Raw genomic sequence first — 54,379 nt, forward strand, 5'->3', positions numbered from 1 at the left:
GGTCCACGGCAGCCCGCGCAGGTCGTCGCCGTCGACCGCGAGCAGGTCGTACACACGCACAAACGCAGGATAATCGGCGAGCATCTTCTTCGACACGATTTTGCGCCCGAGCCGCTGTTGCAGCGCATTGAAACTCGCCGCCTCGCCGCCCTGCACCTCACCACGCACAAGCAGTTCGCCGTCGATCACGGCGTCCTGGTCGAACGCCGCGACCAGCTCGGGGAAGGCGCCGCTGATCTCCTCGCCGCCGCGGCTGTAGATGCGCGTCTCGCCGCCACCATGGACGATCTGGACGCGAATGCCGTCCCATTTCCACTCGGCGGCATAGTCGGCGAGGTCGACGCTTGCCTCCTCCAATGGATGCGCGAGCATGAACGGACGGAAAAAGGCGACGTCGGCAAGGTCGGGCCGCTCCGCCCTTCCCTCGCCCCACGCGAACAGCGGCGCATAGGGCGGCGGGATCGCGTGCCACAACTCCTCGACATCGTCGACCGGCACGTCGAACGCCTGCGCGAACGCCTGTTTCGCGAGCCGCGCCGATACCCCGACGCGCATTCCGCCGAGCGCAAGTTTGAGCAAGGCATAACGGCCGTCGGCGTCGAGCCGGTCGAGCAGCGAGGCGACGATCGCCGGGGCATCGCTGCGAGACGCGGCCGACAGCGCATCCACCGCATCCGATACGCTAAGGCCCGCCTTCTTCCCCGGCACGTCAGGCCACAGCAGCGCCGCCGTCTCGGCCGTATCGCCGACGAAGTGCCGCGACAGGCGGAACAATTCCTCATCGATGCGGGTCGCCAGCAAGGTCCGCACCGTCCCCGCCTTCACCGCCGGGAAATCGAGACTCTCGGTCAGCGCCGCGATCGCCCAGCCACGATCCGGGTCGGGCGTATGGCGCAGATAGTCGACGATCAGCGCGAGCTTCGTATTACGCGAGCGCGTGTAGATCAGCCGGTCGATCAGGGCCGCGAAGCGCTTCACACCTCCTCCTCCAAATCGCGGCCGACGAGGTGCAGCGCGCGCGCCTTGCGCTGGGTGAGTTCGCACCAGCGCAGCAGGCCGTCCTCGCTGCCGTGGGTGATCCAGCTCTCCTTCGGGTTCACCTCCGAAATCGTCGTCGTCAGCTCGTCCCAATCGGCATGGTCCGAAATCACCAGCGGCAGTTCGACCATGCGTTGCCGCGCGCGCTGGCGCACGCGCATCCAGCCCGACGCCATCGCGGTCACCGGATCGGGCAGCCGCCGCGACCAGCGATCACCCAGCGCCGAGGGCGGTGCGAGGACGATCCGCCCCGCCATCTCGGCCTTGTCGGTTTCGCTGACCAGCCGCAACTCGCCGAGATCAACGCCATGCACCGCATAAAGCTCGCACATCTTCTCAAGCGCGCCGTGGATATAGATCGGCGCATCCCATCCGGCCCCGCGCAATTCGGCAATCACCCGCTGCGCCTTGCCCAGCGCATAGGCGCCGACGAGCACCGAGCGGTCGGGCTCGGCGCGCACCGCGCCGATCAGCTTGGCGATCTCGCCCTCGGTCGGCGGGTGGCGGAACACCGGCAATCCGAAGGTCGCCTCGGTGATGAAAATATCGCACGGAACGACCTCGAAGGGCGCACAGGTCGGGTCGGGGCGGCGCTTATAATCGCCGGTGATGACGATTCGTTCGCCCCCATACTCCATCAAGATCTGGGCGCTGCCGAGCACATGCCCCGCCGGATGAAAGGAAAAACGCACTCCGCCGCGCTCGAACCCGTCGCCATATTCAAACGCCTGATTGCGGCTCGCCTCGACGTCGACGCCATAGCGCAGCGCCATAATCGCCAGCGTCTCCGGCGTCGCGAACACCGCGCCATGACCGCTGCGCGCATGGTCGGCGTGACCGTGCGTCACCGCAGCGCGCTCGACCGGGCGCGAGGGATCGATCCACAGGTCGGCGGGCTTCACATAAAGCCCGCCCGAATGCGGTTCGAGCCAATGCTTGGCTTTCGCCATCAGCACCCACCTGCCGGAATCGGAATCGCCGCCTTGTTCATATCGCCTGCATAGCACAACGAACAAAGAAGGAACAAATCCGGGTCCGCGCTAAGCCTCGCGCCACTTTGCGGGCAGCGCGATGTCGACCACCAGCCCGGTCGGCTCCCAGTGACGCGCGATCGAGCCGCCCAGATTGTTGCGCACGCTGCGTTCCATCAGCAGCGTGCCGAAACTGGTGCGGTCGGGCGGTCCGACCAGCCCCTGCGTTCCGGTTTCGGTCCAGGTCAGGCGAAACATCCGCGACTCGCTGCCCTCCGGATCCTGCGACCAGTGGATTTCGACGCGTCCTCCGTCGTTCATCAGTGCGCCATGCTTGACCGCATTGGTCGCGAGCTCGTTGAACACCAGCGCCATCGCGACCAGCGCATTTTCGGGCAGCAGCAGATCGGGGCCCGACCAGCGGATGCGCGGAAAGGCCGCCTCGACCTCGCGCATCAGCGCGTGCATCGATCCGGTCATGAAATTGGCGCCGAGCAGGACATTCTGCGCGCGGTTAAGCGCGTCGAGCCGGCTGCTGATCCGTTCGACATAATCGTCGACGTCGCGCGCTGCGTGGCGGGTGAGCGAGATGATCGCGCTGACCGTCGCGAACAGGTTGCGCATCCGGTGGTGCAGCTCGCGCATCAACAGATTGGCATTTTCCTGCCGGCTCTTCTGTTCGGTGATGTCGATGCTCACCCCGGTCAGCATGGCATCGTCCGACCGCACGTCCCAGTCGCCGCGCACGGCGTTCCAGCGCACGCCGCGCTCGGGATTCAGCACGCGATATTCGGCCGCATAGGGCGTTCCGTTCGCGATCGCTTCCTTCAGTATCTCGCGCAGGCCGGCGCGGTCGTCGGGATGGACGAGATCGAAAAATCCGTTGCCGGTCGCCAGCATCGCCTGATATTCGGAGCCCCATAGTTCGGCGCCGGCGCCCTGCGTGCGCAGCCGGTCGGTCCGCGGATCATATTGCCACGACGCGATTCCCGAAAAATCGAGCGCGCGTTCGAGCGTGCGGCGCGCCTCGTCGCGCTCGGCGCCGATCCGGCGCAGGTCGGCTTCGGCCATGATGATCCCGGCGAAATCCTCGAGCCGTTCGAGCTCGATATCGGTGAGCGCTTTGCGCTCATCGCGATCGATCAGGCACAGGCTGCCCAGGATCGCGCCGTTATAAGCGCGCAGCGGCACCCCCGCATAGAAGCGGATGTGCAGATCGCCGGTCACCAGTGGATTGTCGCGAAAGCGCGGATCGCCCAGCACGTCGGTCACCATCACCGGCCGCTCCTCGGCGATGACATATTGGCAAAAGCTCATCTCGCGCGGCGTTTCGGGGGTATCGAGGCCATAGGCCGATTTGAACCATTGGCGGCAATCGTCGACGAGCGAGACCAGCGCGATCGGCACGCCGTACAGTTCGGCGACCATTTTCGTGACGCGGTCGAACGCCTGCTCGGGCGGGGTGTCCATGATGCGATATTCGCGAAGCGTGTCGAGACGCAGCCTTTCGGCGCGTGCTGCAGCTTCGTCTCCCCCGTCCGCCAAATCTCGTCCCTCGCTGCCCTGCGATGCTGATGGCCCCGCATCGCTCATGTCCCCGGGGCGCCGCTCTGCCATGAATATGGTCCCTACAAAAGCATGCTCGCGCCGCAACCGGAAAAGTAATTAAATTCCACTTACTTACGTCGCATTTTCATCGCGTCCCGACTGACTCTACGCATTGGGGCGCGACAAGTTGCAACGGCCGCCGCCGCTCCTTTCGGCCGCCAGACGGAACCGACCCGCGCCGGGACGCGTATGACTGGTCACAAGAGGGAGCAATTTTGATGACATTGGGTGAGGAACTTCGCGGGCATCTGCCTTTCCTGCGCCGCTACGCGCGGGCTTTGACGGGTAGCCAGCAGCATGGCGACAATTTCGTCCACACGACGCTCGAAGTCATCGTCGCGGCCCCCGACGAATTCCACAGCGGCGACGGCACCCGGATCGACCTTTACCGCAATTTCCACCGTATCTGGGAAAGCGCCTATATCGACGAGGGCGAAGACAGCGATGAGGGCGAGCACCCGCTCGTCCGCGCCGCGCATCGGCGCCTCGTCCAGATCACCCCGCTCGGCCGGCAGATTCTGTTGCTCACCGCGCTCGAGGGATTTTCGGTCGAGGAGGCCGGGCTGATCACCGGCACCGACGGGCCGACGGTCGAAACACTGCTCGACGATGCGGTCGGCGAACTCGACCGCGAATCGCAAACCTCGGTGCTGATCATCGAAGACGAACCGCTGATCGCGATGGAGCTCGAACAGATCGTGCGCGATCTGGGCCACCGCGTCGCGGGCGTCGCGACCACCCACGAGGATGCGGTCGCCGCGTTCGAACGGACCGACGCGGGGCTCGTCCTCGCCGATATCCAGCTTGCCGACGGATCGTCGGGGATCGACGCGGTGCAGGATATCCTGGCGATCGCGCCGGTCCCGGCGATCTTCATCACCGCCTTTCCCGAACAATTGCTCACGGGCGGCCGCGTCGAGCCGACCTTCCTGATTTCAAAGCCATTCCGCGAAAACACCGTGCGCGCGGCGATCAGCCAGAGCTTGCTGTTTACGCCGCAGCTCGCAGCATAGGATTTTCCTTTCTCCCCTCCTGCAGACGGGAGGGGAGAAACATTATCGAAACAACCTCAGTCCCCGCCGGGACCGTTCGCGGTCAGCTGATCGACATTGTCCATGATCGTGCGGAACGCCTCGCTCGACGGCATCGCGTCAGTGCTGCGCCGCGGCATTTCGCCGCTCTCCAATATCGACTGCAGCGCTGCGCGGCCGCGCGACACCCGGCTTTTCATCGTGCCGACCGCGCAGCCGCAGATCGCCGCACCTTCCTCGTAAGATAATTGCCCGGCGCCAATCAGCACGAGCGCCTCGCGCTGGTCGACCGGCAGCAGCAGCAACGCCCGCTGCACGTCGGCCAGATGCAGGCTGTCGTCCTGATCGTCGGGCGCGACAAGCAACCGCTCGGCGGCCAGCTCGTCATATTCGGCGGTGAATTTCTTGCGGCGCATCTGCGACAGGAAACAATTGCGCAGGATGACGAACGCCCAGCTCTTCATGCTGGCGGGGCCCGGCACATATTGCGCGCGCGCCTTCCATGCCTTCAGCATCGTTTCCTGCACCAGATCGTCGGCGAGGTCGGCGTTGCCCGTCAAGCTGCGCCCGAATGCACGCAGATGCGGCAGCATTGCCGCGAGTTCACGCTTGAAGCTGGCATCGTCGAGCGGCTGAGGCGTTTCGTCGCTAGTCACACAATCCTGATCGTTTGGGCGCCCGGAAGCACCGCTGAATAGACACAAGGCTTAGCGGGTTGAATCCATTATGGGAACCAAAAGCGCACCCAAAGAGGCAGTAACCGAAACCGGCCGGACCAGACATTGTGCTTTTATCGCAACACCGTTCGTCGAAAAAACCGGCAGGCGGGGAACCCCGGGCCGTTCTCGTCGTTGCTCCCGCATGGCTACGCAAGGCAACAATAGGATGAACGGCAAGGGCCCCCTCCCCCCGGGCGCCGACGCGCGCCGCACGCTGGGAAGCTTTCCCGGCACGACCGGCGACCAGTGGCACCGCACGCTGACCGGGCGACAAGCGCCCGAGCCGGTCAGCGCGAAACTGCGCATGATCTATGGCAATGTCGTTGCCGAAAAGCTGCCCGATAATATGCTCGACCTTCTTTCCCAGCTCGATCAGAAAAGTCCGAAGCAATAATGACCGGAACCACCGCCGCTGCTTCGCAGCCGCAGGCCGAAACCCTGTCCGACAGCGAATTCAAGACGCTGCTCGCCGGCGTCATTCCGCACCTTCGCGCCTATGGCCGCAGCCTGTCGGGCAACCCCGACCTCGCCGACGATCTGACGCAGGACACGATGGTCAAGGCGTGGGCGTCGCGCGAGCGGTTCGAACGCGGCACCTCGATCAAGGCGTGGACCTTCGTCATCCTGCGCAACACCTTCCTGTCGCAGATGCGCCGCAACAAATTCGTCGGCGAATATGACGAGACCGCGGTCGAGCGCACGATGTCGACCCCCGCTGCCCAGGAAGACAGCGGCGAGATGGCCGACCTGCAGCGCGGACTGATGGAATTGCCGCAGGACCAGCGCGAGGCGCTGATCCTCGTCGGCGCCGGCGGATTGTCCTACGAGGAAGCCGCGAGCATCTGCGATTGTGCGCTCGGCACCATGAAAAGCCGCGTCTCGCGCGCGCGCGCGGCGCTCGAAGAGATTATGAACAGCGGCCAATTCTCGCAGAAGCGCGCCGACGCGCCGCCGTCGAGCGAAGCGGTCGACGCGATCATGGACAGCGTCGAGACGATCACCGCGCGGCGCGAGGCGGCGAACCGCTGAGATAATCCCGTCGCCCCCGCGCAGGCGGGGGCCGCTGTCGGCCCCACACTACCTCGCTAGCGGCCCCCGCCTGCGCTGGGGCGACGGGCTATTCATTCTCTCGACTTTCTTGGTCGTTCAAGTCAGATGTGCGCATCCGTCCCCAGCGAAGCGAGCCCCCTTCGATGAAAAACCTGCCGCATCTTGCCCTGATTTCCGCGCTGGCCGTCGCCGCCTGCTCGGCCGCCCCCGCGTCGACCGAAGCCGCGCCCGCGGACACCGCCAAGCTCGACGCCTCGGGCGCGCAGCCCGCGACGCCGCTCGCCGATGCACCCTTCACGGTGAAGGAGGTCGCGAGCTTCAACGAACCCTGGGCGATGACTTTTGTCCCCGGGACGCGCGCGGCGCTGATCACCGAACGATCGGGCAAGCTCAAACTGTGGCAGGAAAGCGGCCCGACGCTCGACGTCGCGGGTGTCCCCGCGGTCGCCTATGGCGGTCAGGGCGGGTTCGGCGACGTGATCGTCGCGCCCGACTTTGCGACCAGCGGCACGATTTACCTGAGCTGGGCCGAGCCCGGCCCCGGCAACACCTATGGCGCGGTGGTCGGCAAGGCGAAGCTGAAGCAAGGCGCCGCGCCCGCGCTCGAAGGGCTCCAGATCATCTGGAAACAGAACCCCAAGGTCACCGGCCAAGGACATTATTCGCACCGCCTTCTCTTCTCGCCCGACGGCAAATATCTCTTCATCGGCTCGGGCGAGCGCCAGAAATTCACACCCGCGCAGGATATGACGGGCAATCTCGGCAAGGTCCTTCGCCTCAATCCCGATGGCAGCGTCCCCGCCGACAACCCGTTCGTCAGCGAGGGTGGCGTGACCGCGCAAATCTGGTCGCTCGGCCACCGCAATATCCTGGGGCTCGCCTTCGACGGCACCGGGAAGCTGTGGAACCAGGAAATGGGACCAAAGGGCGGCGATGAGGTCAATCTCGTCGAGGTCAAGGCGAACTACGGCTATCCGATCGTGTCGAACGGCGACCATTATGACGGCAAGGACATCCCCGACCATCCGACGCGCCCCGAATTCGCGGCGCCGAAACTCTGGTGGAACCCGTCGGTCTCGCCCGGCGGGCTCGTCTGGTATGGCGGCGACCTCTATCCGGGCTGGAAGAACAGCCTCTTGATGGGCGCGCTGTCGGGCGAAGGGCTGATCCGCATGCAAGTCGATGGCGACAAGCTCCACAAGTCCGACCGCTGGAACTTCGGCCAGCGCATCCGCGAGGTCGAGGTACGCGACGATGGCTCGGTCTGGCTGCTCACCGACGGCGAGGACGGCAAGCTGGTGCGGCTCGTCCCGAAGAAATAGCGCCCTTCCTGTTCCCCGGCGAAAGCCGGGGCCCATGATAGATTGCGCGATGTTTTTGACCGCGCCCGGAGTCATGCGCCTCCGGGCGCCTTTCGCCGGGGCTCGGTAATGACTATATCGCCCCCATGATCCGCGGCTTCCTTACCCGGCGCGCCGAATGGCCCGCGCGCATCCCCGATCCCGACGCGCTGCCGCCGCTGACGTTGCTCTGGCGCGAGATCGGGTCGCTGGCGCGCGCCATCGGAGCGCGCATCCGGCCGATGCCGCCCGAGCCCAATCCCGACAGCGAGCATCCGCCGGTGATGGTGCTCCCGGGCTTCCTGTCGGGCGACTGGGCCACCAAGGGGCTGCGCGCCGACCTCCGCCGCTCGGGTTTCCGCTGTTACGCCTGGGGTCTCGGCTTCAACCGCGGCGCGACCCCCGACATCATCGACCGCATCGACACCCGCGTCCAGTGGATCATCGACCGCACCGGCTATGCCCCCGCGCTCGTCGGGTGGAGCCTTGGCGGCATTTATGCGCGCGAATATGCCAAGCATCACCCCGACAAGGTCGCGCGCGTCGTCACTTTGGGCTCGCCCTTTTCGGGCAGCCGCCGCGCCAACCGCGCCTGGCGCCTCTATCACCTCGTCGCGCGCCACCCGGTCGACAATCCGCCGATCGACTTCCACCCCGCGCCGCGCCCCGAAATGCCGACCTTCGCGCTCTGGTCGAAGCACGACGGCGTCGTCGCGGTGAGCAGCGCGCGCGGGCTTCCGCATGAGAGTGACCGGCAGGTCGAGGTCGACTGCGGCCATATGGGTTTCGCCTATGCGCCCACATCGGTCGCGGCGATCGTCAAGGCGCTGACCGAAGAGGTGAGCGACGAAACACCCGATCAGCAGACGTCGATGCGATAGGCGGGCGCCGCGCGCCACGCCATCAGCATCCGCCCCGGTCTTTTCCCCGCGCGCCCCGTCGATACGAAACCGATCCGGCGCAGAAGTGCGCGCGACCGATCGTTGTCGGGATGGCATTCGGCGACGATCGAGCAGCCCGGCCGCGACGAAGCGAGCGCCCCGACGACCGCGCGCACCGCCTCGGTCGCGATGCCCCTGCCCCGCACCCGCGCCGCGAACCAGTAGCCGATCTCATATTCCTGCCCCACGCGGCGGTGCACCCCGATCACGCCGTTGAGATCGAGCCCGCTTTCGTCGCGCACCGCATGAAAGACATCGCCGCCTCCCGATTTGGCGATCAGCGCGCGCGCGTCGGCTTCGGTGAAGGGAGCGGGCAGGAAATGAACCTGCGAGGTCACCGTCTCGTCGGTGATCGCCGACAAGGCGCGCGCATCATCGGCAAAGAGCGGCGTGATGCGGCAATGGTCGGTCGACAGGGCAAGCAAGGTATCGGTCATGTCGCGTCTTCTTCAAAAAGCGCACGCCGTGACCGGGGGTTGGTGGTGTGATGATGACCATTCGCCTGTCCGAACACGGCGGCTATGGTCACAGGTGATGCCATGCCGCTCCTATGTAAAGGAGCGCCAATACGCCTTGAATCGGAGAGATTGGTCGTTGGTCATCGCGAGCGTGGCTAACCGCTCCGCCGTCGGCGGTCAATCCCGCGTCTTGACGATCACATTTCACGCACTATTTAAAGTTACATGAAACGCGACAGCCGACTCTCGGGCGTGCTCCACGTCCTCCTCCATATGGCCGAACAGGGCTCTCCGATGACCTCGGACCAGCTCGCGAAGGCGATGCAGACGCACCCGGTCGTGATCCGCCGCATCCTCGGCGGGTTGCGCGATGCGGGCTTCGTCCACAGCGAAAAGGGCCATGGCGGCGGCTGGACGATCGCGAAGGACCTTGGTCACATCACGATGCGCGACGTCTATGACGCGATCGGGCGGCCCAGCCTGATGGCGATGGGCAACCGCACCGAGGCGCCCGGCTGCCTCGTCGAACAGGCGGTCAACGCCGCGCTCGACACCGGCTTTCGCGATGCCGAAGCGCTGCTGCTCGCGCGCTTCGGCGAAGTGACGCTCGCGGCGCTCGCCGCCGATTTCCACGCGCGCATGGCCGCGCGATCCCCCCAAACGCGGGAGCATATCCATGGCTGAAGGCGCCCAGCATTTCCTCGACAGCTTCAAAGACCCCGCCGCGGTCGCGCGCTATACCGAAGGGCCGCGGCGCTTCGTCCCCGGGCTCGACGGCCTCCACCGCATGACCGGGCTGTTGCTGGCCGAGCGCGTCCCCGACGACGCGCATATCCTCGTGCTCGGCGCGGGCGGCGGCAGCGAGATGAAGGCGATAGCCGAGGCGCATCCGGGCTGGCGTTTCACCGGTGTCGACCCCGCCGGACCGATGCTCGACCTCGCGGCTGAGGTGCTCGGGCCGAACGCCCACCGCGCGGAATTGATCGAAGGCTATATCGACGACGCCCCCGCCGGCCCGTTCGACGGCGCGACCTGCCTCCTGACTCTCCACTTCCTCGAGACCGAAGAACGCATCCGCACCGCCGCAGAAATCCGTCGCCGCCTCAAGCCCGGCGCACCATTTGTGGCTGCGCACGGCAGCTTCCCACAGGGTGCTGACGAACGCGATCGCTGGCTCGATCGCTACGCCGCCTATGCCATCGCCTCGGGCGGCGATCCCGATCAGGTCGCCAAGGGCCGCGAGGCCGTCGCCACCCATGTCGCGATGCTGAGCCCAGAAGCCGACGAAGACGTGCTTCGCGCCGCGGGCTTCGCCAACGTCGAGCAATTCTACGCCGCCTTCACCTGGCGCGGCTGGGTGGGTTATGCGTAAGCGACGTGGGCGCGCCTAACTCGCGCCCGGCGCGGGCAGCCGCGCGAGCAGCGCGACGAGCTGCGCCTGCGTGGTCGCGCCGGTCTTGCGGAAGATCCCTTTCAGAAGGAAGCGGACCGCGTTCACGCTGACCGCCCGCAGCGCCGCATAGTCCTTCAGCGTGTCGCCCGCGGCGAGCGCGACGGCGAGGCGGGCTTCGGCGGGGGTCAGCCCGAACCATTGCGCGACGCGATCGATTTCGACCACGGGGGTTTCGCCCGGCGCGCTGCCAAGCGTGACGATCAGCGAGGCGCCGAGGCGCACGCCGCCAAGTTGCTGCACCGACTGCCGCGTGACGCGCGCGACGAGCACGGGGCATTCGGCGCCCGCGTCGCCGACCGTCTGGAAAGCGAGGCCGGCGGGGTCGGCGCTTTTGACGAGGTCGAGCAACCGTTTCTGGCTGGCGGGATGGGTGAAAGCGAAGCGGTCCTGCGCGATGCGGATGAAGCCCGCCTGTTCATAACGCGCGGCGCGGTTGTTCGCGGCGAGGATACCCAGCTGGTCGTCGAGGCTGAAAATCGCGAAGGGCGCGGCGTCGGCGGCGGCGCGCGCGGCGCCCGCGGCAAGGTCGAGCGAGGCGATGCGGTCGCTGATCCGCATCGCGCGCTGGATATGCGGCGCGAGAACGCGGAGGCCGCGCTTCAGCCGCTCGACGTCGCGGTCGCCGGGGCCGGGGATCATCAGCCCGAGGCGGTCGCCGTCGCGCCGGTCGAGCAGCACCCCGACAAGCCGGTCGATGCCATAGGGTTTGAGGAAATTGCGGAAGAACTCGCTCTCGTAAAATTCCTCGCGCGTCATGATGTCATAACTATCGATGACGCTGCCGTTGCCATAGCGCTGGAACTTGCGCGACCACGGATGGCTGCCGGCATAGACCGCGGTGTAGATTTCCTGGATGCCGGCGGCGAGGCCCGTCGCGGCGACGAAGCGCGCGCTCGGCGGATTGCTGCTTTCCCAGAGGATGAAGGCGGCTTCCCAGCTCAGCGGACAGAGCGTGCCGGTGATGCGCGCGAGGGTTTCGTTCCAGCTTTCGGGATGGAGCACCGAATCATAGATTTTGCCGATCAGCGCGTTGAGCACTTCCCATTCGGCCGGCGCATTATGGTCGGACGGAAAGGTCGATAGCTGGCCACTCTGCATGCACTTCCCCCCAGAAGACCCGCAGCGATCTCATTTGAGAGGAGCCAAGGCGCGAAGGCAAGCGCAATGCGATAAAACGAAAATATTCTGTCTCCTACCCACGTGGGTAGTGAAACAATCGACCGAATCGGCCATTGAACGGGTGCGACCCGAGGAAGGTGGAACCAAGGCCATCTTGCTCTCTTGAAGTCCGTCGGCTTGCCGGCGGACTTCATTTTTATGCGCCGAGACGGGCTGAGCCGGCGCGATGGCCAGCACGGCATTCCACCCCAAGGGGACATCAGCCTTCGAAGCCGATCTCCACCGACGGCGCGCTGCGCCGATGCGCACCATGATAGACCGCCTCGATATTGTTGCCGTCTGGGTCGAGCAGGAAGGCCGCATAATAGCCCGGATGATAGGGTCGCTCGCCCGGCGCGCCATTGTCGCGCCCGCCCGCCGCAAGGCCCGCCTTGTAAAAGGCGTCGACCGCACCGCGGTCCGCCGCCTGAAACGCCAGATGATGCCGCCCGGTCAGCTGGCCGAGCGCCGCCTGGCTGTCCTTCGTCGACACGAATAACTCGTCGGCCCAGAAATAATCCTCGGCCTCACCGCCAATCGGCACGCCGAGGACATCGAAGATCGCGCCGTAAAAAGCGCGGCTCGCCTTCAGATCGGCGACGACAAGCTGGATATGATCGATCAACCGCCCGCGGTGCAGCAATTGCGTTTCCATGGATGACTCCTCTCCTGCCCGCGCCGCACACGGAGAACCGCTTCGCACCCCGATGGTTCCCATGGTTTCGGCCGCCTCAATCGATCGTGGGGCTTGCGCCGATGATAATTACAACATATTGCGCAATATATTGTACGAATCGCATAATGGACGGGAAAACGCATGAACATTCGGCATTGGGCTGCAATTCTGATCGCCACCACCGCAGGGATGGGAAGCACCGCCGCTGCGCAAGACGCGCCGCTCACGGCCGCCGACAAGCGCGCGGTCGTCGAACAGCTCGGCCAGACGCTCGAGGCGAACTACGTCTTTCCCGACAAAGCGAAAACCATTGCCGCGACGCTCCGCCGCCACCTCGACGCCGGCGATTATGATAAAGCGACCGACCGGCGCATGCTCGCCAGCGAGCTGACCGACGACCTGATCGCGGCAAGCAACGACCTGCATTTCTCGGTCGGGGTCGATCCGGCATGGGTCGCCGACTATGCCGCACGGCAGGACCCCGCGCGTGCCGCGGCAGTGCGCGAGGCGGAACGGCGCGAAGAGGCCCGGAAGAATTTCGGCTTCGCCGGCCTCCGCTATCTGGGTGGCAATATCGCCTATGTCGACCTGACGCATTTCGCCGATCCCGAACCCGGCTATGACGCCGCCGCGGCGGCGATGCGCTTTATCGAAAATGGCGACGCGGTGATTTATGACCTGCGCTACAATAATGGCGGCTATCTCGAGATGGCGCAGCTGCTTGCGAGCCAGCTTTTCCGCGGCGACAAGGATCAGGAGCTGTTCGACTATTATTATAACCTCGACGGTCGCCGCGTCGAACGCGGCCAATGGGTGCTCCCCGCGCTGCCCGCGAAGCGGCTGACCGGAAAACCCGTCTATGTCCTCACCGGATCGACCAGCTTCTCCGCCGCCGAATGGTTCGCCTACACGCTCAAGAAACTCGGCCGCGCAACGCTCGTGGGCGAACGCACCGCGGGCGGCGCGCATCCGGTCGACCGCAAGCCCGTCGGCACCGACTTTTTCGTGCAGGTGCCGATCGGCCAGATCCGCGACCCTATCGACCGCGGCGATTTCGAAGGTCAGGGCGTCACGCCCGACCATCTGGTCCCGTCGGCCGACGCGCTCGCCGTCGCGCATCGCCTCGCGCTCGCCGACCTCGCCAAGACCGATCCGGCCAAACGCGCCGACGCCGACTGGCTCGCGCCCGAACTCGCCGCGCGCCCGCAGCCGACCACCGCCGCGCTCAAGGCCATCGCTGGCCGCTACGAAGAACGGCGCGTCGACCTCGTCGAGGGCAAATTGCTCTACACCTGGCGCGAACGCCTCCGCCTGACGCTCGAACCGCTCGCCGGCGATCTGCTCGCGATCGAAGGCGTGCGCGACTTCCGCTTCCGTATTGTACGCAAAGGCGGCAAGGTCACCGCGCTCGAACGCATCGACCGCGATGGAACAACCCAGACCTATGCCCGCATCGACTGACATCTCGACCGATCTCGACGACATCTCGTTCCTCGGCCGCCTCAGCGAAGCACTGAGCCAGCGGATCGAGGAACAGACGCGTCCCTTGTTCGACGAAGCCGGCATCACCGTCCCCGTCCGCTCCTGCTCGCTGCTCACCGCGCTCGTCGAGGCCGGCGAAGCCTCGGCCGCCGACCTCGCGCGCGCGCTCGGTCAGTCGCACCAGCTGGTCATCCAGAAATGCCCCGCGCTGCTTCGCCTCGGCCTGATCACCCAGCACGCCGACCCCGCCGACGCGCGGCGCAAGATTTTCCGGCTGACCGATGCGGGCCACGACCAGCTCGCCCGCATCGACGCCTATAGCGTGCGGATAGGCGAGGTCTATCGCGCGCTCTTCGAAGAGGTCGGCGACGTTCACGGCGCGATATTGAAGGCGCTCAAGGCCTTGGCCGACAAGCCACTGAGCGAACGCATCCGCGAATAGTCAGAGCGTCCGGAACATCACCAGCGCATCGACGAAACCCTCGACCGGATGATCGAACGCGCCCGGCAAGCGCCCCACGACTTCGAACCCCAGCGACTGCCACAGCCCGACCGCGCGCACGTTCGCACTCACCACGAAATTGAACTGCATCGCGCGAAAGCCGCGCGCCTTGGCATGGTCGATCGAGTGCAGGCCCATCGCCCGCGCGACCCCGCGCCCGGTCGCCGCCGCGCCGGTCACATAGCCCGCGTTGGCGACATGCGCGCCGCCCCCCGTCTGGTTCGCGCGAAGATAATAAGTGCCAAGGATGACGCCGCCCTCCTCCGCCACGAAGCTCTCCTTATCGCCGCCGAACCAATAGGAGAGCGCATCCTCCTCTGCCATGTCGCGATCGAGCGTCAGCGTCTCGCCCGCACGGATCACCGGCTCGATGATCGTCCAGATCGCGGCGGCGTCTTCGGGCGTGGCGGGACGGATCAGCATCGCGAACGCCTATGCCCGGACAGGCGCGCTGGCAACCACGCTACGCCACGCAGGCTTCCGCAATCGCCGTCACATGACGCAGGTCGGTGCCGCAACAGCCGCCGACGACCTTGATCTGCGGAAAGCGGTCGAGCAACGCGCGGTGGCGCGCCGCGAGGTCGGCCGGATCGCCGATGTCGAGTTCGGTCATCGCGTCGAGCTCGGCATGGCTGAGGCACGATGCATTCGCACGCACCCCGCCGATCCGCGCCGTCCACGCCGCACCATCATCCAGCACCGCGTCGAAATGCGTCGGATGCGCACAGTTGATCATATAATAGGCCGGGTAACCACCGGTCGCCGCATCGACCGCTGCGACAGCAGCGCCCAGCGCATCCCCCGTCGGCAGCCGCCCATCGGTCTCGACCGTGAAACTGATCGCGACCGGAAGCCGCAGCGCCCTCGCGGCATTCGCCACGCCCACCGCCTCGGGGACATTCGTCATCGTGATCGCCGCGAGCATCTCGGCCCCCGCCGCCGCGAGCACCCCCGCCTGATGCGCGTGATAGGCCTGAGCCTCCTCCGCGCGCATAACCGTCCCCGGATCATAGCCGTCGCCGCGCGGGCCGAGGCAACCGCTGATAACGACCGGCACATCGGCATATTCGGCGCGCAGCCCGGTGAGCAGATCGATCGCCGCGCCGTTCAGCGCATCGAGTTCGGCCAGCGAAAAGCCCAGCGGTTCGGCCCAGTCGGGACTCGCGCGCCAGGTCGCGCTTTCGAGGATCAGGCCGGTGCCCTTGCGTCGCGCGAGATCGAGAAAGTCGCGGTAATAGGCTTCGAGGACGTCGAGACCTTCGTCGGACGTGAACAAGGTCACCGACGAAAAGAGCGGCAAGTCGATGCCCTTGTTGAATAAAATATCGGTTTCGAGACCCGCATCGGTCAGGAAAAATCGTTCCAGTTGCGGTAGTGAAGAGATCGCCATCCCCAGCCCCTCCTTCAAATATCCGCCGCGAATATTATAAGGGAAGCGGCCTATTGTCTATCAGACCAGCTTTCAGCTACTCATCAGGAAAGGCGCGACAATTTCGTCAGTCACCCGAAGCGGCCGCCCGCTCGCCTTGTCGAGCAGCGCCCACACCGTCCGCGCGCGGACATGGACCTTTCCGCTCTCACCGGTGAATTCCATGAAGCGGTCGAACTTCGCGCCCTGCGGCTTGTCGGCGACCCACGTCCGCGCGGTCACCGTCTCGCCGGGCCCCAGCGCGCGGAGGTAATCGATCTCGTGCCGCACCACGACCCAGATATAGGCATCCTTGTGGCTCTGCGGCGCGGCGGCGTCCCAATGGCCCGTCGCGACCTGCTGGATCCACTGGACCCAGACGGCATTGTTGACATGCCCAAGCTCGTCGATGCTCCCGGGCGTCGCAGTAAGTTCGAGAGTATATTCTTTCATCGGCCGCCCAGACTATGTCGAGATTCAGTTCGTGGTGGAGCGAGAATGGCTGGCTCCGAGAACCGGAGCGCAGCGTACTTTTGTACGTGAGCACCGGAAGCGCAGGAGACGGCCGTTCGCAGCCCGCCACGGGCTGAATATCGGCATAGTCTATGCGAGTTCGACGGTGGTCACCATATAGCCCGCATCGCGGAGCGCCGCGACGAGGCTGTCGAGATGCTCGCGGTCGCGCGCTTCGCACTCGATGTCGGTGATCAATCCCTTGGCGGGCAGCGTCGTGAAGATGCGCTGGTGATAGATTTCGATGATGTTGACCTGCTTCTCGTCGAACAGCTTCATCACCTTGAACAAGGCGCCCGGCCGGTCCTGCAGCCGGATGCGCAGGCGCGCGATACGGCCCGAACGCGCGAGGTCGCGCAGCAGCACGTTCGCGAGCAGGCGCGTGTCGATATTGCCCCCGGTCAGCACCAGCCCGACCTTGCGGCCGGCGAATTCTTCGGGGTGCGCGAGCAGCGCCGCGAGCCCCGCCGCGCCCGCGCCCTCGACCACCGTCTTTTCGATCTGGAGCAGCAAGCTGACCGCGCGCTCGAGATGGCGCTCGGCGACGAGCACGATATCGTCGTTGAGTTCGGCGACGAGCTTGCGCGTGTAGCTGCCCGGCTCCTTCACCGCGATACCTTCGGCGAGCGTATCGCCCTCGCATGCCATGTCGACGCCATTGAGTTCGGCGTACATCGACGGATAGAGTTCGGCCTGCACCCCGATCAGGCGCATGTCATTCTTGATCCCGCGCGCCGCGGTGCCCATGCCCGCGAGCAGCCCGCCGCCGCCGATCGGCACGATCAGCGTGTCGAGTTCGGGCACATCCTCGAGCATTTCGAGCGCTACCGTGCCCTGCCCCGCCGCGACGTGCGGATGGTCGAAGGGATGGACGAAGGTCAACCCGCGCTCGACTTCCAGCTCGCGCGCATGCGCATAGGCGTCGTCGAACTTCTCGCCATGCAAGACGATCGTCGCGCCGTGGCTCGCGGTTTGCGACACTTTCACCTGCGGTGTCGTGCTCGGCATCACGATGGTAACGGGAACGCCGAGCCGCTTGCCATGATAGGCGAGTCCCTGCGCATGATTGCCAGCCGACGCGGCGATCACACCGCGCGCGCGCGCTTCCTCGTCCATCAGCAACAGCGCGTTCAGCGCGCCGCGTTCCTTATACGCCGCGGTGAACTGCAGATTTTCGAACTTCAACCACACCTCGGCGCCGACCATTTCGGACAGCGTCTGCGAATGGAGCGTCGGGGTGCGGACCACCGCGCCGTTAATTCGCCCCGCCGCCGCGCGCACATCGTCCAATGTGATCGCCGGTAAATCGGCGGCGGAGGTCAGGGTGAGTTGATCTGTCATAACGGCAAGCGCACTAGCCTATCTGGCGCGCCGCGCAAACTATGCTTATGGACTTGGCCATGAGCGAACAAAAATTGCGCATCAGCTTCATCGGAACCGGCGTCATGGGCGGACCGATGGCAGGCCACCTCGTCAAGGCGGGCCACCACCTCACCGTTTACAACCGGACGCGCGCCAAGGCCGATGCCTGGGTCGCGCAGCACGGCGGCATCGCTGTGGCAACGCCGGCCGAAGCGGCACGCGACGCCGATGTCGTCCTCACCTGCGTCGGCAACGACGACGACCTCGCGCAAGTGACGCTCGGCCGCGACGGCGCGTTCAAGGCGATGCGCAAGGGCGCGCTGTTCGTCGATCACACCACCGTCTCCGCGCGCATCGCGCGGCAATTGTCGGTCGAAGCCGAAGGGCTCGGCCTCCTCTGCCTCGATGCCCCCGTCTCGGGCGGCGAGGCCGGCGCCCAAAACGGCACGCTTTCGATCATGTGCGGCGGCACCAAGGCCGCCTTCGACGCCGCCGCGCCGGTGATGGACGCCTATGCCGCGCGCATGGTGCATATCGGCGGCCCCGGCGCGGGGCAGACGACCAAGATGGTCAACCAGATCGCGATCGCCGGTGTCGTCCAGGGCCTCTCCGAAGCGCTCCGTTTCGCGCAGGCGTCGAAGCTCGACACCGACAAGGTTTTCGAGGCGGTATCGGGCGGCGCCGCCGCGAGCTGGCAGATGCTCAACCGCTGGGGGACGATGGCGAAGGACGAGTTCGACTTCGGTTTCGCGGTCGACTGGATGCGCAAGGACTTGGGCCTCGCGCTCGACGAAGCACGCGTCAACGGCGCGACCTTGCCGGTCGCCAGCCTCGTCGATCAATTCTACGCCGATGTGCAAAAGGCCGGCGGCGGGCGAAAGGACACCAGCTCGCTCGTGACGAGGATTCCGAAGTGAAACGCCTGATCGTCACCGCGCTGGCCCTCACCCTCGCCGCCCCCGCGCACGCCGACACACTCGTCGACAATGTCAACGGCATCACGCTCGACAAGGATGGCAAGCTCGTCCGCTTCACCGGGCTCGTCATCGATACGCAGGGCAAGGTGAAGCAGCTGCTCGACCGCAAGGACAAGCGCCCCGAACGCCCCGATTTCAAGGAAGACGGCAAGGGCCGCACGCTGATCCCCGGCCTGATCGACGCGCACGGCCATGTCATAGGGCTCGGCTTCCAGCTCATGCTGCTCGACCTGTCGAACACCAACAGCCTTGCCGAGGCGCAGGCGGCGATCCGCAAATATGCCGCCGAAAATCCCGAAATGCCGTGGATCATCGGGTCGGGGTGGAATCAGGAAAAATGGGGCCTCGGCCGTTTTCCGACCAGTGCCGACCTCGACGCCGCGGTGCCGAACCGCCCTGTGTGGCTCGAACGCGTCGACGGCCACGCCGGCTGGGCCAACACGGCGGCGATGACCGCGGCGAAGATTACCCCCGCGAGCAAGTCACCCGAGGGCGGACGCATCGAAATGGAGGGCGGCAAGCCGAGCGGGGTCTTCGTCGACGCCGCGATGAGCCTGATCGAGAGCGCGAAACCCAAACCGCTCGCGCGCGACCTCGACCGCGCGCTGTATCTCGCGCAGCAGAAACTGCTCGAACAGGGGATCACGACGATCGCCGACATGGGCACCAGTATCGCCGACTGGCAGGCGTATCGGCGCGCCGGCGATAAGAAACAGCTTTCGGTGCGCATCCTCAGCTACGGCGCCGACATCGACAATATGGCAATCATCGCGGGCCCCGAACCGACGCCCTGGCTCTACGACGACCGGCTCCGCATGGTCGGGGTGAAGCTCCTGCTCGACGGCGCCTTGGGTTCGCGCGGCGCGTGGCTGAAGGCGCCGTACAGCGACGCGCCGGGGCAAAGGGGCCTGCCCCTCCTCACCCCCGCGCAGCTCCGCAACAAGATGGTGCGCGCGTCGATGGACAAGTTCCAGGTCGCGATCCACGCGATCGGCGACGCCGCCAATGCCGAGGCGCTCGATGCGATCACCGACCTCACCGCCGACCTGCCCGGCGAGCGCCGCTGGCGCATCGAACATGCGCAGATCATCGACCCCGTCGACATTCCGCGCTTCGCGACGCTCAAGGTCATTGCCTCGACGCAGCCCGTCCACCAGACGAGCGACCGCGTGATGGCCGAAGCCCGCCTCGGCCCCGACCGGCTCAAGGGCGCCTATGCCTGGCGCAGCCTCGAAAACGCCGGCGTCCGTCTTGCCTTCGGCTCCGACGTGCCGGTCGAAAGCGCGAACCCCTTCCCCGGCATCGCCGCCGCGATTTCGCGCACCGACGCCAAAGGCGAACCCTTCGGCGGCTGGCGCCCCGAGGAGATCGTGACGCGCGAAACCGCGCTCGACGGCTTCACGCGCACTGCGGCCTTCGCCGGGTTCGCCGAGGACCGTATCGGCACGCTGATGCCCGGGATGCGCGCCGACTTCCTGATCGTCGAGGCCGATCCCATGCTCGCAAGCCCCGACGAAATCCGCCGCATGACCCCGCTCGAAACCTGGATCGGCGGCTATCGCTATTACAAGAAGAAGGAGGGCGCGACCGTTGGCCGCTGATGTGCCGACCCGTCGCGCGCTCCTGACCGGCCTCGCCGCGCTGCCGGTTGCCGCCGCAGCGGCTGCGGCCGAGCGCAAAGAACGCAAGCCCAAGAAGCGCAAACCCGCGAAACCCAGGGTCCAGCATGTCGACGTCGCGATCATCGGCGCGGGCGTGTTCGGCGCATGGACCGCATGGCATCTGCTCCGCGCGGGCAAGTCGGTGCGCCTCTTCGACGCCTATGGTGCGGGCAACGCGCGCGCCTCGTCGGGGGGTGAAAGCCGCGTCATCCGCATGGGGTACGGCGCCGACACCATCTATTCGGAGATGGCACGCGATTCGCTCAAATATTGGAAAGACCTGTCCGACACCGCGAGCGCGCCGATCTTCCACAACACCGGCGTGCTGTGGTTCGCGCCGCAGGGTGACGCCTACACCGCGCAATCGCTCGCGTGGCTGCAGGCGAACCGCGTCGGCCACGAACATGGCGACGTCAGCTGGCTGCAGGACAAATATCGCCAAATCCAATTCTATCAGGGCGAGACCGGCATCCTCGAAACCGAAGCGGGCGCGCTGATCGCCGCGCGCGGGGTGCAGGAGGTGATCGCCGACGCGCAGATCGAGGTCGAGCGCGTCGTCATGCCCGCACCGCTCTTTTCGAAGCGGATCAGGAAGCACACGCTTCCCGACGGCGGGACCGCCGACCATCTCGTCTATGCCGCGGGCCCGTGGATCGCCGAACTCTTCCCGCAGCAATTGGGCGGCAAGATCGTCGCGACGCGGCAGGAGGTCTATCATTTCGGCGCGCCGCAGGGCGACAGCCGCTTCGCCCCGCCCGAACTTCCGGTCTGGGCCGATTTCAACAATGGCCGCATCGTCTATGGCATCCCCGACCTCGAAGGAGCGGGGTTCAAGATCGCGATCGACGTCCATGGCCCGGCGATCGACCCCGACACGATGGAACGCCAGCTCTCACCGGCCGGAATAGCCGAGGCGCGCGCATATATGCAGCGCCGCTTTCCCGGACTCGCCAATGCCCCGCTGATCGGCGGGCGCGTCTGCCAATATGAGAATAGCTCGAACGGCGATTACCTCATCGACCGCTTCCCCGGGCAGGAGCGCGTCTGGCTCGTCGGCGGCGGCTCGGGCCACGGGTTCAAGAACGGCCCCGCGGTTGGCAAACGCGTCGCGGCGCACATCCTCGACAAGAATCTCGCGGTCGAACCGCGCTTCAGCTTCGCGGCCAAGAGCACGGTGGCGGCGCGGACGGTCTTTTAAGGAGCCTGTGCCCCTGCGAAGGCAGGGGCCCATCTCCGGTGCTGGAATTTTGCGCGGCGGCAGGTGATGGACCCCTGCCTTCACAGGGGTATAACGGGGAAATTAGGTGCGCCTGACCGACTGCCACAATATCGACGATTTCCGTGCGCTCGCGAAGCGGCGCCTGCCGTGGCCGGTGTTCGACTATATCGACGGTGCCGCCGACGACGAGGTCACGCGCCGCCGCAACCGCGCCGCCTTCGACGATTGCGACCTCATCCCGCGCGTCCTCGCCGGGGTCGAAAGTGTCGACATGCGAACGACCTTGTTCGGGCGGGAGATCGCGATGCCGCTCTTCCTGTCACCGACCGCGCTCCAGCGCCTGTTCCACTGGCAGGGCGAGCGCGCCGTCCTCCGCGCCGCCGCGAACGCGGGCACTGTCGCGGGCATATCGAGCCTCGCGACGATCAGCCTCGCCGAAGCCGGCGCGCTGACGGGCGGCCCCAAGCTGTTCCAGCTCTACGTCCACCATGACGAAGGGCTCAACCAGGCGATGCTCGACGCCGCGCGCGACGCGAAGTTCGATGCGGTCGCGCTCACCGTCGACACGATCGTCGGCGGCAACCGCGAACGCTGCCTGCGCTCGGGCTTCACCTCGCCGCCGCGCTTCACCGCATCGAATATGCTGAGCTATGCCGCCAAGCCCGGCTGGGGCCTCGACTATGTCCTCCGCGAAAAATTCAGCCTGCCGAACCTTGCGACGCATGTCTCCGAAGGGTCGAGCGTGCCCAAATCGGTCGCCGAATATTTCACCTCGATGCTCGACCAGAGCCTCGACTGGAAACGCGCCGAGGCGATCCGCAAGAAATGGGACGGCCCCTTCTGCCTCAAGGGCATCGTCGCCGTCGAGGATGCGAAGCGCGCCGCCGACATCGGCGCCACCGCGATCATGGTGTCGAACCATGGCGGGCGCCAGCTCGACGGCAGCATCGCGCCCTTCGACGCGCTCGCCGCCATCGTCGACGCGGTCGGCGACCGGGTCGAGGTGATCTGCGACGGCGGCATCACGCGCGGCACGCATGTGCTGAAGGCGCTGTCGGTCGGCGCGAAAGCCTGTTCGGGCGGCCGCCTCTATCTCTATGCGCTCGCCGCGGCGGGCGAGGATGGCGTCGCACGCGCGATCGCCTTGCTCCGCGCCGAAATGGAGCGCGGCATGAAATTGATGGGCGCCAGGACCCTCGCCGATCTCGGCCCCCACAACCTTCGCTGGCGGTAAGCCCGGCGTTCGCGCACGAAAAAGGGGACGGCCTCCCCCGAAGCCGTCCCCTTAGCGCGTGGTCGCTGACCCGCTAGGCGATCAGAAAGATGCGCCCAGCGTAAAGACCACGGTTGGATCGTAAAGCGTATCGAGCGCCTTGATGCCCGACTTTTTGACGTCGGTGTCGATATATTGCACCGAGAAGGTCATCGGACCGGCCGCGAAGGACGCGCCGAGCGACCAGTCGATATATTTGCCGTCGGGCGACACGAGGCCGAGCGAACCGTCGTTATAACCGACGCCCGCGGTCAGCGTGACCGGCGTGTCGGGAATGCCGAAGCCGGCACCGAGGTTCAGATAGATATTGTCTTCGTCGCCGAGCGAGTTCTGCTTCGGCGCATAAGCCACCATGCCGGTAACCGAGACGGGGCCGATGTCGTGCGACAGCTTGCCAATGCCTTCGAAATAGTCGGTCGGCGCGCCGCCGTCATGGCTGCCCGGATAGGTGTAGTAGGTCACGCCGATGTCGGCCGTCGTGCCCGAAGCGATTTCGGTCGCGAAGCCAGCGTAGAGGTCGAGTTCGAACTTGCCATAGGCATCGCTGTCGGGGAGCGAGGAGCCCCACACGCCCGCGTAGAGGCCGCTTTCATGGCTGAGCGTCAGCGTCGGCTGCACGGCGACCTTTTCGTTCGACAGCGAAATGCCGCGGAAGCGATAGTCCGAGGTGACCGCGATGCCGCCCGAAAGCGTGAACGGGCCGCTGGCCGCTTCTTCTTCTTCCTGCGCGAAGGCGGGCGTCGACAGGGCCGACGCGGCGAGCAGCATGCCGAAACACGCTTTGGTAAGAAACTTCATGGGTGATCCCCCTAAATAAAAAACGGATCGTCCCAGCCTGCCGTTGCGTGTTCACGCCTCTTCGTACGGGCCTGTAACGACGAACGCGTGTGAAATTGCCGATTTTGCTGCGACGCACAAACGAAAATTGCGCAAAGCGACGAATCGGCGTCAGACTGTGTCTTTCACGCAACAGCCGCTTGCGCTTTGCCAAGCCGCGGCCGGACAGCTAAAGAGCGGCACATATCCCCTCTATCGAGCAGCATCCATGAGCGATCACAATCCCGGCCTGCGCCCCTGGCGCGACATTGCACGACGCGAGTGCCGCCAGATCATGGTCGGCAACGTCCCCGTCGGCGGCGGCGCGCCGATCAGCGTGCAGACGATGACGAACACGCTGACCAGCGATCCGGTGGCGACGATCGACCAGATCCGCCGCTGCGAGGAAGCCGGTGCCGACCTGATCCGCGTGTCGTGCCCCGACACCGAATCGACCGCCGCGCTCGGCAAGATCGTCCGCGCGGCGCGCATCCCGATCATCGCCGACATCCATTTCCATTATAAGCGCGCATTGGAAGCCGCCGACGCCGGTGCCGCATGCCTGCGCATCAACCCCGGCAACATCGGCAGCAGCGAGCGCGTCGGCGAAGTCGTCCGCGCCGCAAAGGCGAACGGCTGCGCGATCCGCATCGGGGTCAACGCGGGGTCGCTCGAAAAGGACCTGCTCGAGAAATATGGCGAGCCGTGCCCCGAGGCGCTCGTCGAAAGCGCGCTCGACCATATCAAGCTGCTCCAGGATCACGACTTCCACGAATATAAGGTCGCGGTAAAGGCGAGCGACGTCTTCCTCGCGGTCGCCGCTTACGCGCAGCTCGCCGACGCGGTCGACTGTCCGCTCCACCTCGGCATCACCGAAGCCGGCGGGCTGATCGGCGGCACCGTCAAATCGGCGCTCGGCATCGGCAACCTCCTCTGGGCGGGCATTGGCGACACGATCCGCGTATCACTCTCGGCCGAACCCGAAGAGGAAGTGCGCGTCGGCTATGAAATCCTCAAGTCGCTCGGCCTCAGAACCCGCGGCGTCCGCGTCGTCTCGTGCCCCAGCTGCGCGCGGCAGGGCTTCGACGTCATCCGCACCGTGCAGGCACTCGAAGACGCGCTCAGCCACATCAAGACCCCGATGTCGCTCTCGGTCCTCGGCTGCGTCGTCAACGGTCCTGGCGAAGCGCGCGAAACCGACATCGGCATCACCGGCGGCGGCAACGGCAAGCATATGGTCTTCCTGTCGGGCGTCACCGACCATCATGTCGAAGACGCCGACATGATCGACCATATCGTCAAGCTCGTCGAAGCGAAGGCGGCCGAAATCGACGCGGGCAGTTCGGTGAGCATGGACACGCTGCACGGCAAGGCGGCGTAACGCCCGCGAGCGACATGCCCGTGGCGGCTCAGTCCGTCCGCCGGTCGACCGCGATCCAGTTCACTTCCCATGTCGCGCCGCCATCGGCCGAAAAGGCCTGCTCGAAATGCGCCTCGCCGGCCGAAACCTGCGTGATGACGAACCGCACGCGGACGGGCCGCTCGCCAAGCTTGTCGTCGCCATAAAAGACGCCGCGTCCATCGGCGCCAAAACCGCCGATCACCGGCGGGGTCAGCGCCCCGTCGCGCAGGCTGGCGAAGTTGAGGCTCCACCGGCGGGCACCGGGATCGTAAAGCCGCAGCGAGATGCCCTCGATCTTCCCTGCGGGTCCCGCGACCGACAGCTCGACGCTGTTCGCCCTGCCATCCATCAGGCTGCGGACGAGGCTCGTGCCGCGATATTCGGCCCAGACCGGCGGCTTGCCCGACAAGGGATTGCGCAGCACGCGCACCTCGGTTGCCCAGGTCCCGATTTCGAAATCGAAATCGCGCAGACCGTCGCGGACGGTCTCCGCGGGCGGAGCGGCCGGCGCCGATTGCGCCATGGCGGAAACACCCGCGCTCCCCGCCAGCAACGCCAGCACCAGCAATCGCGCGCTCACCATCGGCATCGGCATCTCCCGTCGTTCGCGCACTCTGTCGCCGGTCCTGATTACAGGGTGCCGGCGTGGCGGCAAGAGCGCACCTTCTCGCTGACCGGATAAGCGCACCATTGCCCCGCGCCACGCGCGCGTTAAAAGCGCCGCAACCTCCCTCTCAGCAGGATAGCCCGGTGACCCTCTCGATCCGCCCCGCCACCCCCGTCGACCTGCCGCTGATCGCGCAGTTCATCCGCGACCTCGCCGACTATGAAAAGCTCGCGCACGAGGTCCGCTTCGACGAGGCGAAGCTCGGCGAAAAACTCTTCGGCCCGCGGCCTTATGCGGAAGTCCTGATCGGCGAAATCGATGGCGCGGCACAGGGCTTCGCGCTCTTCTTCCACAATTTCTCGACCTTCGAGGGCAAGCCCGGCATCTATCTCGAGGATCTGTTCGTCCGCCCCGAAGCGCGCGGATCGGGGCTCGGCAAGGCGCTGCTCGCGCATCTCGCCAAGCTTTGCGTCGAACGCGATTGCGCGCGGCTCGAATGGTGGGTGCTCGACTGGAACACCCCTTCGATCGGTTTCTACCAGAGCCTCGGCGCCAGGCTGATGGACGAATGGACCGTGATGCGCGTCGACGGCGACGCCCTGACGGCTCTCGCGAACGCCTAGCCTTCAAATCCCGTTCGCATCGAGCGAAGTTGTAGATGCCTTCAGGGTGTCTCGACTTGGCTCGACACGAACGGAATTGGGAAGCTGTTTACTTCCGCGGCTTGCGCCGCTCCATCGGCCACTTCGGCATATGCGCATCGGACAGCGTCTTCGCCTCCGCCGGCGCCACACCCAGTTCGGTGAGCACGCGCACCAGCGCGTCGGCGGGTGCCACCGCGATGTCGGGCTGGACGCCATCGCCTTCCCAATCCTTGCCGGTCGCGGGGTCATAGGTGCGTCCGACCGGGATGAAGGCGCCATAGCCGCCGCCCAGATCCTCGCCGCGCCCGAAATGGTTGGCACCGCCGGTCGCGCTACCCACCAGCACGCCGCGTCCCGTATGCTTCATCGCAAGCGAGAAATGCTCGGCCGCCGATCCCGTTGCGCCCGACGTCAGCACATAGATTTTCGCATCCCTCAGCCGATTGTCGGCATTCGGCGTGATCCAATGTTCGCGCGTCACCAGGCCGGCATCGCCCTTCACCACGTGCAGCGAAGGAATGCCGGCGATCGGCGAACCGCCCTCGGCGTCGACCGACGCGCGTGTCGCCATCGTGACAAGCCGCGTCTTCTTGTCGAAGATCCACGGGAACATGACGTCCATCTGTTCGAGCCCGCCGCCGCCATGCGAGCGAATGTCGAAGATGATGGCTTTCGCATCGGCATGGTCCGCCATGAACTTCGCCGCCTGCGCCGTCACACCCGCATCGTTCGGAAAGACGTTGAAGCGGATAAAGGCAATCCCCGGCGCGATCCAACCCGCCTGCTCGATCGGGACCTTCTGCGGCCGCGGCCCGGGCGCCGGTCCGCTGGCGCCTCCCGTGGGCCTCACCGCATCGGGAACGCGCAACCGCAAATGCCCGTCGGGCGCCACCGCGTCGATGTCGGCGTCGATCGCGCGGGCCAATGCCTCGCCCGAAAGCGCCTTGTAACGCCCGGCCTTCACACCCGCGCGCAGCGCCGCTGCGTATTTCGTGCCGGTTTCGGGATAGACATAGTCGCGCTCGAGCAGCGCGGCATATTTTTCGGCGACCGCATCGCCATTCACTTCGTCCGCGGCAATCGCCGCCGGCGAGGCGATCAACGGCGCAGCGATTATCGCACCGGCCATCAGCAGGCCGGGCAAGAGGCGCAGGGAAATCGTCATCTTCATCTCCAATCCAACCCCGGATTGGCCATGGCGTATCACATAGACAATACAGATCAACTACATTTGTAGTCGATCCGTCAGGGCTGCCGTCTTTTGCGAGCGAACAGGATCAGGACGATACCGAGGATCGACAAAAACAGGCCATTGCGCGTCCAAACCGTGTCGCCGAGCATGAAACTGCTCGCCGGCCAGCGGACGATGTCGAGCCCCTGCAGCACCCACAGCCCGCCGACGAGGATCGCCGCGACCCCGACAATCGTCAGGATTCCCCTGAAAGCCCCCATGACGCCCTCCCTATCTGCGCTGCAGTCCGATCAGCGGCCGCAGCCAGCCGATGTTGCGCCCGATGACGTAGAAAAGCCAGCATCCAAGCGTGGTCGCGACGAGCAGGACTAGGAAGGACGGCAGCGCCGCGACGCCGGCCTGCAGCAGATACCAGCCGACCACGACGATGATCGTCTGGTGGATGATGTAGAAGGGGAACACCGCCTCGGCGAGCGTCGTGCGCGACGGGTGATCGCGGTTCCAGTAATGGTCGGCGATCCCGACCAGCGCGACGATCGTCGCCCAGCCCTGCACCAGATGCGCGATATTGAACGGCAGCCGGCCCCAGTCGGCGGGCTGCGCCCCGGTCAGCCAGAGACACATGATCCATGCGACAACCGCGAACGCCGCGACCGCAAGGACCAGCGCGGCGCGCCACCAGCGCGCCACCGCACCGAACAGCTGCGGCCGCACCCGGAGCAACCAGCCGACAAGGAAGGGCATCAGATAATGAAGATGCGACGGGCCGTCGTCGAACAGCGCATGCGTCTCGTCATGGCCCGGAAAGGCGGCATAGATGAGCAACCACGCCGCGAGCGGCCAGACAAGCAGCCCAAAGCCGCCGAGCCACCGCGCCGCGCCATCGGCGATCCGGGTCCGCATCGCGCCCGGCACCAGCGCCACCAGGACCGCGGCGAGCATCGTATAAACCCACAGATAGACGACGAACCACAGATGCTGCCACGTCGGCAGGACGATCCCGCCCAGCGATCCGAAACGGAAATAGTCGTGCGCCCAGAAATGCAGGAAGCCATGGGTATAGCCATGCTGGCCGACCAGTTCGATCCACGGCTGCGGCGGGATGATGACGATGATACCGAAAGCGAGCGGGATCAGCAGCCGCGCGCTGCGCGACCGCGCAAAGGCGCCGCTGCCGCCGAGCTTCGCGAACAGCGCCGCGCTCGCATACCCCGACACGAGGAACAGCAGCGCGAGCCGCCAGCTGTTCGTCGCGAGCATCGGAAGCTGCACCCAGTCGAGCGGCTCGGCGATCTTCACGTGCCATCCCCACGGCACGAAATACATGCCGATATGATAGAGGATCAGCAGCCCGAACGCGCCGATCCGCAGCCAGTCCATGCCGTGATGGCGCACGCCGGTCATAGGCCTCCCCTCCCAAGCCCCCCCTCCCGCAGGCGGGAGGGGCAACGAGGCTTGCCAGCTTGCTGGCTAGCCGCAGTGGGGTGGGCTGGCAACGCCGCGCTCTTTGCCCACCCCGCTGCGACTAGCGCCTGCTACGCAGGCTCAAGTCTCGCTGCCCCTCCCGTAAACGGGCGGGGAAATCTACTTCAGCACACGCCACGCCAGATCCGCAAACTCGCAAAGCAGCGGCCGCGTATCCCTTGGGTCGATGATGTCCTCGACGCCATATTTCTCCGCCGTCCGGAACGGCGAGCGCACGCGATTGAGCCGCTCGCGGATCGCCTCCAGATGCGCCGCCGGATCTTCCGCCGCCTCCAGCTCGCTCTTGTACGCAACCTCGACCCCGCCCTCGATCGGCAGGCTGCCCCAGTCGCCCGACGGCCAGGCGAAGCGGTACTGGAAGCGCTCGGCGTTCGACATCGCGCTCCCCGCGATCCCGTAAGCGCGCCGCACCACGACGCTCGCGAGCGGCACCGTCGCGCGGTAGATCGCGTTCATCGCCTGCACGCCGTAGCGGATCGTCCCCGTCCGCTCGGCCTCGCCGCCGATCATGAAGCCCGGATTGTCGACGAGGTGAACGATCGGCAGCCGGAACTGGTCGGCCATCTTCACGAAACGCTCGGCCTTCTCGCTCGTCTTCGCGTCCCACGATCCGCCAAGATACGACGGATCGCTCGCGAGCACCGCGACCGGATAACCGTCGAGCCGTGCAAAGGCGGTGATCACCGCCCGCCCCCAGCGCGCGCCCATTTCGAAGAAGCTGCCCTGATCGAACACCGCAGCCGTAATCCGCCGCATCGAATAGACCTGCTTCGCCTCGCGCGGCACCGCCGATAGCAGGCTCTCCTCGCGCCGGTCGACCGGATCGTTGCACGGCGTGCGCAAGGCCCGATCATGGATCGACGAAGGCAGGTACGACAGGAACCGCCGCGCCGCCGCGAACGCCTCGGCTTCGCTCGCGACCTCGTCGTCGACGACGCCGTTGCGTGTATGCACGTCGCTGCCGCCCAGTTCCTCGCGGTCGAGCGTATCGCCGATCGCCGCCGCGCCCGCGGCCCCCGCCGCGAACAGCTGCGACAGCCCGCGCACCATCACGCTGTAATGGCTCGCGACGACGCGCGCCGCGCCCAGCCCCGCGGTCGGCCCGAGCGCGAGCGCCACCACCGGCACGGTGTCGAGGTTCGCGATGATCTCGTCCCAGCCGGGGACGTGCGGGATATAGGTGTAGCCCATATCCTCCAATGTCTTGACCGACCCGCCGCCGCCGGTGCCGTCGATCATGCGGATCAGCGGCAGGCGATATTCATGCGCCATCGCCTCGCACTGGACGAATTTGCGATGCAGCGCCGCATCGGCCGCGCCGCCGCGCACGGTGAAATCGTCGGCCGAGGCCACCACTGGCCGCCCGTCGATATTCGCGCGGCCAAAGATGAAATTGCTCGCGGCGAGGTCTTCGAGTTCGCCATCGGCGCCATAGCGCCCGCGGCCCGCAATCTTGCCGATCTCGCGAAAACTGCCCGCGTCGACGATCCCCGCGAGCCGCGCCCGCGCGTCCATCTTCCCGCGCCCATGCTGCCGCGCGACCTTTTCCTCGCCGCCCATCTTCTCGGCCATCGCGCGGCGTTGGCCCAGCTCTTCGATCTCTTTTTCCCAGCTCATGGGGCGAAGGCTATCTTACGTTGACGGAAACGTCATCCGAAACCTATCGTCGGTCCATGACGCGCCCCATCGCCCTCGCCTTCACCGCCGCGATGCTCGCGCTCGCACCCCCGACCGCCAGCGAACCGCGCACGATTCCGGGCGTTGCGGACGCTTACAAGAGCGACGCCTTCGACCCAAACCCGATGGCGGCGATCGACGCCGCCCTCGCCAAAGCCGGACAGTCGGGCAAGCCTGTCCTGCTCATCATGGGCACCGGCGGCTGCCACGACAGCGCCTGGCTCGCGAACCTGCTCGCGACCGACCGCTTCGCCCCCGTCCGCGCGCGCTACGAGATCGTCTATGCCGACATCGGCATGCCGCATATCCGCGGGCAAGGCCGCAACCCCGATGTGCCCAAGCGCTTCCGATTCAAAATCAAGGGCACGCCGACCGTCGCGATCCTTGACGCCGAGGGCCATGTGCTCAACCGCAAGGCCGCCCCCAAATGGCGCAACGCCGCGAGCCGCAGCGACGACGACATCTATAACGAACTGATGGGTTAGGGAGAGACTGATGGCCGACGGGATTCTCGCGGGGCGCGTCGCGCTCGTCACCGGCGCCTCGCGCGGCATCGGCCGCGGCATCGCGATCGGGCTGGCCGAGGCTGGCGCCGACGTCGCGGTGAACTACACCCGCGGCGAGGAAGCCGCCGCCGAAACCGTCGCCGCGATCGAGGCGCTCGGCCGCAAGGCGAAAGCCTATCAAGCGTCGGTCACCGACGAGGCCGCCTGTGCCGCGATGGTCGCCGCGGTCGCGGCCGACTTCGGCCCGCTGTCGATCCTGGTAAACAACGCCGGCATCGCGAGCCGCGGGCTCTCGGTCGCCGACACCTCTCCCGAGGAGGTCGACAAACTCTTCGCCGTCCACGCCGCGGGCCCGCATCGCCTGTCGCGCCTTGCGCTGCCCCAGCTCCGCACCCACGCCCGCAGCGACATCATCGTCATTTCGAGCATCGCGACCTACACCCACTCGCCCAACGGCGCGCCCTACACGATGGCCAAGGCGGCAGGCGAAGCCCTCGCCTACGCACTCGCCAAAGAGGAACTCGGCAACGGCGTCCGCGTCAACATCGTCGCCCCCGCGCTCACCGTCAGCGACATGGGCGAGAAATTGTCGCGCGCGATCACGGGTAACGCGGACATCCATCACCTCGACGCCAAAATGCCCTTCGGCCGCGTCGCCGTCCCCGCCGACGTCGCCGCGGCGGTCGTCTGGTTCGTCAGCGACGCGAACTCTTATTGCTCGGGGCAAAAACTCAACATCGACGGCGCGGGGCAAGCAACCTTCCGCTAAGGCGCACCCATGCGTCCCGATTCTCCCTCGCCCGTCATCCCCTTCCTGATCGCGTGCGCAGGCATTGCGACCTTTTCGGCGATGGATGTGCTGATGAAGGGGCTGTCGATCGACATCGGCGCTTACAACGCCGTGCTCTGGCGCACCGGCACCGGCACGCTTCTCGCGGGCGCGCTCTATTTTGCGAGCCGCCCCAAATGGCCGGGCAAGGCAACGATGCAGATCCATGCGTGGCGCTCGCTGTTCGTCGCGGGCATGGCGCTCTGCTTCTTCTGGGCGCTCGCGCGGCTGCCGATGGCCGAAGCCATCGCGCTCGCCTTTGTCGCGCCGCTGATGGCGCTCTACATGGCTGCGATCTTTCTGGGCGAGAAGATCGGCCCGCGCTCGATCGCGGCGTCGATGCTCGGCCTGTGCGGAGTGATCGTGATCGTCGCGGGGAAACTCGGCGGCAGCGACTATAGCGACGAGGCGCTGCTCGCGGTCGGCGCGGTGTTCCTCTCGGCGATCTTTTACGCCTACAACCTCATCCTCGCGCGGCGGCAGGCGAAGATGGCCGAGCCGATGGAGATCGCCTTTTTCCAGAATTTCTTCGTCGCCGCGATCCTCGCATTGGGCACGCCCTGGTTCCTCGCGGTGCCGGGCGCAAGCCACGCGCCGCACATCCTCGGCGCCGCGCTCCTCGCGACCACATCGCTGCTGCTTTTGAGCTGGGCCTATGCACGCGCCGAGACACAGATCCTCGCGACGACAGAATATACGGGTTTCCTGTGGGCGATGCTGTTCGGCTGGTTCTTCTTCGACGAAGCCGTCACGCTGCCAACCTTCGCCGGCGCGTTGCTGATCGTCGCCGCCTGCCTGATCGTCGCGCGCAAGGCGCCGCACGGCGATCCGATCGAGCCAGCGGCGGCTTAGTCCCCCTCCCATAAATGGGAGGGGAGCGGGTCAAACCGCCGCCCTCGCTAACCTGTCGTTGATCGCCGCGCCCAGCCCCTCGGCCGGAACCGCCGCCACCGCAATCTTCGCCTTCGCGCTCGCCGCGCCCGCGTGCAGCGCGTCGAACAGCCGCGCAGCCGCCTCGGTCAAATCGCCCGCCGCGCTCAGATCATATTCGCCCGCGACCGCACCGAACCCGATCCCATATTCGTCATCCGCGAACGCGGTCGCACCCAGCCGCACCGGCTTCCCCGGCGCATAGTGGCTCGCGAGCATCCCCGGCGCGACGATCTCCGGTCCCTTGACGCCGGTCACCGCGAGCCCGCTCGCCTCCGCCAGCATCTCCACCGTCACCGGCCCCGGCCGCAGGATCTCGACCGCGCCGTCCTTCACGCGCGCGATCGTCGATTCGACCCCCGCCGTCGTCGGGCCATCGTCGATCACCAGCGCGATTCGTCCGTCGAGGCTCGCGAGCACATGGCTTGCCTTCGTCGGGCTCACCCCGCCGCTCGCATTGGCGCTGGGCGCGGCGAGCGGTGCGCCACTCTCGGCGAGCAAAGCCTGCATCGCGCGGTGTCCGGGCACCCTTATCGCGATCGTATCGAGCCCCGCGGTCGCGATGCTCGCCACCGGGCAATCCGCTGTCCGCGGCACCACCAGCGTCAGCGGCCCCGGCCAGAAGCGCGCCGCCAGCAGGCGCTCGACATCGCCAAACACTCCTAGACGCTCGGCCCCGGCAAGGTCGGGCACATGGACGATCAGCGGGTTGAAATCGGGGCGCCCCTTCGCGGCGTAGATGCGCGCGACCGCCTCCGCATTGCGCGCATCGGCGGCGAGGCCATAGACCGTCTCGGTGGGCACCGCGACCGGCTCGCCTGCCGCGATCAACGCCGCCGCCTCGGCGATAGCTGCGCTATCGAACGGCAGAACAATACTGGACTTTGAGGCATCGGCCATGCCGCGCTATAGCGCCCGCGCAACGAGATTCACCAGCAAAGTAGCTTGCCCATGACCTATACGCCGCCGACCACCGAACAGCTCTTCGTCCTCAACCATATCGCGCGCGTCGACGCGATGGCCCAGCATGAGCGTTTCGCCGCCGCGACCCCCGACATGATCGAAGCGATCGTCACCGGGATCGGGGAATTTGCTGCCGACGTCTACGCGCCGCTCAACCGCGTCGGCGACGTCAACAACCCCAAATGGTCGGACGGCAAGGTCACCATGCCCCCGGGCTTCAAGGAAGCGTACAAAGCCTTCGTCGACAATGGCTGGGGCAGCATCGACGGCCCCGGCGAATATGGCGGGCAGGACCTGCCCTTCACCCTCGCGACCGTGGTGATCGAGGCGCTCGGCAGCGCCGACATGGGCTTTACCCTGTGCAACATCCTCACCCCCGGCGCGATCCATGCGCTGATGGCCTATGGCACCGAGGAACAGCGACAGACCTGGCTTCCCAAGCTCGTCTCGGGCGAATGGAACGGCACGATGAACCTGACCGAGCCCGCCGCGGGCAGCGACGTCGGCGCGCTGCGCTCGACCGCCGAGAAGGTCACCGAAGGCGAGCACGCCGGCCTTTACCGGATCAAGGGCCAGAAAATCTTCATCACCTTCGGCGAGCATGACCTCACCGACAATATCGTCCACCTCGTCCTCGCGCGCACCCCCGGCGCGCCCGAGGGGACGCGCGGCATCTCGCTCTTCCTCGTCCCCAAATATCGCCTCGACGCCGATGGCAAGCCGGCGCATTCGAACGGCGTCCATTGCGCGTCGATCGAGCATAAGCTCGGCATCCACGGGTCGCCGACCGCGGTGATGGTCTATGGCGAGGACGAGGATTGCCTTGGCGAGATCGTCGGCGCCGAAATGGGCGGGATGCGCGCGATGTTCGTGATGATGAACAATGCGCGGCTGATGGTCGGCTGTCAGGGCGTCCAGATCGCCGAGCGCGCGACGCAGCAGGCGCAGCGCTTCGCCGCCGAGCGCGTCCAGTCGGCGCTCGCGGGCGGCACCGACCGCAACCCCGTCACGATCGACCAGCACCCCGACGTCCGCCGCATGCTGTGGCGGATGCGCGCGCAGACCGAGGCCGCGCGCGCGCTCACTTACTATGCCGCGGCGCAGATCGATTTCGGCAAGCTCGGCGACGAAGCCGCCGCGATGCGCGCCGACATCCTCATCCCGCTGGTCAAGGCGCACGCGACCGACATCGGCTGCGAGGTCGCGAGCCTCGGCGTTCAGGTGCACGGCGGCATGGGCTTCATCGAGGAAACCGGCGCCGCGCAGCATTATCGCGATGCGCGCATCGCCCCGATCTACGAGGGCACCAACGGCATCCAGGCCGCCGACCTCGTGGGGCGCAAGCTCGGCATGGCGGGCGGCGACCTCGTTCGCGGTCTGATCGACGATATCGCGCACGGCGCCGCCGATTTCCCCGAATTGCAGCAGCTCGTCGATGCCTGCCGCGCGGTCACCGACTGGATGGTCGGCGCGAACACCGGCGACCGGCTCGCGGGCAGCTATCCCTATCTCACCATGCTCGCCACCGCGACGTGCGGCTGGCTGATGGCGATCCAGCACAAGGCCGCGCGCGCGGCGCTCGACGAAGGTAGCGGCGACCGCGCCTTCCTCGAAGCGAAGATCGCCTCGACGCGCTTCTATCTGCAGCAGATCGTCCCCGCGGCGACCGGCCTCGCCGCCTCGGCGCTCGCCGGCGACGCGGCGCTGGAGCCGCTGCCTGCGATCGCCTGAAACATATGGAATCCTGCGCCTGACGCTCCGGCGCACGGCGCAGGATTTCATTCATAATTAACGCGATGATAACCATCTGAGACTAGGCACGGGCCGGCAATTGCTGGAGACGTGCGTGCCCATCCCGGTCAAAAGTCTGATCATCAGCTGGCGAACCATCGCGCTTTCGCTTCTGGTGGCGCTCGCGGTGGGTGTCTCATCCGCCGGTGAAATGGTTGATCGAGTGCTCGATGCGGTTGTCGCTCGTCTCGCTACTCGCCCGGTGTCGGGCGAGGTCGTCATCGTCGCGCTCGACGAACGCACTATGGCGCAATCGCCCAATCGCAACTTCTCGATGACCCAATATGCCAATGTCGTCGATGCGGTGAACCGGGCCAACGCAAAGCGGCTCCTGATCGACTTTTATTTCGACCGCCGCGAAGGCGACAGCGACTTCCCGCGCTTCGTCAATGCGATCCAGAATATGGGTGATCGCGTCGTGCTCGCCGTCTCTACGCGGCAGGTTCCCGGCAGCGACGAAAAAGTCACGATTTTTCCCAGCCCAAAATTCGGTCCCGACGTGCCGACCGCCAGCATCGCGATCGAAAGCGAATACTGGCAAGTCTGGAGCGCACCGATCGCGTATCGCGCCGAAGGACAGTTGCTGCCGACCTTTGCCTCGATCATTGCGGGCAAGCATAGCGATACGCCGAAAAGCTTCCGGCTGGACCTTGGCTACGACACGCGGTCCATCACTGAATATAGCGCGGCGGATTTGCTCTCGGGCAAGATCAGCGCACGCGAACTGGCGGGCAAGGATGTAATTTTCGCGCCCACGGCGCCCAGTTTTCAGGACTATTTCTATCTGCCCGGCCATGATCGTATTCCCGGCGGCTTCATCCATGTCATTGCTGCGGAAACGCTGAAGCGCGGGAATCCCGTGGACATCGGCTGGATACCCACATTTCTTTTCGCCGTTCTCGCAACCGGTTTCGCGCTGCTGCGACCGTTTCAGCGCGCATTTGTTCCCGTTGCGCTTGTCACGACCTTGCTTCTCGTCGGCGGCAAGGTCTTCCTCGGCACCCTGCTGGTCACGACGTGGATCGGTGCCGCGCTCGTCTACGTCGCGGCGATCGCGGCCAATGTTTCGCGTACCCGGCGCCGCAGTTCGGCGCAGCGCGAAAATCCGGTGTCGGGCCTGCCCAATTTCGAAGCCCTCCGATCGCAGCAGCCGTTCGGCAGCGCGACTGTGGTTGCCGCGAAGGTCGTCAATTTCGAGGATCTTGCGGCGTTCATCCCCGGCGACGGCATCAGCAAGCTCGTCGAACAGGTCACCCGCCGCCTCCAGCTCGCTTCGCAGGGCACGACGCTGCACCACGATCTCGACGGCACCTTCGCCTGGCTCGTCCCCTATTATCAGCACAGTCAGATCGAGGGACAGCTCGCGGGCCTTGCCGCGCTGTTCAATGCGCCGCTGACGATCGGCGAGCTGCGCGTCGACGTTGCGATCGCCTTCGGGGTCAATGACGAGTTCGAAGGGTCGAACGCGCAGCGCCTCGCCGCGGCGCTCGTCGCGGCCGAGCGCGCGATCCGCACGCGTTCGCTGTGGACCAAATATACCTCGCGCCAGAAGGAGGATGCCGGCTGGCAACTTTCCTTCCACTCGCAGCTCGAGGACGCACTGACCGGCGGTGACATCTGGGTCGCCTTCCAGCCGCAATATCAAATCGCGACGCGGCAGCTCGTCGGGCTCGAGGCGCTCGCGCGCTGGACGCACCCGACGCGCGGCCCGATCCCGCCCGACGAATTCATCGTCCAGGCCGAAAAGAGCCAGGACATCTATCGCCTCACCCTGTTCGTGATGGATCAGGCGATCCGCTCGGCCGCGCAGCTGCGCGAACGCGGCGTTCACATCAACATGTCGGTTAACCTGTCGGCCAGCCTGCTCGACCATAGCGACCTTGTCGGCACGATCCGCGTCATGCTCACCGCGCACCATCTGCCGCCAGAAACCTTGACCATCGAGATCACCGAAACCGCACAGATCGAAAACAGCCGCCAGGCGCGCCAGACGCTCGCCCAGCTCCGCCGCACCGGCATCCGTCTGTCGATCGACGATTATGGCACCGGCCAGTCAAACCTCGAATATCTAACCGAGATCGAGGCCGACGAAATCAAGATCGACAAGCGATTCGTGATGACGATGCGCGATTCGCAGCGGAACCTCGAAGTCGTCAAATCGACGATCGATCTCGCGCATCGTCTCGGCGCCGTGGCGGTCGCGGAAGGCATCGAAGATGCTGAAACCATGACACTTCTCGTCGGCCTCGGTTGCGATGTCGGCCAGGGCTATCATCTTGGAAAACCTCAACTGTTTTCCGAACTGACGGCAACTCTCGCCGCCTCTCCCAAGAACCGCTCCGCGTAACTGCCAGGCTGGCAGCAATGCTTATAGTTAAGACTCGATTTACCTTACTAATTAAGGTATATGCTCCGTTAACTGTTCCTCTGGGGCAGTGCGAACAGGAGATTTGTCATGGGTTGGTTTTGGTCATTCCTGGGCGGCGGCGGCACGGACAGTGCTGGCGGTCAGGCCTAAGCAAAAAACAGGTTTCAGGAGGGGCTCCGGCATCGCCGGGGCCCTTTCTTTTTGCCCAAAGCCCGCATGACGGCCGCCGCAGGATGACCGGTTGCCGGTGCGGTGATCCGCACCGGAACGGCGTCACCGGCGCCGCCTTTCGCACCGGTCTTCTCACTCAAAAAATTCCGCTTTTTGATCCGGCGGCACCAATCGCTCCGCAAACCCGCGGAAAGGCTGGCGCGGCGCCTCGCGCTCGTGCACCAGCCGCGACGAGACGAATCAAATTATCGACGAATTGAGTCCCCGATCTGTCATTTAGCGTCTTGCATCGCGGCGCCGACGTGGCACTATAGGTGGTGGGTCACACACGGGGGCACCCCAAGAAATAGTATTAGGCTGCAACTGGCGGATTTCCGTCGTCCATCCCATATGGACACGGGAAAACCCTCCCTGCGCCCAAAAAAAGTGCCCACGGGGACAGGTTTAGATGCTAAGACCGGGGCTTCGCCCTGAGTCGAACAAGACAGGAACAAAGCGCACCAGCTGCGCGTTCAAATCGGGGGCGAATAAGATGGATTTTCGGGAAACGGAACGGGTGGAGACGAGCGACGTGGCGACGATGGAACTGGCAAAGAATGACGCTCCGGCAGCGAGCGAATCGGTTGCCGATGCGGCGCCCGCAGCGAAGCTCAACGACAGCAGCGAGGCCAAGGTTCACGCGCGCCGATTCGACATCGTGACCGACAAGAGCCGCGACGCGCTACTCACCGACTTCGGCAAGGAAACGCTCGAGGACCGCTACCTCCTCCCCGGCGAATCATATCAGGACCTCTTCGCGCGCGTCGCGTCGGCCTATGCCGACGATCAGGACCACGCCCAGCGCCTCTACGACTATATCTCGAAGCTGTGGTTCATGCCCGCGACCCCCGTTCTCTCGAACGGCGGCACCGGCCGCGGCCTGCCGATCAGCTGCTATCTGAACTCGGTCGACGACAGCCTCGAGGGCATCGTCGGCACGTGGAACGAGAATGTCTGGCTCGCGAGCCGCGGCGGCGGCATCGGCACCTATTGGGGCGCGGTGCGCGGTATCGGCGAACCCGTCGGCCTCAACGGCAAGACCAGCGGCATCATTCCCTTCGTCCGCGTGATGGACAGCCTGACCCTCGCGATCTCGCAGGGCTCGCTGCGCCGCGGTTCGGCCGCCTGCTATCTCGACATCTCGCATCCCGAGATCGAGGAGTTTCTCGAGGTTCGCAAACCCTCGGGCGACTTCAACCGCAAGGCGCTCAACCTCCACCACGGCGTCCTCATCACCGACGAGTTCATGGAGGCCGTCCGCGACGGCGCCGAATTCAACCTGCGCAGCCCCAAGGACCAGAGCGTCCGCGGCACCGTCGACGCGCGCTCGCTGTTCCAGAAGCTCGTCGAGACGCGCCTCGCGACCGGCGAGCCCTACATCATCTTCATCGACCAGGTGAACCGCATGATGCCGAAGCATCATCGCGACCTGGGGCTCAAGGTCACCACTTCGAACCTCTGCAGCGAAATCACGCTGCCGACGGGCCGCGACCATCTCGGCAACGATCGCACCGCGGTCTGCTGCCTCTCGTCCTTGAACCTCGAAACCTGGGACGAGTGGAACGGCGACAAGATCTTCATCGAAGACGTCATGCGCATGCTCGACAATGTCCTTCAGGATTATATCGACCGCGCCCCGCCCGAAATGGCGCGCGCCAAATATAGCGCCAGCCGCGAACGCTCGGTCGGGCTCGGCGTCATGGGCTTCCACAGCTTCCTCCAGGCGCGCGGCCTGCCCTTCGAGGGCGCGATGGCGAAATCGTCGAACCTCCGCGTCTTCAAGCATATCCGCGCGCAGGTCGATCAGGCGTCGATGCTGCTCGCGAACGAGCGCGGCCCCTGCCCCGACGCCGCCGATCAGGGCGTGATGGAACGCTTCAGCTGCAAGATGGCGATCGCGCCGACCGCGTCGATCTCGATCATCTGCGGCGGCACCAGCGCGTGTATCGAGCCGATCCCGGCGAACATCTACACGCACAAGACGCTCTCGGGCAGCTTCTCGATCCGCAATCCGCACCTCGAAGCGCTCCTCGTTGACAAGGCGAAGAACAGCGACGCGGTGTGGAACTCGATCCTCGAGCGCGGCGGCAGCGTCCAGCACCTCGACTTCCTGTCGCAGGACGAAAAGGACTGCTACAAGACGAGCTTCGAGATCGACCAGCGCTGGCTGCTCGAACTCAGCGCCGACCGCACGCCGTACATCGATCAGGCGCAGTCGCTGAACCTCTTCATCCCGGCGGACGTCGAGAAATGGGACCTGCTCATGCTCCACTATCGCGCGTGGGAACTCGGCATCAAATCGCTCTATTATCTCCGCTCGAAATCGGTGCAGCGCGCCGGCTTCGCGGGCGGGGTCGAGGCCGACAACACGCCCGAGGCCGCGAAGTTCGAACTCTCGGCCGAGAGCACCGACTATGACGAGTGCCTGGCTTGCCAATGATGGACCGTGCGGAGAACATGCGATGAATGTGAACGTCACATACATCGCGCTCGCCGCGGTCTTCTTTGCGCTCAGCGCCGTCATGACGACGCACGCGCGCAAGGCAGCCGAAGCGCCCGGGGCGAAAAAGAGCCAGCTCTCGGGCCTCCTGTTCATGATCGCCGGGACGGGGTTCGTCCTCGCCGGCGTGATGCCCATGCTACGGTCCCTGTGACCGACCGAATTTCTGGAGTGTAACCGCCATGTCCCTTCTCGAAGCCCGCAAGACCTACAAGCCCTTCGAATATCCGTGGGCCTATGATTTCTGGAAACGCCAGCAGCAGATCCACTGGGTTCCCGAGGAAGTGCCGCTGGGCGAGGATTGCCGCGACTGGGCGCAGAAGATCAGCGACCATGAGCGCAACCTGCTCACGCAGATTTTCCGCTTCTTCACGCAGGCCGATATCGAGGTGCAGGATTGCTACCACGACAAATATGGCCGCGTGTTCAAGCCGACCGAAATCAAGATGATGCTGACCGCGTTCAGCAACATGGAAACCGTGCATATCGCGGCGTACAGCCACCTGCTCGACACGATCGGCATGCCCGAAAGCGAGTACGGCATGTTCCTCGAATATGACGAGATGCGCGCCAAGCACGACTATATGGGCACCTTCGGCGTCGACAGCGACGAGGATATCGCGCGCACGCTCGCGATGTTCGGCGGCTTTACCGAGGGCCTCCAACTCTTCGCCAGCTTCGCGATGCTGATGAACTTCCCGCGCTTCAACAAGATGAAGGGCATGGGCCAGATCGTCAGCTGGTCGATCCGCGACGAAAGCCTCCACTGCGAAGGCATCATCAAGCTGTTCCACACCTTCGTGAAGGAACGCGACTGCCTGACCAAGGCGGTGAAGGAAGACATCATCGACACGTGCCAGAAGACGGTGCGGCTCGAGGATGCGTTCATCGACCTCGCGTTCGAACAGGGCCCCGTCCCCGGCATGACGCCGAAGGAGATCAAGCGCTACATCCGCTACATCGCCGACTGGCGCCTCGGCCAGCTCGGGTTCCAGCCGATCTACATGATCGACGAGCACCCGCTCCCCTGGCTCGCCCCGCTGCTCAACGGCGTGGAGCACGCCAACTTCTTCGAAACGCGCGCGACCGAATACAGCAAGGGCGCGACGCGCGGCGACTGGAACAGCGTGTGGACCAGCTTCGACAGCCGCAAGAAGGCGAAGAACAGCGAAGACGCGGCGCCCGTCAACGACGCCGAAGCCGACGGCGAAGACATGTTCAAACAAGCCGGCATCGCCGCGGAATAAGCGACCTGATAACCCCTCCCGCAAGCGGGAGGGGCAGCGAAACTTGCGGGCTTGCCCGCTAGTTGCAGCGGGGAGGGCAACAACGCCGCCCCACGAAACAAGACAAGAAGTCAGAGGCCACCCAAATGACCGACAAGCAGAAACAGAAACTCCTCATCCTCAGCCAGCCGCAGCGCACGACGCTCGAAGGCCTGTCGAACCGCCGCCCCCAACTCCCCACCGACCCGATCCGCGACGAACTCGTCACGCTGGGACTGGTCGTGAAGCAGGGCGCCAAATGGGCGCTGACCCCGACGGGCAAGAAGGTGTTGGCCGCGAATTCGAACCGGCGGAACTCGGGCGGATTTTCGGTTTAGCACGCTGACCCTAGGTTCTCGACACCAAGGCTTTCTTGCAGAAAGCATCTAGACCTTTCGTCGACTCTCGCCAAACAGAGAACGGACTTCTTCTACCTCAGACGCTGAGACACCTGCGAAATGACGATCGAAGGCCTTTAGGGCTGATCCGCGAAGCCTCTGAACGATCGCAAAAGTGTCATACTCGCCATAAAAGCGTTCAAAGACTAGGTAGTTCAAATCAAAAATAAAGAATGCCCAAGCAGAAGATATAATCTTAAATTTCCAACTACGTTGATTTACGGTAGCCCCTTCGGTGTCACCGATAAAATGGTAGTGCTCTCTTGGGTTGTAATGCGCCATCTTTGACAGCAAGCCATACGCTCGCCCAGAAGACGGGCAAATGTCCTTCAAATTCCTCAAAAGATTTTGAGGATGAACATCAAACACCTCTGCATCTTCCGTCTTGTCCCAAACGTAAGCCGCATACGAAAACTGCTCCACCAAACTTCGTGCTACCAATGCCGCTTCAATCATAAAGCCTTGTCGAGCTACAGACACTAAGAGCTCTAATGCTGTACGAGCTCGCACCATGGCCAAATCAAAAGCAAAAACTCCAATTGGGGCGTCCGTGCGAGGTTCAAAGGAGTGATAAAACTCATTGTAGGAAAATTCATGGAACCGATACAACGTTCGAAGTGGCTCATCTCGCGAAATATGCTCCTCGATATTTGACAAATATCGCTTCTTTACATAGTCAATCGAAGAATAACCCATTCTCTCGGCGATTACAGCGGCAGTCACACTTTGTCGAAGAGAGTGAGAAGCGTCGGCAGTTAAACCAACCCAACCCAAACCACTTATGTCAATTTCGGTATCCAAAAGAGGCGAGATTGCAAATCTCGTTCTAAGCTCTTTTTCGCTAAGTGTTTTAGTGCGTTTTGCCATCAAACGGGCTTGAACGGCAGCGTCGTCAAATTCAAGAACGCAAACTATGAATTACGGTGGGAACTACAGTGACAAGTGCAATAGCCCCCAATTAGCCGTCGCTTAGCAGGCTTGCATGAGCTAACCACGCCCCATGCCCGGGGTCTTCGTCCATCGTCGCGACACACATTATGCCGACGAGCCCTATCGGCAATATCAATTCCCTAAAGCCTATCTCTCACGCGCCAGTCAGTTCGAGGGTGATTGGGCTGTTTATTATGAGCCGGTGAAGGCTGGCGGCCGAGGCTTTTACGCGGTTGCCTGGGTCGAACAGATCGTTCCCGATCCCACGCGCGAAGGCCATTATCTCGCACTCATCAAACCTGACACCTATCTCGACTTCGCGCACAACGTCCCGCGAACAATCGATGGCGAACTTGTCGAAAGCGGCCTCGCCAATGCGCAAGCCGCAGTCCGACCGCTCAGCACGCAGGACTTCGTCCGCATCATCAATCTCGGCCTCGGCGATGACGAAAGCGCCCTGCCCCGTGTCGGTGACGCCGTCGTTCCGCTAGCCCCCTCGCTCAGCGACAATCAGCGTCCATTCCGCTTTGAACAGGAACGCATTCGCGCCGAAAGCCTGACCTCGCGCATTGTCCGCGACCGCGTCTTCCGCACCGCCGTACTCGCCGCCTATGACAAACGCTGCGCGATCACCGGCCTCAAATTCATCAATGGTGGCGGTCGCGCCGAAGTTGCCGCCGCGCATATCCGACCCGTCGCGGCGAAAGGCCCCGACAGCGTCAACAACGGCCTCGCCCTCTCGGGCACCGCACACTGGATGTTCGATCGCGGTCTGATTTCTTTGGACGACGATCTCTCAATTATCGTCTCACGCCACGTCAACGACACCGAAAGCCTCGATCGGCTGCTCCGGCCCGACCGCAAGGCGATCGAACCGCTCGATCCGGCGCTTCGCCCCCATCCGAGCTTTCTCGCGTGGCATCGGGAAAACGTCTTCAAGATGTAAGGGGCAAGCGCCCCCTCAATGCACCGTAACCGGCCGCATCACCCCGCCCACACGCGCCACCGCGAACATCACGCCGTCGCGCACCACCTCGGGCGGACCTTCGAGCATATAGAGCTTCACCAGCTCGCGCGTGACCTCGCTGTCGTCGTCGACGACCAGCCGGAGCGACTCCAGCCCCAGATTGCCGCGCGCCACCACCACATCGCGGACCAGCGCGAGCGGCCACTCAGCGCTCGCGCCGCGATAGAGCGTCACTCCGTCGTGGCGGAGGTAATCGCCGCGCCGCCGCCACATGCCAAGGACATAGCCCCACACGCTCAGCACTGCGGCGATCCCGAGCAGCAACAGCGGCTGCCCGAACACCATGTTCCAAAAGGCAACGACCGGATCGCCGCCCCAGTCGAGCCGCGCCAGCAAGACGCCGAGCAACACCGCGCACGCGAACTGCCACCCCACCAGGGGCGCCGCGCGCAGCCGTGCCACCACCACCATTTTCCGGTCCCCGTCGATCATCGCGGCCTAAATAGGCATCGCGGCCGCGCCGCGCCACCCCGCCTCTCGCAGTCCGCAACCTTCATGCCGGGCATCCGTTCTTGCAAAGGGGCAACCCGCCCCGCGGAGTCGATGTCATCGAACCGAGAACCCTGATCGCTTACGGGCTTATCCTGCTGCTCATCGCAGCGCTGATCGCGGCCATATTCTACCTGCGCCACAATACGCACGACCGCAGAATCGAGCGCCAGCGCGAGCGGCAGCGCCTGCATCGCGAGGAGCGCGACGACGGCGCCTGACGCGCATCAACGCAAACCGGCTCGACGGACCGCCCCGCCCGCGCGGCGAGCCGCGACCCTTTGCCCCGCGTCGCTGCTATACTGACGGGCGAAAGGAGAACGCCCATGCAGGCCGTAACCGAAGGCGACCGCCGCAAGGAGGTTCGCGTCCTCCTCGATCAGATCCAGGCGCACCCCGAACGCGACTGGACCGCGGCGCGCCAGCGCCTCGCGACGCTCAATAAATTGATCGCCGGACCGTCCGGAAAACCGCCCCGCCCGCAACCGCATTAGCCACTCGTCGCGCACGCGCGGCGGTCCGTCGCAATCGCCCGGATGCGATGCAACAATCGGACATTGCACAAGTTTCTCCGGTCAAGGCATCGGCGCCGCCCCCTTCCCCCCCGCGGGGCGCGCCGATGCCTGACCCAAATCCCTTGACCCAAGTCCCACGACGGAGACACGGACATGCGCAAAGCATTTGCCCTTCTGACGGTCGCTCCCGCCCTCCTCGCTTTCCCCGCGCTCGCGCAAACCGCGCCCGCGCCCGCGCCCGCGCCGGCCCCCGCCCAGCTTGCCCCCGACGGCAGCGCCAACGTCAATCTGGTCGGCAAGGTCGGGCTGAAGGGCGGCGCGGTCGATGCCGCGGTCGATGGCGTCACCAACCCCGTCGGCGGCACCGTCGATCGCGTCGACAGCGCGGTCGGCAAGGCCGTCGATACCGCGAACCTGACCCTCGCGACGCGCGAACAGGTGCGCGCGGGCGCCGAACTTTACGACACCGGCGGCAACAGCGTCGGCACGGTGCAGAGCGTCGAAGGCGACACCGCGGTCGTGGTCCGCGGCGGCAAGCTCTACAATGTGCCGATCGCCCAAATCTATCATGGCGCGGTGGGTGCGACCCACGGCCTCGTCACCAAATTGTCGAGCGCCGAAATCCAGGCGCGCACCACCGCCGCGATCGAATCGCGCTGACATATCGGGACTAGCCGCGGCGACCCCTTGCAATAAGGGACGTGGCCGCGCTGGGGGGAGCCGGGTGCACTCGGCTCCCCGCCTTGGAAATCGGGAGAGACCGCATCGCGCCAGCGATCGGGGAGGGAGCCGGGACACCGGCTCCCTTTCGTCGTTATGCCGCACCCGCAAATGAAAATGGCCCGCCCCAGGGGAGGGGACGGGCCAGTTCGGTGCCGGCGCGCCCGATTGCGCCGCCGGCCCTCTGTTATCTCGCCTAAACTATTCGGCCTCTTCGAACAGCTCGACCGCGTTCGCGGCGTTCGCCGACAGCCGGACCGTGTCGCCTTCGACCGCCGCGACCAGACCCGCGGGCAGGTAATGATGCTTGCCGTCGCCGCTGTCGGCCTTGGTCAGCTTGATGCGCTCGCCGTCGAGATGGTCGACGGTGCCGACGTGGACGCCGTCGGCGCCGACAACATTCAGGCCTTCCTTGATCGCGCTATGGTCATGCTCTGCCATCGTCATTCTCCTTACCGCTCCGGGAAGGGGGAGCTTCGCCATCATACGCACAGAAAAGCGAGTCGGCTCCATATCCCGAGGCAAGGCGCCCGAAAGCCGCGCCCGCTTTCCATCGCGCCGCCGTCCCGAACGATTAGCACCAGGGGCGCCGCCGCCCCTCCCATGGCCGCGCCAGCCCTTCGTCAACGAGCACCGACCCAACACTCGTCCCGCCGCGCGTCACGATGCGCAGGTTGCGGCCGTAGCGGTCGGTGTCGCGCCCGGCGCTTTCCAGGCTGAAGGCGCCGGCATTCAGCCAGGTGCGGAGCCGTTCGGTCGCGGCGTCGCCGAGCGCCGCTTCCTCGGCGCAGCGCGCGGGATGCGTTTCGGGAGTGTCGATATCGGCGATGCGATATTTGTCGTCCGCGAACCAGAAGGTGTCGCCGTCGACGACGCAATTGCGGCCGCCGCCGCTGTGGCAGAGCGCGAAGCGCGCCGACAGCGCGTCGCGCTCCGCCGCGCCTTCGCCGCCCGCGAACAAGGACGCCACGGGCGCGGGCATCGCTTCGGCTCCGCCTGGAAAGCGTTGAAAAGTCGCGAGTGCGGCAAAGAAGGCGACCGCCATCACCGGCGTCAGCCACAGATTCGATCCGACACCGCGCCGCCTGCGCACCGGCCTGCGGCGGCGAGCGGTACGGCGCCGCGGATAATGAAAATCGGGTCCGGACATGCCGCGACCCTAACGATAGAGGCTTAGCAAAATCCCAACGAGGCGCGTCCGCTATGGCGTGCGACTATGTTCAAATGCGTCCGCCGCGGCACCGTTTCCGACCAACAGCCACAACTCCCGTCGGCGATGGCTAACCGATTCCGGATCAGGGCGCGCCGCGCGGCTCGTCGTCCTCGACCCCTTCGGGACCAAGCTCGTCGTCCTCGTCGTCGTCGCTGCGTTCGCCGCGATAGGCGTCCATGTCGATCCGCCCCGACCGTTCCATCTGACGCATATGGTCGACCAGATCCTGGACATCGTCGCTGGCGTTCCCGTTGCCGACCTTGTCGCTGTCTTCCTGCGGCCGATCGCGACGCGCGGCTTCGGCAACGCTCTGCGCCTGCGCCTCCTCGTCATCCTGCTCGCGATTGCGCGCTTCGGGGGCTTCGTCGGCTTGGGCCTCTGCTTTGCGGGGATCGTCGATCATGGCCGGCTCCTTTCAGGGGACAGCCGGGAAACGCGCAGGGTGTCGCGGCCGTTCCTCAGGCGGCGGCCGCCAGTATTTTCGTCTCGATCACGCGAATGAAAACCTCGGGATCCTGCGCCCCCGGGATCAGCATCCGCCCGCCGAGGATGAAAGCGGGCACCCCGGTGATATTCTGGTCGGCCCAATAGGCTTCTTCGGTGCGCACCATCTCGCCGAACTCGTCCGACGCCAGGATCGCCGCCGCACGTTCGCGGTCGAGCCCCACCGACGCCGCGACATCGGCGAGCACCGCATGATCGCTGACATCGCGATTGTCGGTGAAGTGCGCGGCGAATAACGCGAGCTTCAGCGCGGTCTGCACGCCCGTCGCCGCATCCTGCTCGGGCTCCTCGAGCGCGCCAGCCCAGGTCAGCAGGCGGTGCGCATCGAAACTATTGCGTACGCGGCTTTCACCGCTGCGATTGAAGGTGAAGCCGAGGTCGGCGGCGACCCCCGCCAGCTTGCCGCTGTTCGCGCGGCTCTGCTCGGCGCTGATCCCATATTTGCGCATGACATGCGCCGCGGCATCCTCACCCTCGGGCGGCATGTCGGGGTTCAGCTCGAACGGATGCCACTGGACGCGGAAATCCAGCCGTCCCGCAAAATGGTCCATGACCTTGCGGAACTTCAGCCAGCCGATGATGCACCAGGGGCACATCACGTCGGACACGATGTCGACGCTGAGGCGCGGTACGCGCGGTTCGGTCAAATTTCTTCTCCTGCCGGCACGCGCCGCCGCACTCAGTCGGAACGGCGATCCTTGCCCGTCCGCCGATCGCCCTTTCGGCGATCCGGCCCTTTATAATTCGGGTCGTCGGTCGTCCGGCGGTCACTCGACCGCCGCTCCGAACTCGCCCTTTTGTCCTCATCGCTTGTCATACGCTTCCTCCCCACCACAAAGGAAAACAGAAGCGACCCGGCGCGCAATAGCTCATAAAATGGTAAAAAAGACAAGCAACGGCGGGAATAGGCCGCTTGTGGGTGGATCAACTTTGGGGTGTGCACAAGACAGGCAGTTTGGCAGCCACCTCCTCGAACGGCGGACATTCCCCCCCGCCCCGATATGCATCAGCTCACGCGAATGGGCTCAACGCACCCATTGGCCAATCGCCATATTACGTCCTGCGGAACGGGCAAACCGAGGGCGTCATCCTTGGTCAGACCTAGATAGGCTCCCCGAATGAGGCGCCCCACTAATCCATGCGACACGGCCAGTACGACGCCTTGCAAGCTATCCAACCATTGGGTCACTCGCGTCATAGCAGCATCGTAGCTTTCACCATCGGGTGATCGGAAAAACCAGTCGAATGGGGTCGTTTCATCCAATCGCCCAGGCCACTGGGCGTCTATGTCTGCATGGGTAAGGCCGTCCCACGAACCAACCGAAACCTCGGCAATTCGGGGCTCCCACTGGGGCTCTGGAAGGGCGCCAAATGTTTTGATGATGGCGGTGGTTTCGCGCACTCGGCCCAACGGACTTGCTACCAACACCTCTATCTCGGCCGCGACTGCGGCAAGGTGCCGTCCATATGCGGCTGCCTGTGCCACACCCTTTTCTGTCAGGCGGGAGTCGAGCTTTCCTTGAAAGCGGCCCGAGGCGTTCCATTCGGTTTCACCATGCCGAACCAGATAAATCTCTTTTTGCGACGACATAGCCACGGAACACCTTCCACTTCTGGTTCCGGGACTCTTACAAAGGCTACTCTACGGCGGCCACTAACATCCTCCTGCCAATGTTCCGCTCATCGACGCCTTGCCGAACAATTCATGGATCAGATCATCTGAAACGACCCGCTCTTCTCAAAAGCGGTAAATGCCTCGACACTTCGGCGCATATTCTCGAGCATCGGGGGCAGGTCGTCCGGGCGATACCAACGCAGATCCAGCGTTTCCGAACCGTCGGCGGTCACAGCGCCGTCAAACTTGGTCGCGTAGAACATCAGGACGAAGAACTGGCAAACATCGCCGTTCGGGAAGCGCACCGTCTCATATTCCGGATCGCTGCCGAAACCAAAGGGCACCGGGTTTCGGATGCGAAGTCCGGTCTCCTCGAGCGTCTCGCGGACGACCACCTCCGTCAAATCCTCGCCCTCCTCCGCATTTCCGCCGGGAAGACCCCACACGCCGAAGTCGCTTCGGTGTTGCAGGAGGATCGATCCATCGCTGCGGACGATTACGACGCGCGCTCCCGGAACCAGCAGGCAGCGGCTCCCGACGAGCGAACGCAGCTTTCCAAGATAGCTATCCGCGAAACTCATCGGACTGCCCGCTATCCAGCGTCGACGGGCCCCGCATTATCGACCGCCGCGACCGGCCGCGACAACACCCACCAGCTTCCGACCATCAGCAGCACGGTCAGCGCCTCGATGATCATCGCCTGGACGATCCCCGTGTTCACCGCATCGCCGCTCGCCACCCCGAACAACCGGCCGGCAAGCGCGGTGCCATAGAGCGCGGCGGGCACCAGCAGCGCGCGCAGCCAGCCCGGCACCAGCGCGCCGGTCGCGGCGGCGCCCGCGGCGACAAGGAAAAAGGCCGACAGGTCGGCGCGGATCGTATTGGTCGCCGGACCCTCGACCAATATGCCAAAGGTCTCGGTATAGCTCGCGGGGTCGAACAACCCCCGCGCACCGACGATGACAAAGAATAGCGCCCACAGCAGGACGGCGCCGCGCAAGACCCAATTGACCATCATTCTTCTCCCCGATTTGCCGGCAGGCTGCGGCATCGGAGAAAAAAGTGCAATCTATTCCGGGTTAAACATCGTCCGCCGCGAACGTCTCTTCGATCCAGCCGCCGCCCAGCACGCGCGAATTGTCGGCGGCATCGTAGAGCACCGCCGCCTGCCCCGGCGCGACGCCATATTCGGGCGTCGCAAAGATCAGCCGGTCGCCCGCAACGCGCGCGGGCACCGGCTTCGCCATGCTGCGCACCTTCGCCAGCACATCGCGCCCGTCGACCGCGCCGAGCCAGTTCGCCTCGCCCAGCCGCGCGCCGGACACCGCGAGCGCGCGCCGCGGTCCGACGATCACCGCTTTCGTCGCGGCTTCGAGGCGCACCACATACAATGGTTCGGCCTGCCCGCCGATCTCGATCCCGCGCCGCTGCCCGACGGTATAATGGATCAAGCCCTTGTGCGCGCCGAGCACGGTGCCGTCGACATGGACGATGTCACCCTGATCGTCGGCCTCGGGGCGCAGCTTGCGCACCAGCGTCGCATAATCGCCATCGGGAACGAAGCAGATATCCTGGCTGTCGGGCTTGCCCGCGACGCCGAGCCCCAGATCGCGTGCAATCTCGCGCACCACGCTCTTCTCGAGCCCGCCCAAGGGAAAGCGCAGGAAGTCGAGCTGGTCCTGCGTCGTCGCGAAGAGGAAATAGCTCTGGTCGCGCGCCGGATCGACCGCACGGTGCAGCTCGGCGCCCTGCGGCCCCATCATACGGCGCACATAATGACCCGTCGCGAGGCAATCGGCGCCCAGCTCCTTGGCGAGCCGGAACAGGTCGGTGAACTTCACCCCCATATTACAGCGCACGCAGGGGATCGGCGTCCGGCCCGACAGATATTCGTCGGCGAACTGGTCGATCACCGTGTCGCGGAAACGGCTTTCATGGTCATAGACATGGTGCGCGAAGCCCAGCCGGTCGGCGACCGCGCGCGCGTCGCGGATGTCCTGCCCGGCGCAGCACGCACCGACGCGCTTCGCCTTGGCGCCATGATCATAGAGCTGGAGCGTCACGCCGATCACCTCGGCGCCCGATCGCGCGGCGAGCGCGGCAACGACGCTCGAGTCGACTCCGCCCGACATCGCGACGACGATTCGCCGGTCCTTCAGCGGCGAAGCGAGCTGAAAGTCGGCCTGGGCAAGCCCGGCAGGGGAAGGAATCGCCTCGATCATGGTCGGCGCCATCTAGGGACGCGAATGCAAAAAAGCCAGCTTTTCCGCGCAAAGTGTCAAGATATTGACGGGGGTTAAGCTTCGCTAACAGGTTCTGAAACGGGCATTTACGGGACCTTAGCTCCTCTGGCCTAGACGAGTCGCATGAACTTCGTTCCGTCCGATCTTCCGCGCATCGCCGGTGCGGCCAAGCTGTCAAAGCCCGGCTTCGACATCATATTGGCCGTGTCCAGCGCGCGCCAGGCCGCCCTGCCGACGGTGCGGCAGCTGCGGACGCACGCGCATCGCGAACGCCATGCGGCGAAGCTTAACGCCGTTCGCCACATATTTTGCGGGACGCGTGCAAGGGCGGAACAAAAAGCCCCGCGCGTCGTTCGTTTCTTCGATTTATCCGACGATGCGAACGTCCTGCCCGAAACTATGAACGGCCTGTTTACCAGAGGATTTCAGCCGATGTTGAATCCCTCGGATCTAGATATGAATGCGTCGGACACACCCCCATCCGACGGTAAAAATGTGGAATGACTATGATCGAGAATCAGAAAATCCGGCCCGCTCAGGTTATCGGCCCCCTCGGGGAGCCGTTGACGCTGGACTCGCTGCCGCCCCCGTCGACGACCCGCTGGGTCGTTCGCCGCAAGGCAGAGGTCGTCGCGGCCGTTAACGGCGGGCTCCTGTCCGTCGACGAAGCGTGCGAACGCTATGGGCTGACCCTCGAGGAATTTGCCGGCTGGCAGCGGTCGATCGACCGCAGCGGCATGCCCGGACTGCGCGTCACGCGCATCCAGCATTACCGCGACCTCTATGAGCGCCAACAGCGCTTCTAAAGGCCGCGGGACCGGACCAGATATGAGAGAGGGCGCTTCGGGCGCCCTCTTTTTTGCCTGCCGCATATGGAATGGCAAAAGCCGCAGCCATCCCGGCCGGCCTTAACAACGCCTATATCGGAAAAGAAATCAACATGATTTCATTGACTTATAATTTCATTGCAACCCTTGCGTTCACCCCGCGTTAAGCCCCCAAGTCAACTTTGGGAGTCATTCAATATGCGTAAGATGTTCATCACCCTCGCCGCTACCTCGGCCCTCGCGCTCGGCGCCTGCCAGAGCCCGGCTGCCGACAAGGTCGAGGATCAGGCCGAAGCCAAGGCCGACGTGATCGACGAGCAGGCCGACGCCATGCCCGAGGGCGCGGCCAAGGAAGCAACCGAGGCGAAGGCCGACGCCGTCGAAGCCGCCGGCGAGGAAAAGGCCAACGCGATGGACGATAGCGGCGAGATCGCCCCGTCGGAAGTCGCCCCCACCACGCCGCCGGCCGACCCCGCCAAGAAGTAAGGGCTGCCTCCCCTAAAGGGCAGGGTGAAGGGCGCCGGTTGATTCCGGCGCCCTTTATCGTGCGCGGCCTATTTTCGCGGACCTGTGATCTCGATCACCCCCGCCGCGCGCAATCGCGGATATTGACCCTGAATGGGACGGGAACTCGCTTTTAAGCGAACCATTTCACGGACCACCCTCCCGCCGCCACCAGCGACCCAGGGCGGCGGGAGGGACTAGCCGCGAGCCTCTTCGAGCAGGCGCAGCACATCCTGCACCCCCGGCGCATCGTCATCGGCGCGCAGCGCCGCGATCGCCGCCGCGACGTCGAGCCTATAGTCGGCGACCCCCGCCGACTCGCCCGCCCACGCCGCATCCATCGATTTCACCAGCCGCCGCGCCGCGGCATTTTCCGACAACATATGCACCTCGAGCGTGTCCAGCCCCTCGGCATGGCAATGGACGAGCAGCGCCGCGGTCATCATCCGCGCCAGCCCCCGCCCCTGGAATGCGTCGAGCACCGCGATCGAAAATTCACCCACCGGCCCGTCATGCCGGTGGCGCACCGCATGCACCGCGCCGATCGGCGGCTGCCCCGGGCATTCGGTGCAGATCGCGCCCCACGCGATATGGTCGTGCCCGTCGACGTCGGCGAGCCGCTCGACCACCGCATCGGGCAGCACCGGCGCGGGCGAGAAAAAGCGCAGATAGCGCGACTCCGCCGACAGCTTGGCGATCCCCTCGCGGATCAGCGGCGCATCGTCGGGGGTGATCGTGCGCAGGCACACCGCGGTGCCGTCGTTCAGCGTGCAGTGCACCGCGATATCCTCGATCCGCGGCGCCACCCGCGCCCCTGCCTGCTTGTCCATTCCGGTCATCGCGGCCTCCTGCCCGCGCACGATAGGGGCGCCGCGCCCTGCCCGCAATCCACCGCTTGGCGGCGCGCCCTACGCATTTTTCCCCCGCCATAATCGGTGAAATGTTGAAAGCCGGACCACCCTTAACTTTGGTAATGTTGCACCTCGAAGTCGAAAAGGTTGCACGTCTGTGATCCACGCCCACCCGGACAGCGACACACGCTATGAAGTGCTCGGCGACCGCCTCGCGCGGCTGCGTCAGGCACGGGGGCTCAGCAAGACCGACATCGCCGGCCGGCTCGGCGTCACCGTCACCTCGATCTGCTATTGGGAACAGGGCCGCTCGCGCCCGCGGCTCGCGCGGCTGCAGGCGCTCGCCGATCTCCTCGGCACCTCGCCCACCGAACTGCTAAGCCGCGACAGCGCACCGGGCAGCGACCATCTTTCGGACCTCGTCACCCGCATGCGCGCCGAAATCGCCCACGCCGCGGGCACCACCCCGTCGAAAGTGCGCATCACCATCGAGATGTAGGCGCCCCGCGCCGCCACCC

General features: G+C 65.2%; 61 protein-coding genes (1 of these 61 running past the window's edge). 32 read left to right on the forward strand and 29 right to left on the reverse strand.

Going from position 1 to position 54,379, the window contains the following annotated elements:
• From FG91_RS19450 to FG91_RS19460, 3 genes are all read right to left on the reverse strand, one after another.
• Positions 1-978, reverse strand: partial view of a cisplatin damage response ATP-dependent DNA ligase gene (locus tag FG91_RS19450; RefSeq protein WP_037518436.1) — the 5' portion only. The gene continues 591 nt to the left of window position 1, outside the view; only the first 978 of its 1,569 coding nucleotides appear in the window; it begins with the start codon at positions 976-978; the stop codon falls past the left edge of the window.
• Entirely contained in the window at positions 975-1,988 is a 1,014-nt protein-coding gene (locus tag FG91_RS19455; protein ID WP_037518438.1) for a ligase-associated DNA damage response exonuclease, read from the reverse strand. The genes FG91_RS19450 and FG91_RS19455 overlap by 4 nt, the downstream gene beginning before the upstream one ends.
• Positions 1,989-2,078: 90 nt before the next feature.
• Positions 2,079-3,554: a sensor histidine kinase gene (locus FG91_RS19460; protein WP_235212107.1), complete on the reverse strand. Its 1,476-nt coding sequence runs from the start codon at positions 3,552-3,554 to the stop codon at positions 2,079-2,081.
• Between the two features lie 281 nt (positions 3,555-3,835).
• Between FG91_RS19460 and FG91_RS19465 the strand changes: the two genes are divergently transcribed.
• Positions 3,836-4,630 (forward strand): response regulator, encoded by a 795-nt coding sequence (locus FG91_RS19465; RefSeq protein ID WP_037518443.1) that lies wholly within the window; start codon positions 3,836-3,838, stop codon positions 4,628-4,630.
• 56 nt (positions 4,631-4,686) lie between these two features.
• Here the strand turns inward: FG91_RS19465 and FG91_RS19470 are convergent, their stop codons facing one another.
• Entirely contained in the window at positions 4,687-5,241 is a 555-nt protein-coding gene (locus FG91_RS19470) for a sigma-70 family RNA polymerase sigma factor (protein ID WP_443027749.1), read from the reverse strand.
• Positions 5,242-5,533: 292 nt separating this feature from the next.
• Between FG91_RS19470 and FG91_RS19475 the strand changes: the two genes are divergently transcribed.
• The 4 genes from FG91_RS19475 (at position 5,534) to FG91_RS19490 (ending at position 8,638) form a co-directional block, all read left to right on the forward strand.
• Complete coding sequence (locus tag FG91_RS19475; protein WP_037518448.1) at positions 5,534-5,761, forward strand: NepR family anti-sigma factor; 228 nt, start codon at positions 5,534-5,536, stop codon at positions 5,759-5,761.
• Positions 5,761-6,396 (forward strand): sigma-70 family RNA polymerase sigma factor, encoded by a 636-nt coding sequence (locus FG91_RS19480; RefSeq protein ID WP_037518450.1) that lies wholly within the window; start codon positions 5,761-5,763, stop codon positions 6,394-6,396. The genes FG91_RS19475 and FG91_RS19480 overlap by 1 nt, the downstream gene beginning before the upstream one ends.
• A 164-nt stretch (positions 6,397-6,560) precedes the next feature.
• Positions 6,561-7,739 (forward strand): PQQ-dependent sugar dehydrogenase, encoded by a 1,179-nt coding sequence (locus tag FG91_RS19485; protein ID WP_037518452.1) that lies wholly within the window; start codon positions 6,561-6,563, stop codon positions 7,737-7,739.
• A gap of 125 nt (positions 7,740-7,864) precedes the next feature.
• The gene (locus FG91_RS19490; RefSeq protein ID WP_052187941.1) at positions 7,865-8,638 is read left to right on the forward strand and encodes an esterase/lipase family protein; all 774 of its coding nucleotides are present in this window, start codon (positions 7,865-7,867) and stop codon (positions 8,636-8,638) included.
• Here FG91_RS19490 and FG91_RS19495 read toward each other — a convergent pair.
• Complete coding sequence (locus tag FG91_RS19495; RefSeq protein ID WP_037518457.1) at positions 8,617-9,135, reverse strand: GNAT family N-acetyltransferase; 519 nt, start codon at positions 9,133-9,135, stop codon at positions 8,617-8,619. The genes FG91_RS19490 and FG91_RS19495 overlap by 22 nt on opposite strands.
• 246 nt (positions 9,136-9,381) lie before the next feature.
• Between FG91_RS19495 and FG91_RS19500 the strand changes: the two genes are divergently transcribed.
• On the forward strand, positions 9,382-9,840 hold the full coding sequence (locus tag FG91_RS19500) for an Rrf2 family transcriptional regulator (protein WP_037518459.1): 459 nt from the start codon (positions 9,382-9,384) through the stop codon (positions 9,838-9,840).
• Positions 9,833-10,528 (forward strand): class I SAM-dependent methyltransferase, encoded by a 696-nt coding sequence (locus FG91_RS19505; protein ID WP_037518462.1) that lies wholly within the window; start codon positions 9,833-9,835, stop codon positions 10,526-10,528. The genes FG91_RS19500 and FG91_RS19505 overlap by 8 nt, the downstream gene beginning before the upstream one ends.
• A gap of 15 nt (positions 10,529-10,543) precedes the next feature.
• Here the strand turns inward: FG91_RS19505 and FG91_RS19510 are convergent, their stop codons facing one another.
• Both FG91_RS19510 and FG91_RS19515 read right to left on the reverse strand, forming a co-directional pair.
• Positions 10,544-11,707, reverse strand: a complete 1,164-nt coding sequence (locus FG91_RS19510; protein WP_037518465.1) for a helix-turn-helix transcriptional regulator — start codon at positions 11,705-11,707, stop codon at positions 10,544-10,546.
• Between the two features lie 280 nt (positions 11,708-11,987).
• On the reverse strand, positions 11,988-12,422 hold the full coding sequence (locus FG91_RS19515; protein ID WP_037518467.1) for a VOC family protein: 435 nt from the start codon (positions 12,420-12,422) through the stop codon (positions 11,988-11,990).
• A gap of 162 nt (positions 12,423-12,584) precedes the next feature.
• On the opposite strand from FG91_RS19515, the gene FG91_RS19520 reads away from it, so the two are divergent.
• Together FG91_RS19520 and FG91_RS19525 are read left to right on the forward strand one after the other, a co-directional pair.
• Positions 12,585-13,904 (forward strand): S41 family peptidase, encoded by a 1,320-nt coding sequence (locus FG91_RS19520; RefSeq protein ID WP_081940690.1) that lies wholly within the window; start codon positions 12,585-12,587, stop codon positions 13,902-13,904.
• Positions 13,888-14,367: a MarR family winged helix-turn-helix transcriptional regulator gene (locus FG91_RS19525; RefSeq protein ID WP_037518469.1), complete on the forward strand. Its 480-nt coding sequence runs from the start codon at positions 13,888-13,890 to the stop codon at positions 14,365-14,367. The genes FG91_RS19520 and FG91_RS19525 overlap by 17 nt, the downstream gene beginning before the upstream one ends.
• Here FG91_RS19525 and FG91_RS19530 read toward each other — a convergent pair whose 3' ends face one another.
• The 4 genes from FG91_RS19530 to FG91_RS19545 all read right to left on the reverse strand — a co-directional run bounded on the left by FG91_RS19530 (position 14,368) and on the right by FG91_RS19545 (position 17,689).
• On the reverse strand, positions 14,368-14,850 hold the full coding sequence (locus FG91_RS19530) for a GNAT family N-acetyltransferase (RefSeq protein ID WP_037518471.1): 483 nt from the start codon (positions 14,848-14,850) through the stop codon (positions 14,368-14,370).
• A 40-nt stretch (positions 14,851-14,890) separates the two neighbouring features.
• Positions 14,891-15,817, reverse strand: a complete 927-nt coding sequence (locus FG91_RS19535; protein WP_037518473.1) for a homocysteine S-methyltransferase family protein — start codon at positions 15,815-15,817, stop codon at positions 14,891-14,893.
• Positions 15,818-15,889: 72 nt separating this feature from the next.
• Positions 15,890-16,288 carry an acyl-CoA thioesterase gene (locus FG91_RS19540; protein ID WP_037518475.1) on the reverse strand — a complete coding sequence of 133 codons (399 nt, stop codon included), beginning with the start codon at positions 16,286-16,288 and terminating at the stop codon, positions 15,890-15,892.
• 150 nt (positions 16,289-16,438) lie between these two features.
• Positions 16,439-17,689, reverse strand: coding sequence for a threonine ammonia-lyase (locus tag FG91_RS19545; RefSeq protein ID WP_037518477.1), 1,251 nt, complete (start codon positions 17,687-17,689; stop codon positions 16,439-16,441).
• A 59-nt stretch (positions 17,690-17,748) separates the two neighbouring features.
• Between FG91_RS19545 and FG91_RS19550 the strand changes: the two genes are divergently transcribed.
• The 4 genes from FG91_RS19550 to FG91_RS19565 all read left to right on the forward strand — a co-directional run bounded on the left by FG91_RS19550 (position 17,749) and on the right by FG91_RS19565 (position 22,801).
• Positions 17,749-18,627: an NAD(P)-dependent oxidoreductase gene (locus FG91_RS19550; protein ID WP_037518479.1), complete on the forward strand. Its 879-nt coding sequence runs from the start codon at positions 17,749-17,751 to the stop codon at positions 18,625-18,627.
• Positions 18,624-20,288 (forward strand): amidohydrolase, encoded by a 1,665-nt coding sequence (locus FG91_RS19555; RefSeq protein ID WP_081940692.1) that lies wholly within the window; start codon positions 18,624-18,626, stop codon positions 20,286-20,288. The genes FG91_RS19550 and FG91_RS19555 overlap by 4 nt, the downstream gene beginning before the upstream one ends.
• Positions 20,278-21,546 (forward strand): FAD-dependent oxidoreductase, encoded by a 1,269-nt coding sequence (locus tag FG91_RS19560; RefSeq protein WP_037518482.1) that lies wholly within the window; start codon positions 20,278-20,280, stop codon positions 21,544-21,546. The genes FG91_RS19555 and FG91_RS19560 overlap by 11 nt, the downstream gene beginning before the upstream one ends.
• Positions 21,547-21,652: 106 nt before the next feature.
• The gene (locus FG91_RS19565) at positions 21,653-22,801 is read left to right on the forward strand and encodes an alpha-hydroxy acid oxidase (protein ID WP_037518484.1); all 1,149 of its coding nucleotides are present in this window, start codon (positions 21,653-21,655) and stop codon (positions 22,799-22,801) included.
• 81 nt (positions 22,802-22,882) lie between these two features.
• On the opposite strand, the gene FG91_RS19570 is transcribed toward FG91_RS19565, so the two are convergent.
• On the reverse strand, positions 22,883-23,638 hold the full coding sequence (locus tag FG91_RS19570; RefSeq protein WP_037518487.1) for a TorF family putative porin: 756 nt from the start codon (positions 23,636-23,638) through the stop codon (positions 22,883-22,885).
• Between the two features lie 247 nt (positions 23,639-23,885).
• On the opposite strand from FG91_RS19570, the gene ispG reads away from it, so the two are divergent.
• Complete coding sequence (ispG, locus tag FG91_RS19575) at positions 23,886-25,037, forward strand: flavodoxin-dependent (E)-4-hydroxy-3-methylbut-2-enyl-diphosphate synthase (RefSeq protein ID WP_037518489.1); 1,152 nt, start codon at positions 23,886-23,888, stop codon at positions 25,035-25,037.
• A gap of 28 nt (positions 25,038-25,065) precedes the next feature.
• On the opposite strand, the gene FG91_RS19580 is transcribed toward ispG, so the two are convergent.
• On the reverse strand, positions 25,066-25,647 hold the full coding sequence (locus tag FG91_RS19580; RefSeq protein WP_152568187.1) for a hypothetical protein: 582 nt from the start codon (positions 25,645-25,647) through the stop codon (positions 25,066-25,068).
• 161 nt (positions 25,648-25,808) lie between these two features.
• On the opposite strand from FG91_RS19580, the gene FG91_RS19585 reads away from it, so the two are divergent.
• Positions 25,809-26,288, forward strand: coding sequence for a GNAT family N-acetyltransferase (locus FG91_RS19585; protein WP_037518492.1), 480 nt, complete (start codon positions 25,809-25,811; stop codon positions 26,286-26,288).
• 88 nt (positions 26,289-26,376) lie between these two features.
• Here FG91_RS19585 and FG91_RS21170 read toward each other — a convergent pair whose 3' ends face one another.
• From FG91_RS21170 to FG91_RS19605, 4 genes are all read right to left on the reverse strand, one after another.
• On the reverse strand, positions 26,377-27,474 hold the full coding sequence (locus FG91_RS21170; RefSeq protein ID WP_161785679.1) for a S41 family peptidase: 1,098 nt from the start codon (positions 27,472-27,474) through the stop codon (positions 26,377-26,379).
• 80 nt (positions 27,475-27,554) lie between these two features.
• Positions 27,555-27,761: a hypothetical protein gene (locus FG91_RS19595; RefSeq protein ID WP_037518495.1), complete on the reverse strand. Its 207-nt coding sequence runs from the start codon at positions 27,759-27,761 to the stop codon at positions 27,555-27,557.
• Between the two features lie 10 nt (positions 27,762-27,771).
• Positions 27,772-28,905: an acyltransferase family protein gene (locus FG91_RS19600; protein ID WP_037518497.1), complete on the reverse strand. Its 1,134-nt coding sequence runs from the start codon at positions 28,903-28,905 to the stop codon at positions 27,772-27,774.
• A gap of 180 nt (positions 28,906-29,085) precedes the next feature.
• Positions 29,086-30,603 carry an acyl-CoA carboxylase subunit beta gene (locus FG91_RS19605; RefSeq protein WP_037518499.1) on the reverse strand — a complete coding sequence of 506 codons (1,518 nt, stop codon included), beginning with the start codon at positions 30,601-30,603 and terminating at the stop codon, positions 29,086-29,088.
• A 56-nt stretch (positions 30,604-30,659) separates the two neighbouring features.
• Between FG91_RS19605 and FG91_RS19610 the strand changes: the two genes are divergently transcribed.
• The 3 genes from FG91_RS19610 to FG91_RS19620 are packed head-to-tail and all read left to right on the forward strand — an operon-like array spanning position 30,660 to position 32,850.
• Positions 30,660-31,148 carry a thioredoxin family protein gene (locus FG91_RS19610; RefSeq protein WP_037518501.1) on the forward strand — a complete coding sequence of 163 codons (489 nt, stop codon included), beginning with the start codon at positions 30,660-30,662 and terminating at the stop codon, positions 31,146-31,148.
• A gap of 10 nt (positions 31,149-31,158) precedes the next feature.
• Entirely contained in the window at positions 31,159-31,938 is a 780-nt protein-coding gene (locus tag FG91_RS19615) for an SDR family NAD(P)-dependent oxidoreductase (RefSeq protein ID WP_037518504.1), read from the forward strand.
• 9 nt (positions 31,939-31,947) lie between these two features.
• Entirely contained in the window at positions 31,948-32,850 is a 903-nt protein-coding gene (locus FG91_RS19620) for a DMT family transporter (protein ID WP_037518506.1), read from the forward strand.
• 30 nt (positions 32,851-32,880) lie between these two features.
• Here the strand turns inward: FG91_RS19620 and FG91_RS19625 are convergent, their stop codons facing one another.
• Entirely contained in the window at positions 32,881-33,828 is a 948-nt protein-coding gene (locus tag FG91_RS19625) for an L-threonylcarbamoyladenylate synthase (protein WP_037518508.1), read from the reverse strand.
• A gap of 51 nt (positions 33,829-33,879) precedes the next feature.
• Here FG91_RS19625 and FG91_RS19630 point away from each other — a divergent pair, with 51 nt between their 5' ends.
• The 6 genes from FG91_RS19630 to FG91_RS19655 all read left to right on the forward strand — a co-directional run bounded on the left by FG91_RS19630 (position 33,880) and on the right by FG91_RS19655 (position 42,363).
• Positions 33,880-35,622, forward strand: a complete 1,743-nt coding sequence (locus tag FG91_RS19630; protein ID WP_037518512.1) for an acyl-CoA dehydrogenase — start codon at positions 33,880-33,882, stop codon at positions 35,620-35,622.
• A 115-nt stretch (positions 35,623-35,737) separates the two neighbouring features.
• The gene (locus tag FG91_RS19635) at positions 35,738-38,029 is read left to right on the forward strand and encodes an EAL domain-containing protein (protein ID WP_037518514.1); all 2,292 of its coding nucleotides are present in this window, start codon (positions 35,738-35,740) and stop codon (positions 38,027-38,029) included.
• A 724-nt stretch (positions 38,030-38,753) separates the two neighbouring features.
• Complete coding sequence (locus FG91_RS19640) at positions 38,754-40,700, forward strand: ribonucleoside-diphosphate reductase subunit alpha (protein ID WP_037518516.1); 1,947 nt, start codon at positions 38,754-38,756, stop codon at positions 40,698-40,700.
• 28 nt (positions 40,701-40,728) lie between these two features.
• Positions 40,729-40,914: a hypothetical protein gene (locus tag FG91_RS19645; RefSeq protein ID WP_152568188.1), complete on the forward strand. Its 186-nt coding sequence runs from the start codon at positions 40,729-40,731 to the stop codon at positions 40,912-40,914.
• A gap of 28 nt (positions 40,915-40,942) precedes the next feature.
• Positions 40,943-42,007, forward strand: a complete 1,065-nt coding sequence (locus FG91_RS19650) for a ribonucleotide-diphosphate reductase subunit beta (protein ID WP_037518520.1) — start codon at positions 40,943-40,945, stop codon at positions 42,005-42,007.
• A 125-nt stretch (positions 42,008-42,132) separates the two neighbouring features.
• Positions 42,133-42,363 (forward strand): hypothetical protein, encoded by a 231-nt coding sequence (locus tag FG91_RS19655; RefSeq protein ID WP_037518521.1) that lies wholly within the window; start codon positions 42,133-42,135, stop codon positions 42,361-42,363.
• A gap of 48 nt (positions 42,364-42,411) precedes the next feature.
• Here FG91_RS19655 and FG91_RS21900 read toward each other — a convergent pair whose 3' ends face one another.
• A complete protein-coding gene (locus tag FG91_RS21900; protein ID WP_152568189.1) occupies positions 42,412-43,290 on the reverse strand; it encodes a hypothetical protein in 879 nt (292 codons plus the stop codon).
• 133 nt (positions 43,291-43,423) lie between these two features.
• On the opposite strand from FG91_RS21900, the gene FG91_RS19660 reads away from it, so the two are divergent.
• Complete coding sequence (locus FG91_RS19660; RefSeq protein WP_037518522.1) at positions 43,424-44,299, forward strand: HNH endonuclease; 876 nt, start codon at positions 43,424-43,426, stop codon at positions 44,297-44,299.
• 15 nt (positions 44,300-44,314) lie between these two features.
• Here FG91_RS19660 and FG91_RS19665 read toward each other — a convergent pair whose 3' ends face one another.
• The gene (locus FG91_RS19665; RefSeq protein ID WP_152568190.1) at positions 44,315-44,791 is read right to left on the reverse strand and encodes a hypothetical protein; all 477 of its coding nucleotides are present in this window, start codon (positions 44,789-44,791) and stop codon (positions 44,315-44,317) included.
• Positions 44,792-44,892: 101 nt separating this feature from the next.
• On the opposite strand from FG91_RS19665, the gene FG91_RS19670 reads away from it, so the two are divergent.
• From FG91_RS19670 to FG91_RS19675, 3 genes are all read left to right on the forward strand, one after another.
• A complete protein-coding gene (locus FG91_RS19670) occupies positions 44,893-45,090 on the forward strand; it encodes a hypothetical protein (protein WP_037518523.1) in 198 nt (65 codons plus the stop codon).
• 105 nt (positions 45,091-45,195) lie between these two features.
• A complete protein-coding gene (locus FG91_RS22215) occupies positions 45,196-45,363 on the forward strand; it encodes a hypothetical protein (RefSeq protein WP_162835127.1) in 168 nt (55 codons plus the stop codon).
• A 174-nt stretch (positions 45,364-45,537) separates the two neighbouring features.
• Complete coding sequence (locus FG91_RS19675; protein WP_037518524.1) at positions 45,538-46,044, forward strand: hypothetical protein; 507 nt, start codon at positions 45,538-45,540, stop codon at positions 46,042-46,044.
• Positions 46,045-46,305: 261 nt separating this feature from the next.
• Here FG91_RS19675 and FG91_RS19680 read toward each other — a convergent pair whose 3' ends face one another.
• The 8 genes from FG91_RS19680 to mnmA all read right to left on the reverse strand — a co-directional run bounded on the left by FG91_RS19680 (position 46,306) and on the right by mnmA (position 51,670).
• On the reverse strand, positions 46,306-46,545 hold the full coding sequence (locus FG91_RS19680) for a DUF2171 domain-containing protein (protein WP_037518525.1): 240 nt from the start codon (positions 46,543-46,545) through the stop codon (positions 46,306-46,308).
• Positions 46,546-46,678: 133 nt separating this feature from the next.
• Positions 46,679-47,254, reverse strand: coding sequence for a thermonuclease family protein (locus tag FG91_RS19685; RefSeq protein ID WP_200878492.1), 576 nt, complete (start codon positions 47,252-47,254; stop codon positions 46,679-46,681).
• A gap of 145 nt (positions 47,255-47,399) precedes the next feature.
• A complete protein-coding gene (locus FG91_RS19690; protein WP_052187948.1) occupies positions 47,400-47,720 on the reverse strand; it encodes a hypothetical protein in 321 nt (106 codons plus the stop codon).
• A 55-nt stretch (positions 47,721-47,775) separates the two neighbouring features.
• Positions 47,776-48,468: a DsbA family oxidoreductase gene (locus FG91_RS19695; protein WP_037518526.1), complete on the reverse strand. Its 693-nt coding sequence runs from the start codon at positions 48,466-48,468 to the stop codon at positions 47,776-47,778.
• Positions 48,469-48,827: 359 nt separating this feature from the next.
• On the reverse strand, positions 48,828-49,412 hold the full coding sequence (locus FG91_RS21575) for a histidine phosphatase family protein (RefSeq protein WP_081940694.1): 585 nt from the start codon (positions 49,410-49,412) through the stop codon (positions 48,828-48,830).
• 119 nt (positions 49,413-49,531) lie between these two features.
• Complete coding sequence (locus tag FG91_RS19700; protein WP_037518527.1) at positions 49,532-50,017, reverse strand: NUDIX domain-containing protein; 486 nt, start codon at positions 50,015-50,017, stop codon at positions 49,532-49,534.
• Positions 50,018-50,028: 11 nt separating this feature from the next.
• Positions 50,029-50,454, reverse strand: coding sequence for a hypothetical protein (locus FG91_RS19705; protein WP_235212108.1), 426 nt, complete (start codon positions 50,452-50,454; stop codon positions 50,029-50,031).
• A 61-nt stretch (positions 50,455-50,515) separates the two neighbouring features.
• The gene (mnmA, locus tag FG91_RS19710; RefSeq protein ID WP_200878493.1) at positions 50,516-51,670 is read right to left on the reverse strand and encodes a tRNA 2-thiouridine(34) synthase MnmA; all 1,155 of its coding nucleotides are present in this window, start codon (positions 51,668-51,670) and stop codon (positions 50,516-50,518) included.
• A gap of 132 nt (positions 51,671-51,802) precedes the next feature.
• Between mnmA and FG91_RS19715 the strand changes: the two genes are divergently transcribed.
• From FG91_RS19715 to FG91_RS19725, 3 genes are all read left to right on the forward strand, one after another.
• The gene (locus FG91_RS19715; protein WP_037518528.1) at positions 51,803-52,183 is read left to right on the forward strand and encodes a hypothetical protein; all 381 of its coding nucleotides are present in this window, start codon (positions 51,803-51,805) and stop codon (positions 52,181-52,183) included.
• A gap of 2 nt (positions 52,184-52,185) precedes the next feature.
• Positions 52,186-52,485, forward strand: a complete 300-nt coding sequence (gene sciP / locus FG91_RS19720) for a CtrA inhibitor SciP (RefSeq protein ID WP_037518529.1) — start codon at positions 52,186-52,188, stop codon at positions 52,483-52,485.
• Positions 52,486-52,704: 219 nt separating this feature from the next.
• Positions 52,705-52,992 (forward strand): hypothetical protein, encoded by a 288-nt coding sequence (locus FG91_RS19725; protein WP_037518530.1) that lies wholly within the window; start codon positions 52,705-52,707, stop codon positions 52,990-52,992.
• A 215-nt stretch (positions 52,993-53,207) separates the two neighbouring features.
• Here FG91_RS19725 and FG91_RS19730 read toward each other — a convergent pair whose 3' ends face one another.
• Positions 53,208-53,849: a GNAT family N-acetyltransferase gene (locus FG91_RS19730; protein ID WP_037518587.1), complete on the reverse strand. Its 642-nt coding sequence runs from the start codon at positions 53,847-53,849 to the stop codon at positions 53,208-53,210.
• A gap of 169 nt (positions 53,850-54,018) precedes the next feature.
• Between FG91_RS19730 and FG91_RS19735 the strand changes: the two genes are divergently transcribed.
• Entirely contained in the window at positions 54,019-54,360 is a 342-nt protein-coding gene (locus FG91_RS19735) for a helix-turn-helix domain-containing protein (protein WP_052187950.1), read from the forward strand.
• Positions 54,361-54,379: the final 19 nt, after the last annotated feature.

Source organism: Sphingopyxis sp. LC81 (assembly GCF_000756375.1).
Lineage (GTDB): Bacteria > Pseudomonadota > Alphaproteobacteria > Sphingomonadales > Sphingomonadaceae > Sphingopyxis.

Coding starts and splice junctions, on each gene's coding strand:
- FG91_RS19455 (WP_037518438.1), bottom strand. CDS start 1,988: ATGGCGAAAGCCAAGCATTGGCTCGAACCGCATTCGGGCGGGCTTTAT.
- FG91_RS19465 (WP_037518443.1), top strand. CDS start 3,836: ATGACATTGGGTGAGGAACTTCGCGGGCATCTGCCTTTCCTGCGCCGC.
- FG91_RS19470 (WP_443027749.1), bottom strand. CDS start 5,241: ATGCTGCCGCATCTGCGTGCATTCGGGCGCAGCTTGACGGGCAACGCC.
- FG91_RS19475 (WP_037518448.1), top strand. CDS start 5,534: ATGAACGGCAAGGGCCCCCTCCCCCCGGGCGCCGACGCGCGCCGCACG.
- FG91_RS19480 (WP_037518450.1), top strand. CDS start 5,761: ATGACCGGAACCACCGCCGCTGCTTCGCAGCCGCAGGCCGAAACCCTG.
- FG91_RS19485 (WP_037518452.1), top strand. CDS start 6,561: ATGAAAAACCTGCCGCATCTTGCCCTGATTTCCGCGCTGGCCGTCGCC.
- FG91_RS19490 (WP_052187941.1), top strand. CDS start 7,865: ATGATCCGCGGCTTCCTTACCCGGCGCGCCGAATGGCCCGCGCGCATC.
- FG91_RS19495 (WP_037518457.1), bottom strand. CDS start 9,135: ATGACCGATACCTTGCTTGCCCTGTCGACCGACCATTGCCGCATCACG.
- FG91_RS19500 (WP_037518459.1), top strand. CDS start 9,382: ATGAAACGCGACAGCCGACTCTCGGGCGTGCTCCACGTCCTCCTCCAT.
- FG91_RS19505 (WP_037518462.1), top strand. CDS start 9,833: ATGGCTGAAGGCGCCCAGCATTTCCTCGACAGCTTCAAAGACCCCGCC.
- FG91_RS19510 (WP_037518465.1), bottom strand. CDS start 11,707: ATGCAGAGTGGCCAGCTATCGACCTTTCCGTCCGACCATAATGCGCCG.
- FG91_RS19515 (WP_037518467.1), bottom strand. CDS start 12,422: ATGGAAACGCAATTGCTGCACCGCGGGCGGTTGATCGATCATATCCAG.
- FG91_RS19520 (WP_081940690.1), top strand. CDS start 12,585: ATGAACATTCGGCATTGGGCTGCAATTCTGATCGCCACCACCGCAGGG.
- FG91_RS19525 (WP_037518469.1), top strand. CDS start 13,888: ATGCCCGCATCGACTGACATCTCGACCGATCTCGACGACATCTCGTTC.
- FG91_RS19530 (WP_037518471.1), bottom strand. CDS start 14,850: ATGCTGATCCGTCCCGCCACGCCCGAAGACGCCGCCGCGATCTGGACG.
- FG91_RS19535 (WP_037518473.1), bottom strand. CDS start 15,817: ATGGCGATCTCTTCACTACCGCAACTGGAACGATTTTTCCTGACCGAT.
- FG91_RS19540 (WP_037518475.1), bottom strand. CDS start 16,288: ATGAAAGAATATACTCTCGAACTTACTGCGACGCCCGGGAGCATCGAC.
- FG91_RS19545 (WP_037518477.1), bottom strand. CDS start 17,689: ATGACAGATCAACTCACCCTGACCTCCGCCGCCGATTTACCGGCGATC.
- FG91_RS19550 (WP_037518479.1), top strand. CDS start 17,749: ATGAGCGAACAAAAATTGCGCATCAGCTTCATCGGAACCGGCGTCATG.
- FG91_RS19570 (WP_037518487.1), bottom strand. CDS start 23,638: ATGAAGTTTCTTACCAAAGCGTGTTTCGGCATGCTGCTCGCCGCGTCG.
- ispG (WP_037518489.1), top strand. CDS start 23,886: ATGAGCGATCACAATCCCGGCCTGCGCCCCTGGCGCGACATTGCACGA.
- FG91_RS19580 (WP_152568187.1), bottom strand. CDS start 25,647: ATGCCGATGGTGAGCGCGCGATTGCTGGTGCTGGCGTTGCTGGCGGGG.
- FG91_RS21170 (WP_161785679.1), bottom strand. CDS start 27,474: ATGACGATTTCCCTGCGCCTCTTGCCCGGCCTGCTGATGGCCGGTGCG.
- FG91_RS19595 (WP_037518495.1), bottom strand. CDS start 27,761: ATGGGGGCTTTCAGGGGAATCCTGACGATTGTCGGGGTCGCGGCGATC.
- FG91_RS19600 (WP_037518497.1), bottom strand. CDS start 28,905: ATGACCGGCGTGCGCCATCACGGCATGGACTGGCTGCGGATCGGCGCG.
- FG91_RS19605 (WP_037518499.1), bottom strand. CDS start 30,603: ATGAGCTGGGAAAAAGAGATCGAAGAGCTGGGCCAACGCCGCGCGATG.
- FG91_RS19610 (WP_037518501.1), top strand. CDS start 30,660: ATGACGCGCCCCATCGCCCTCGCCTTCACCGCCGCGATGCTCGCGCTC.
- FG91_RS19615 (WP_037518504.1), top strand. CDS start 31,159: ATGGCCGACGGGATTCTCGCGGGGCGCGTCGCGCTCGTCACCGGCGCC.
- FG91_RS19620 (WP_037518506.1), top strand. CDS start 31,948: ATGCGTCCCGATTCTCCCTCGCCCGTCATCCCCTTCCTGATCGCGTGC.
- FG91_RS19625 (WP_037518508.1), bottom strand. CDS start 33,828: ATGGCCGATGCCTCAAAGTCCAGTATTGTTCTGCCGTTCGATAGCGCA.
- FG91_RS19630 (WP_037518512.1), top strand. CDS start 33,880: ATGACCTATACGCCGCCGACCACCGAACAGCTCTTCGTCCTCAACCAT.
- FG91_RS19640 (WP_037518516.1), top strand. CDS start 38,754: ATGGATTTTCGGGAAACGGAACGGGTGGAGACGAGCGACGTGGCGACG.
- FG91_RS19650 (WP_037518520.1), top strand. CDS start 40,943: ATGTCCCTTCTCGAAGCCCGCAAGACCTACAAGCCCTTCGAATATCCG.
- FG91_RS19655 (WP_037518521.1), top strand. CDS start 42,133: ATGACCGACAAGCAGAAACAGAAACTCCTCATCCTCAGCCAGCCGCAG.
- FG91_RS21900 (WP_152568189.1), bottom strand. CDS start 43,290: ATGGCAAAACGCACTAAAACACTTAGCGAAAAAGAGCTTAGAACGAGA.
- FG91_RS19660 (WP_037518522.1), top strand. CDS start 43,424: ATGCCCGGGGTCTTCGTCCATCGTCGCGACACACATTATGCCGACGAG.
- FG91_RS19665 (WP_152568190.1), bottom strand. CDS start 44,791: ATGGTGGTGGTGGCACGGCTGCGCGCGGCGCCCCTGGTGGGGTGGCAG.
- FG91_RS22215 (WP_162835127.1), top strand. CDS start 45,196: ATGCAGGCCGTAACCGAAGGCGACCGCCGCAAGGAGGTTCGCGTCCTC.
- FG91_RS19675 (WP_037518524.1), top strand. CDS start 45,538: ATGCGCAAAGCATTTGCCCTTCTGACGGTCGCTCCCGCCCTCCTCGCT.
- FG91_RS19680 (WP_037518525.1), bottom strand. CDS start 46,545: ATGGCAGAGCATGACCATAGCGCGATCAAGGAAGGCCTGAATGTTGTC.
- FG91_RS19685 (WP_200878492.1), bottom strand. CDS start 47,254: ATGTCCGGACCCGATTTTCATTATCCGCGGCGCCGTACCGCTCGCCGC.
- FG91_RS19690 (WP_052187948.1), bottom strand. CDS start 47,720: ATGATCGACGATCCCCGCAAAGCAGAGGCCCAAGCCGACGAAGCCCCC.
- FG91_RS21575 (WP_081940694.1), bottom strand. CDS start 49,412: ATGTCGTCGCAAAAAGAGATTTATCTGGTTCGGCATGGTGAAACCGAA.
- FG91_RS19700 (WP_037518527.1), bottom strand. CDS start 50,017: ATGAGTTTCGCGGATAGCTATCTTGGAAAGCTGCGTTCGCTCGTCGGG.
- FG91_RS19705 (WP_235212108.1), bottom strand. CDS start 50,454: ATGATGGTCAATTGGGTCTTGCGCGGCGCCGTCCTGCTGTGGGCGCTA.
- mnmA (WP_200878493.1), bottom strand. CDS start 51,670: ATGGCGCCGACCATGATCGAGGCGATTCCTTCCCCTGCCGGGCTTGCC.
- FG91_RS19715 (WP_037518528.1), top strand. CDS start 51,803: ATGAACTTCGTTCCGTCCGATCTTCCGCGCATCGCCGGTGCGGCCAAG.
- sciP (WP_037518529.1), top strand. CDS start 52,186: ATGATCGAGAATCAGAAAATCCGGCCCGCTCAGGTTATCGGCCCCCTC.
- FG91_RS19725 (WP_037518530.1), top strand. CDS start 52,705: ATGCGTAAGATGTTCATCACCCTCGCCGCTACCTCGGCCCTCGCGCTC.
- FG91_RS19730 (WP_037518587.1), bottom strand. CDS start 53,849: ATGACCGGAATGGACAAGCAGGCAGGGGCGCGGGTGGCGCCGCGGATC.